Annotated in this window: 46 protein-coding genes and 3 pseudogenes (1 of these 49 running past the window's edge); 35 read left to right on the top strand and 14 right to left on the bottom strand. The window is 52.5% G+C overall.

Annotated elements, in window-relative coordinates; translation table 11 throughout:
• Both ACKQAD_RS17395 and ACKQAD_RS17400 read left to right on the top strand, forming a co-directional pair.
• Positions 1-4613, top strand: a 4613-nt coding sequence (locus ACKQAD_RS17395) for a beta strand repeat-containing protein (RefSeq protein WP_409161277.1), incomplete at its 5' end; no start/stop codon positions are given.
• A gap of 65 nt (positions 4614-4678) precedes the next feature.
• Positions 4679-5023, top strand: a complete 345-nt coding sequence (locus ACKQAD_RS17400; protein ID WP_039360752.1) for a hypothetical protein — start codon at positions 4679-4681, stop codon at positions 5021-5023.
• Positions 5024-5146: 123 nt separating this feature from the next.
• Here the strand turns inward: ACKQAD_RS17400 and lapD are convergent, their stop codons facing one another.
• Both lapD and lapG read right to left on the bottom strand, forming a co-directional pair.
• Positions 5147-7099 carry a cyclic di-GMP receptor LapD gene (gene lapD, locus ACKQAD_RS17405; protein ID WP_409161278.1) on the bottom strand — a complete coding sequence of 651 codons (1953 nt, stop codon included), beginning with the start codon at positions 7097-7099 and terminating at the stop codon, positions 5147-5149.
• Positions 7100-7108: 9 nt separating this feature from the next.
• Positions 7109-7798 (bottom strand): cysteine protease LapG, encoded by a 690-nt coding sequence (gene lapG / locus ACKQAD_RS17410; RefSeq protein ID WP_409161279.1) that lies wholly within the window; start codon positions 7796-7798, stop codon positions 7109-7111.
• A 160-nt stretch (positions 7799-7958) separates the two neighbouring features.
• Here lapG and murQ point away from each other — a divergent pair, with 160 nt between their 5' ends.
• The 3 genes from murQ (at position 7959) to tadA (ending at position 10122) form a co-directional block, all read left to right on the top strand.
• Positions 7959-8885, top strand: coding sequence for an N-acetylmuramic acid 6-phosphate etherase (gene murQ / locus ACKQAD_RS17415; protein ID WP_409161280.1), 927 nt, complete (start codon positions 7959-7961; stop codon positions 8883-8885).
• A 31-nt stretch (positions 8886-8916) separates the two neighbouring features.
• Positions 8917-9555 (top strand): phosphatidylglycerophosphatase C, encoded by a 639-nt coding sequence (gene yfhb / locus ACKQAD_RS17420; RefSeq protein WP_409161281.1) that lies wholly within the window; start codon positions 8917-8919, stop codon positions 9553-9555.
• A gap of 63 nt (positions 9556-9618) precedes the next feature.
• Positions 9619-10122 carry a tRNA adenosine(34) deaminase TadA gene (gene tadA, locus ACKQAD_RS17425; protein ID WP_409161282.1) on the top strand — a complete coding sequence of 168 codons (504 nt, stop codon included), beginning with the start codon at positions 9619-9621 and terminating at the stop codon, positions 10120-10122.
• A 22-nt stretch (positions 10123-10144) separates the two neighbouring features.
• Here the strand turns inward: tadA and mltF are convergent, their stop codons facing one another.
• Positions 10145-11653: a membrane-bound lytic murein transglycosylase MltF gene (gene mltF / locus ACKQAD_RS17430; RefSeq protein ID WP_409161283.1), complete on the bottom strand. Its 1509-nt coding sequence runs from the start codon at positions 11651-11653 to the stop codon at positions 10145-10147.
• A 216-nt stretch (positions 11654-11869) separates the two neighbouring features.
• Here mltF and purL point away from each other — a divergent pair, with 216 nt between their 5' ends.
• The 5 genes from purL to glnB all read left to right on the top strand — a co-directional run bounded on the left by purL (position 11870) and on the right by glnB (position 20638).
• The gene (gene purL, locus ACKQAD_RS17435; protein WP_409161284.1) at positions 11870-15757 is read left to right on the top strand and encodes a phosphoribosylformylglycinamidine synthase; all 3888 of its coding nucleotides are present in this window, start codon (positions 11870-11872) and stop codon (positions 15755-15757) included.
• Between the two features lie 707 nt (positions 15758-16464).
• Positions 16465-17901: a sensor histidine kinase gene (locus tag ACKQAD_RS17440; RefSeq protein WP_409161285.1), complete on the top strand. Its 1437-nt coding sequence runs from the start codon at positions 16465-16467 to the stop codon at positions 17899-17901.
• A 20-nt stretch (positions 17902-17921) separates the two neighbouring features.
• Positions 17922-18758 carry a two-component system QseEF-associated lipoprotein QseG gene (qseG, locus tag ACKQAD_RS17445; RefSeq protein WP_409161286.1) on the top strand — a complete coding sequence of 279 codons (837 nt, stop codon included), beginning with the start codon at positions 17922-17924 and terminating at the stop codon, positions 18756-18758.
• Positions 18755-20092, top strand: coding sequence for a two-component system response regulator GlrR (gene glrR, locus ACKQAD_RS17450; protein ID WP_409161287.1), 1338 nt, complete (start codon positions 18755-18757; stop codon positions 20090-20092). The genes qseG and glrR overlap by 4 nt, the downstream gene beginning before the upstream one ends.
• A 207-nt stretch (positions 20093-20299) precedes the next feature.
• Positions 20300-20638 (top strand): nitrogen regulatory protein P-II, encoded by a 339-nt coding sequence (glnB, locus tag ACKQAD_RS17455; protein WP_409161288.1) that lies wholly within the window; start codon positions 20300-20302, stop codon positions 20636-20638.
• Positions 20639-20717: 79 nt separating this feature from the next.
• Here glnB and pemA read toward each other — a convergent pair whose 3' ends face one another.
• Both pemA and paeY read right to left on the bottom strand, forming a co-directional pair.
• The gene (gene pemA, locus ACKQAD_RS17460; RefSeq protein ID WP_409161289.1) at positions 20718-21824 is read right to left on the bottom strand and encodes a pectinesterase PemA; all 1107 of its coding nucleotides are present in this window, start codon (positions 21822-21824) and stop codon (positions 20718-20720) included.
• 96 nt (positions 21825-21920) lie between these two features.
• Positions 21921-23579: a pectin acetylesterase PaeY gene (paeY, locus tag ACKQAD_RS17465; protein ID WP_409161290.1), complete on the bottom strand. Its 1659-nt coding sequence runs from the start codon at positions 23577-23579 to the stop codon at positions 21921-21923.
• Between the two features lie 644 nt (positions 23580-24223).
• Between paeY and glyA the strand changes: the two genes are divergently transcribed.
• The 7 genes from glyA (at position 24224) to ACKQAD_RS17500 (ending at position 32447) form a co-directional block, all read left to right on the top strand.
• Positions 24224-25477: a serine hydroxymethyltransferase gene (gene glyA, locus ACKQAD_RS17470; RefSeq protein ID WP_409161291.1), complete on the top strand. Its 1254-nt coding sequence runs from the start codon at positions 24224-24226 to the stop codon at positions 25475-25477.
• Positions 25478-25870: 393 nt separating this feature from the next.
• Positions 25871-27031: a 3-phenylpropionate MFS transporter gene (locus ACKQAD_RS17475; RefSeq protein ID WP_409161292.1), complete on the top strand. Its 1161-nt coding sequence runs from the start codon at positions 25871-25873 to the stop codon at positions 27029-27031.
• A gap of 44 nt (positions 27032-27075) precedes the next feature.
• Positions 27076-27735 carry a DUF1007 family protein gene (locus ACKQAD_RS17480; RefSeq protein ID WP_409161293.1) on the top strand — a complete coding sequence of 220 codons (660 nt, stop codon included), beginning with the start codon at positions 27076-27078 and terminating at the stop codon, positions 27733-27735.
• A complete protein-coding gene (locus ACKQAD_RS17485; RefSeq protein WP_409161294.1) occupies positions 27726-28799 on the top strand; it encodes a nickel/cobalt transporter in 1074 nt (357 codons plus the stop codon). Before ACKQAD_RS17480 ends, ACKQAD_RS17485 begins: the two co-directional genes overlap by 10 nt.
• A gap of 118 nt (positions 28800-28917) precedes the next feature.
• Positions 28918-30045, top strand: a complete 1128-nt coding sequence (locus ACKQAD_RS17490; RefSeq protein ID WP_409161295.1) for an ABC transporter substrate-binding protein — start codon at positions 28918-28920, stop codon at positions 30043-30045.
• A 338-nt stretch (positions 30046-30383) separates the two neighbouring features.
• A complete protein-coding gene (locus ACKQAD_RS17495; protein WP_409161296.1) occupies positions 30384-32036 on the top strand; it encodes a methyl-accepting chemotaxis protein in 1653 nt (550 codons plus the stop codon).
• 87 nt (positions 32037-32123) lie between these two features.
• Entirely contained in the window at positions 32124-32447 is a 324-nt protein-coding gene (locus tag ACKQAD_RS17500) for a hypothetical protein (protein WP_409161297.1), read from the top strand.
• Between the two features lie 153 nt (positions 32448-32600).
• On the opposite strand, the gene ACKQAD_RS17505 is transcribed toward ACKQAD_RS17500, so the two are convergent.
• The 4 genes from ACKQAD_RS17505 to suhB all read right to left on the bottom strand — a co-directional run bounded on the left by ACKQAD_RS17505 (position 32601) and on the right by suhB (position 36562).
• The gene (locus tag ACKQAD_RS17505; RefSeq protein ID WP_409161298.1) at positions 32601-33401 is read right to left on the bottom strand and encodes an ABC transporter ATP-binding protein; all 801 of its coding nucleotides are present in this window, start codon (positions 33399-33401) and stop codon (positions 32601-32603) included.
• Positions 33398-34480 carry a FecCD family ABC transporter permease gene (locus ACKQAD_RS17510; protein WP_409161299.1) on the bottom strand — a complete coding sequence of 361 codons (1083 nt, stop codon included), beginning with the start codon at positions 34478-34480 and terminating at the stop codon, positions 33398-33400. Before ACKQAD_RS17510 ends, ACKQAD_RS17505 begins: the two co-directional genes overlap by 4 nt.
• A gap of 6 nt (positions 34481-34486) precedes the next feature.
• Positions 34487-35605, bottom strand: coding sequence for an ABC transporter substrate-binding protein (locus ACKQAD_RS17515; RefSeq protein WP_409161300.1), 1119 nt, complete (start codon positions 35603-35605; stop codon positions 34487-34489).
• A gap of 153 nt (positions 35606-35758) precedes the next feature.
• The gene (gene suhB / locus ACKQAD_RS17520; protein WP_225085420.1) at positions 35759-36562 is read right to left on the bottom strand and encodes an inositol-1-monophosphatase; all 804 of its coding nucleotides are present in this window, start codon (positions 36560-36562) and stop codon (positions 35759-35761) included.
• A gap of 425 nt (positions 36563-36987) precedes the next feature.
• On the opposite strand from suhB, the gene trmJ reads away from it, so the two are divergent.
• The 7 genes and pseudogenes from trmJ (at position 36988) to sseB (ending at position 42959) form a co-directional block, all read left to right on the top strand.
• Positions 36988-37713 (top strand): tRNA (cytosine(32)/uridine(32)-2'-O)-methyltransferase TrmJ, encoded by a 726-nt coding sequence (gene trmJ, locus ACKQAD_RS17525; RefSeq protein WP_409161301.1) that lies wholly within the window; start codon positions 36988-36990, stop codon positions 37711-37713.
• Positions 37714-37832: 119 nt separating this feature from the next.
• Positions 37833-38327, top strand: a complete 495-nt coding sequence (gene iscR, locus ACKQAD_RS17530; protein WP_180741757.1) for a Fe-S cluster assembly transcriptional regulator IscR — start codon at positions 37833-37835, stop codon at positions 38325-38327.
• Between the two features lie 240 nt (positions 38328-38567).
• Positions 38568-39782: an IscS subfamily cysteine desulfurase gene (locus ACKQAD_RS17535; protein WP_409161302.1), complete on the top strand. Its 1215-nt coding sequence runs from the start codon at positions 38568-38570 to the stop codon at positions 39780-39782.
• Positions 39783-39806: 24 nt separating this feature from the next.
• Positions 39807-40232, top strand: coding sequence for a Fe-S cluster assembly scaffold IscU (gene iscU, locus ACKQAD_RS17540; RefSeq protein WP_409161303.1), 426 nt, complete (start codon positions 39807-39809; stop codon positions 40230-40232).
• Positions 40168-40311 (top strand): annotated as a pseudogene (iscX, locus tag ACKQAD_RS17545) (Fe-S cluster assembly protein IscX); the annotation flags it as partial. The gene iscU and the pseudogene iscX, both read left to right, overlap by 65 nt.
• Positions 40312-40633: 322 nt before the next feature.
• The gene (gene pepB, locus ACKQAD_RS17550) at positions 40634-41944 is read left to right on the top strand and encodes an aminopeptidase PepB (protein ID WP_409161304.1); all 1311 of its coding nucleotides are present in this window, start codon (positions 40634-40636) and stop codon (positions 41942-41944) included.
• A gap of 220 nt (positions 41945-42164) precedes the next feature.
• Entirely contained in the window at positions 42165-42959 is a 795-nt protein-coding gene (gene sseB / locus ACKQAD_RS17555) for an enhanced serine sensitivity protein SseB (RefSeq protein WP_409161305.1), read from the top strand.
• 159 nt (positions 42960-43118) lie between these two features.
• On the opposite strand, the pseudogene ACKQAD_RS17560 reads toward sseB, so the two are convergent.
• The 3 genes and pseudogenes from ACKQAD_RS17560 to ACKQAD_RS17570 all read right to left on the bottom strand — a co-directional run.
• Positions 43119-43905, bottom strand: a pseudogene (locus ACKQAD_RS17560) (MurR/RpiR family transcriptional regulator).
• Between the two features lie 40 nt (positions 43906-43945).
• Positions 43946-44815, bottom strand: a complete 870-nt coding sequence (sseA, locus tag ACKQAD_RS17565) for a 3-mercaptopyruvate sulfurtransferase (protein WP_409161306.1) — start codon at positions 44813-44815, stop codon at positions 43946-43948.
• A 289-nt stretch (positions 44816-45104) separates the two neighbouring features.
• Positions 45105-45387: pseudogene (locus ACKQAD_RS17570) on the bottom strand (PTS transporter subunit EIIC); the annotation flags it as partial.
• 469 nt (positions 45388-45856) lie between these two features.
• Here ACKQAD_RS17570 and ndk point away from each other — a divergent pair.
• The 11 genes from ndk to ACKQAD_RS17625 all read left to right on the top strand — a co-directional run bounded on the left by ndk (position 45857) and on the right by ACKQAD_RS17625 (position 57218).
• Positions 45857-46285, top strand: a complete 429-nt coding sequence (gene ndk / locus ACKQAD_RS17575) for a nucleoside-diphosphate kinase (protein ID WP_409161307.1) — start codon at positions 45857-45859, stop codon at positions 46283-46285.
• A 324-nt stretch (positions 46286-46609) separates the two neighbouring features.
• Positions 46610-47812: a dual-specificity RNA methyltransferase RlmN gene (gene rlmN, locus ACKQAD_RS17580; protein ID WP_409161322.1), complete on the top strand. Its 1203-nt coding sequence runs from the start codon at positions 46610-46612 to the stop codon at positions 47810-47812.
• A gap of 205 nt (positions 47813-48017) precedes the next feature.
• Entirely contained in the window at positions 48018-48818 is an 801-nt protein-coding gene (gene pilW, locus ACKQAD_RS17585; RefSeq protein ID WP_409161308.1) for a type IV pilus biogenesis/stability protein PilW, read from the top strand.
• On the top strand, positions 48808-49827 hold the full coding sequence (gene rodZ / locus ACKQAD_RS17590) for a cytoskeleton protein RodZ (protein WP_409161309.1): 1020 nt from the start codon (positions 48808-48810) through the stop codon (positions 49825-49827). The genes pilW and rodZ overlap by 11 nt, the downstream gene beginning before the upstream one ends.
• A 40-nt stretch (positions 49828-49867) precedes the next feature.
• A complete protein-coding gene (gene ispG, locus ACKQAD_RS17595) occupies positions 49868-50989 on the top strand; it encodes a flavodoxin-dependent (E)-4-hydroxy-3-methylbut-2-enyl-diphosphate synthase (RefSeq protein ID WP_409161310.1) in 1122 nt (373 codons plus the stop codon).
• Positions 50990-51126: 137 nt separating this feature from the next.
• Positions 51127-52401 carry a histidine--tRNA ligase gene (hisS, locus tag ACKQAD_RS17600; protein WP_409161311.1) on the top strand — a complete coding sequence of 425 codons (1275 nt, stop codon included), beginning with the start codon at positions 51127-51129 and terminating at the stop codon, positions 52399-52401.
• Positions 52402-52414: 13 nt separating this feature from the next.
• The gene (locus tag ACKQAD_RS17605) at positions 52415-53035 is read left to right on the top strand and encodes a YfgM family protein (protein WP_409161312.1); all 621 of its coding nucleotides are present in this window, start codon (positions 52415-52417) and stop codon (positions 53033-53035) included.
• Positions 53036-53045: 10 nt separating this feature from the next.
• On the top strand, positions 53046-54227 hold the full coding sequence (gene bamB, locus ACKQAD_RS17610; protein ID WP_409161313.1) for an outer membrane protein assembly factor BamB: 1182 nt from the start codon (positions 53046-53048) through the stop codon (positions 54225-54227).
• A 181-nt stretch (positions 54228-54408) separates the two neighbouring features.
• Positions 54409-55896, top strand: a complete 1488-nt coding sequence (gene der / locus ACKQAD_RS17615) for a ribosome biogenesis GTPase Der (RefSeq protein WP_409161314.1) — start codon at positions 54409-54411, stop codon at positions 55894-55896.
• A gap of 92 nt (positions 55897-55988) precedes the next feature.
• Entirely contained in the window at positions 55989-56948 is a 960-nt protein-coding gene (locus ACKQAD_RS17620) for an AEC family transporter (protein ID WP_409161315.1), read from the top strand.
• A gap of 45 nt (positions 56949-56993) precedes the next feature.
• Positions 56994-57218, top strand: a complete 225-nt coding sequence (locus ACKQAD_RS17625; RefSeq protein WP_409161316.1) for a zinc ribbon domain-containing protein — start codon at positions 56994-56996, stop codon at positions 57216-57218.
• A gap of 12 nt (positions 57219-57230) precedes the next feature.
• Here the strand turns inward: ACKQAD_RS17625 and ACKQAD_RS17630 are convergent, their stop codons facing one another.
• Together ACKQAD_RS17630 and ACKQAD_RS17635 are read right to left on the bottom strand one after the other, a co-directional pair.
• A complete protein-coding gene (locus ACKQAD_RS17630) occupies positions 57231-57575 on the bottom strand; it encodes a protealysin inhibitor emfourin (protein ID WP_409161317.1) in 345 nt (114 codons plus the stop codon).
• Positions 57572-57671: the end of a M4 family metallopeptidase gene (locus ACKQAD_RS17635; RefSeq protein WP_409161318.1), read on the bottom strand. The gene runs 944 nt beyond the window's last position; only the last 100 of its 1044 coding nucleotides appear in the window; the start codon falls outside the window, past its right edge — the gene reads right to left on this strand; the stop codon is at positions 57572-57574. Before ACKQAD_RS17635 ends, ACKQAD_RS17630 begins: the two co-directional genes overlap by 4 nt.

Below are 57671 nucleotides of genomic sequence, written 5' to 3' on the forward strand. Positions count from 1 at the left end.
ACCAGACGACGGTGAATGCCGACGGTAAAACCTGGAGTGTCAATGTGCCGGGTTCGGTACTGGTCGCCAATGGTGAAGTGAGTGCCACGGTCACCACCCGTGACACCGCAGGCAATGTTACCACCGCCAATACTTCTCACACTTACGGTGTCGATACCGTTGCACCAACGGCCTCAATTACTGTCGATAACGTTACCAGCGATAACGTGATTAATGCCAGCGAGTCCGGCCAGACCATTGCCGTCACCGGTAACGTCGATAACGATGTCAAACCTGGCGATGCGGTGACGGTGACCGTCGGCACCGAGACCTACCAGACCACGGTGAATGCCGATGGTAAAACCTGGAGTGTCAATGTGCCGGGTTCCGTACTGGCCGCCAACAGCGATGTAAGTGCCACGGTAACCACACGCGATGCGGCGGGTAACGTTACGACTGCGAACACGACTCACGCTTACAGTGTCGACACCGAGGCACCAACGGCCTCGATTACTGTCGATAACGTTACCAGCGATAACGTGATCAATGCCAGCGAGTCCGGCCAGACCATTGCGGTCACCGGTAAAGTCGGCAATGAAGTTAAAGCGGGTGATTCAGTTACCGTGACCGTCGGCACCGAGACCTATCAGACCACGGTGAATGCCGACGGTAAAACCTGGAGCGTCAATGTGCCGGGTTCGGTACTGGCCGCCAATGGTGAGGTGAGTGCCACGGTCACCACACGCGATGCGGCAGGCAATGTCACGACAGCCAATACCTCTCACACTTACGGTGTCGATACGGTGGCACCAACGGCTTCTGTCTCTATTGATGATGTGACAGCGGATAATGTGATTAATGCCAGCGAGTCCGGCCAGATGATTGCCGTCACCGGTAACGTCGATAACGACGTGAAAGCCGGCGATGCCGTTACCGTGAACGTCGGCACCGAGACCTACCAGACCACGGTGAATGCCGACGGTAAAACCTGGAGCGTCAATGTGCCGGGTTCGGTACTGGCCGCCAATGGTGAGGTGAGTGCCACGGTCACCACCCGCGACACCGCAGGCAATGTCACCACCGCCAATACCTCTCACACTTACGGTGTCGATACGGTGGCACCGGTGGCCTCGATTACTGTCGATGATGTCACATCCGATAACGTGATCAATGCCAGCGAGTCCGGCCAGACCATTGCGGTCACCGGCAAGGTGGGTGATGACGTCAACGCGGGCGATGCCGTTACCGTGACCGTTGGCACCGAGACTTACCAGACCACGGTGAATGCCGATGGTAAAACCTGGAGTGTCAATGTGCCGGGTTCGGTACTGGCTGCCAACGGTGATATCTCTGCCACGGTCACCACCCGCGACACCGCAGGCAATGCCACCACCGCCAATACGACTCATGCTTACAGCGTCGATACCGTTGCACCAACGGCTTCTATCTCTATTGATAATGTCACGTCCGATAACGTCATCAATGCTACCGAGTCCGGCCAGACCATCGCGGTCACCGGTAAAGCCGATAACGATGTCAACGCCGGTGATGCGGTGACGGTGACCGTCGGCACCGAGACCTACCAGACCACGGTGAATGCCGATGGCAAAACCTGGAGCGTCAACGTGCCGGGCGCAGTTCTTGCTGCAAACGGTGAGGTGAGTGCCACGGTCACGACGCGTGATGCGGCAGGCAATGTCACGACAGCCAATACCACTCATGCTTACAGCGTCGATACGGTGGCCCCAACCGCTTCTATTACTGTCGATAACGTCACGTCCGATAACGTGATTAATGCCAGTGAATCCGGCCAGATGATTGCCGTCACCGGCAAGGTGGGTAATGACGTCAACGCGGGCGATGCGGTGACGGTGACCGTCGGCAGCGAGACCTACCAGACCACGGTGAATGCCGATGGTAAAACCTGGAGTGTCAATGTGCCGGGTTCGGTACTGGCCGCCAACGGTGAGGTGAGTGCCACGGTGACGACGCGTGATACCGCAGGCAATGTCACCACCGCCAATGCTTCTCATGCTTATAGCGTCGATACCGTTGCACCAACGGCATCCATCTCTATTGACGATGTCACATCGGATAATGTGATTAATGCCGCCGAGTCAGGGCAGAGCATTGCCGTGACGGGTAAAGTCGATAATGACGTGAAAGCCGGTGATGCGGTGACGGTGACCGTCGGTAGCGAGACCTACCAGACGACGGTGAATGCCGACGGTAAAACCTGGAGCGTCAACGTGCCGGGCGCTGTTCTTGCAGCAAATAGCGAGGTGAGTGCCACCGTCGCCACACGCGATGCGGCAGGTAACGTCACCACGGCGAATACCCATCATGCATACGGTGTAGACACGACCGCACCAGAAATTGATATTACGAATTTCGCCGGTAACGATGGGTATGTCAGCCAGAGTGAGTCGAAAAATACGGTAATCAGCGGTACCAGTAACGAGAAGACGGTCGATCTGGTCTTTACCGATGTGAGTGGTAAGTCGGTTACGCTGCATGACGTACCTGTGACGAATGGTAAATGGCAGGCGAATGTCGATCTGAGTACGTTAGCGGAAGGCAAGATTACCGCTGGCGCGACGGCAACCGATGCGGCAGGTAATCAGGCGCATGATAACAGCCAGGCTATCATGGATGTTACGCCGCCAGCTGCACACGATAATATTGTGTCTGGAACGGAAGACACGCCGCTCCATATTGACTGGAGCGATCTGGGCGTATCGAGTGATACCACAAGCATCGTGATTTCATCTTTACCGCCAGCCAGCGCTGGCACGCTCTATTTTAACGATAGCGGGAGTTGGAAAGCGGTCACGGTTGGGCAAACCTTTACCGCTGACAACACCGATCTACGCTTTATGCCAGTGGGAAATATCTCTGGCGCGTCGCTGGGTGATATTGGCTATCGGCCTGTCGATAGCGCGGGTAATACGGGCGATAACGCTGCGTTGCATATCGGCATTGCACCAGTAGCGGATGCGCCGGTAGTGAGCCTGAGCATCACCAGTGGTACGACAACGCCGACCTCGTCGGAAATTATTAAGGTCAATGGCGGTAGCGCCGACGGTGGCTTCGACGTACAAAATGGGCAAATTGTCGCCGTGGGCAACGGTGTCCGTGTTTGGCTAACCGAAGGGGATCCGGTACCCAAGGTGGTCGGCAATGGCAAGGTAGCGTATTACAGTCAGGGCAATACCAGCGGGGATGGCAGCTACAGCGATATCTTTGTTGTGCATTCCAACAGTGGGTATTTCTATCGACAGAGTGACTGGCCGGCGGATCGTAAGGATCATCGCGATCTGGATTCGTTTAACGGTAACCGGACGAATAATGGCAGCAGCGCGCATTCTGACTACGTGTTCGTTATGAAAGAGACGGGTTACACTTATAACGCAACCTATAGTACGAACAACAATCAGGATACGTCGGTTAACACGCTGGACGGACTGAAAGTTAACTATACCGATGGCAGCGGCAAGTCAGGCTCGTTTACCACGCAGGTCAGTAACAATATTGAAGGCGTGATCTACAGCGACGGTACGACATACACGCCGGGCACGAACAGCGCGAAGATAGAAACGGTGCCTGGTCAGGCTGGGACGCAGACGCATACGTTGGATGTGTCGGCAGCCCTGACCGATCGCGACGGCAGTGAAACCCTGTCAGGAATTACACTCACGGGGATCCCGAAAGGAACGGTGTTGACCGACCACATTAACAATGTGACGTATACCGTTGGTGACGATGGATCGTATCTCATTAAGAACGCCAACAATGCTCAGACGCTGGCTGGCAAGATTACGCTCGACGTGCCCGTCGACGCAGGTAAATTCAACGTAGTTGCGCAGGCAACATCGACAGAAATGGGCAATCACGATACGGCAACCGGCTATTCGGCAGAAGGTGCTGAACAGTATGGACTGAGTGTCGGTGCGGCGGGCAATGACACGATGTCCGGCATATATAACGATGATGTGCTGTTCGGCGATGTCGTGTCATTTCCTAATATCGACGGCAATGGTATCACCGCCTTGCAGAACTACATTGGCAAGCAGTTAGGTATGCAAACCGGTGTACCCACTGCGAAAGAGATGCATAGCTACATTGCAACGCACAGCGCCGAGTTTGATCTGTCGTCGGCGAACGATGGCAACGACACACTCAGTGGTGGAGCAGGGAATGATATTCTTTTCGGGCAGGGCGGAAACGATACGCTGATTGGCGGAGAGGGTAACGACCTACTTTATGGCGGTAGCGGAGACGACATCCTGATTGGTGGCGCTGGGGGCGATACGCTCATCGGCGGCGCAGGCGCGGATACCTTTAAGTGGCAGGCAGGCGATATTGGCAACGATGTGATCAAAGACTTTAATGCCAAAGAGGGTGACCGGATTGATTTAAGCGATCTGGTGGGCGAACTGGAGGAAGGAACCGATATCAGCCGCTATATTCGTATCACCGATAATCAGGGTTCACCGACGATTGAAGTGAGCACGGCGGGGAACTTTACGGCGGATAAAGGCGGAACGGTTGCAGTGTCGATTACGTTGGAACATTATAACGGCGCATTACCGTCGCTGGAGAGTCTGGTCAGCAAGCCTGAATCGTCTAGCTGACAGGAAAGGGGAAAAGGAGCCGATCTGGCTCCTGTCTTTATCAAAAACTTAAAAGGTCTCCGAGAATGTTTTATATCCAGCGCGACAGTGATGGCCACCTGATGAAGGTAGAGCAGAGTCCTTTTCCTGAAATGAATGGCGAGTTACCTGATGATTCGCGTGAGGCGCAGGCCTGGTTCCGTAGCCATCAGGCAGCGATGTCCAGCCTTCAGCAACTGCGGCAAAGCGATCTGGAAATGGTGCGCGTGCTGGAGGATTTAATTCAGGTTTTGATTCAAAAAGGCGTAGTGAGCATTACCGATTTCCCTCAGGCGGCACAGCTGAAATTGATCAACCGTGCGCAGGCGCGTGAAGCGTTGAATGGCGGATTAAACAAGCTGATTGGCGACGATGAAGAGACGATGTTTTGAAGAAATGATGTTGTAGAGAGAGGATATCTTAGCGTCGATCCCTGCTTTTCATTATGGCTCCGGCTTCTCAATATTGTCGTGAGAAGCCGGGGTGTTAAGGCCGTTAGCTAAAACGATGTTGCATCAGACTCTGACCGCGGGTGCCGGTTCACCCAGCAGCCGTCCCATCGCTCCCTGCAATCCCATCTCCTGAAGCACTTTAAGCTCACCGGCGGTTTCAACACGTTCAGCGATAAGCGGCAGCGCAATACTGTTGGTGGCGCGATACAGCGCTTCGATAAACATTTGCTTATCGTCTTCCTGATCGATGTTGCGGATGTAGCTGCCATCGACTTTCAGATAAGCCAGCCCCCATTGGGACAGGTTACCAATCATATTAAAGCGCCCACCAAAATGCTGTAGCCCCAGCGCACAGCCATGCTCATTCAGCAGCTTGATTAAGGCTTCCAGTTGGGTGCTGTCTGGCAATTGGTTCTCATCCAGCTCCAGAATCAGTCGTCTGGCGACGTCAGGCTGATGCTTCAATGGGGCAAGCAGATCGGCGAGCAGATGAAGATTCAGGACGGTGGTACCGGACAGGCTCAGCGCCAGATTGCCGTCGTGCCGACGGAGATAGTCCAGCACTTCGCGCAGCATCGTTTGATCCAGACGGGTATCCCAGCCAAAGCGTTGAATCCACGGTAGGAAGCGGCCTGCGGCGATACTGTTACCTTGCGCATCCTGAATGCGAGCCAGTACCTTGTGATGTAACACCTGGCTGGGATCGTCACAGGCGACGACCGGTTGCAGGAAAAGCTGCAAGCGTTCCTGTTCCAGAATAGGATCGAGCAGGTTAAACCACCTATGGCGAGCGGTTTCGAGCTGTTCGGTACTAACGGACGGTATCTCGTGAGGGGCGCTGGTATCGGTATTGCTTTCGGCTCGCGTGAGCGCCTGATCGCCCTGAATAAACAGCGATTGTGCGGTATCGCCGGGATGGAAAGGCACCATGCCGAATTGGGCGACAGGGGAGACGTCTGTTTCGCCCGTCAGATGCAAGGTTTCGATGTTGCGCGTCAGTTCGCCAATCAGCGCATAGGCTTCTTTATCGACTAAACCGGGACAGAATAGCGCAAATTCTCCCCCACGGATGCGCGCCAGTAGGCTCTCTGTATTAGTATGTTGTTTCTGCGTTTTGCTCAAGATATGCCCGACGGAGGCTAATAGCGCATCGGTACGCTGACCGCCCAACCGCTGGTTCATTCCCGCCAAATCCTGCACGCGAATCATGATAAGAAAGCCGGGCGCGGTTTCCTCATCGGCCAGTTTGTCGTTGAACTGCATGTCAAACGCGCGGCGGTTATTCAATCCGGTTTGAGGATCCTGATAAGCTTCCTGACGTAGGCGCTCGCTTCGCTCCGCTTCCTCTTCGAACAGCGTTTTGAGCTTGCTAACCATCAGGTTCATCGCCTGCGCGACGCGGCGAAATTCTGGCGTATTGGGTAAATCTGGCTGGCTAAGGAATTCACGACGGGTAATCGCCAGCGACTGGTCGACAATATAATCGAGCGGGCGTAGCTGGCGACGCAGGAACAGCGCACCGATAAACACGCCCAGCGTGCCACAGCCGAGCAACCACAGGAAAGAGGCGGTGCTGCTGCGCCACAGTCGGGTCACTGCGAACATCGGGTGGCTGATGACTTCAACTTTTGCCGCCTGTTCCCAGCCGCGCATCACGATCGCTTCACCCGCGCCGGGCTGAAGGTTGACTAGCCGCACAAACCAGGCCGGTACGTCAGGGATATCCGGCGACGCGATGCGTTCCAGCGTGACGTTGCCGGTTTTTAAATCTCGCACGCGAATACTGGAAAAATAGCCGCTGTCGAAAATCGAGCTGACCATCAGCTCTACCATCGCCGGGTCATCGATGTTCGGCGTCAGGGAAAGCCCTAGTGCGGTAGCGGCATCCTGCGCGTGAGAGTGAAGCTGGTTATTGTACTGTTCACGCGAATTTTCCAGGCTGACGAAAAAACTCCCGCTGAAAATAATTAGCACAAACAGGCAGATGGCTATCAGTAATTGTTTGTATAGAGACATAGCCTACCCTTACTCCTCAATTGAAAACCCTTCGGCACGCATTTTGGTTAAGACATCCTGCCAGCGTGAAAGTCGTTTACTGTCACCGACGCGTTTGTTGCTGCCGCTGGCTCCGGGCAGCCAGAGACCACCGCCATTAAAGGCATACACCGGCACTAAATCATTGCGCTCTGTCGCAGGTTGGATCTTGTTGGTCAGATTATCCAGCACCAGTGGAATCGAGGTTGGCGTGGGATAATAGGTTAGCACCATATGCGCTTTATTCAGACGCAGGGCTTTAACATAGGTAATACGTAATTTATCCGCCGGAACGCCTAAGTGGCGTAGCGTAAAATACTTGGCGAGCGCATAATCCTCACAGTCCCCGGCACCTTTACGCAGTGCTTCAATCGGGGTTGCCCAGTAATCTTCCTGATTCCAGACGACGATATCATCACGAAACAGCATACGGTCATTGAAAAATTGGTTCACGCTGCTTAGCAGAGCTTTTTCTTCTTTATTACGGGAATTGACCAACAGCGTTTGCCATTCATCTATCCGGCGGCGAGCATCGGGCGTTGCCGGGCCATAAAGCTGCTCGGTTCGCTGATTAATGGTAATAAAATCCCAGTCCGCACGTAGGGAACCCGCCAGCAGAAACAGCAGACAGCTAATAAAGAAAAGCCTGTAACTGGAGAGTCTGAACCCGGAGAGCTGCACTGAGGTTTCTCTGTTTACCTTGCGAGATGCATATGGAGAGTGAGGCAGATAGTGTTATGCAGAATAGCGTACTTTCCTAGACCCCAAAAGCAGTATAGTGGTGAAAAGGGTGGTTTGTCATAGGCGTGTAGCGCGCTGATATAAAGCATGAGGTAGCAGAATGCGTTCAGATGTGATGGATGGAGAGAATCTTAATTTAGGGAAACTGGTTTCCGAAACACGTAATCCGGCGACGATGGGGCTGGATCAACTCTCTACGCTGGAGATGATGCACGCGTTTAATCAGGAAGATCGGAAAGTGCCCGAAGCTATTGCGCAGGTTTTACCTGCGATTGCCGAGGCTGTCGATCTGGCGACGGTGTCACTGCAAGAAGGTGGGCGGCTGATCTATCTGGGCGCGGGGACCAGCGGCCGTTTGGGCGTGCTGGATGCTTCAGAGTGTCCGCCGACGTTTGGTGTGCCACATGGAGTGGTTATCGGCCTGATTGCAGGCGGACCGGGCGCGTTGCTAAAAGCGGTAGAAGGGGCGGAAGACGATCCCGCACTCGGTGAGGCGGATTTAAAAGCGCTGGGTTTAACTGCGGCGGATATGGTGATCGGCCTTGCGGCATCGGGCCGGACACCCTATGTGATTGGCGCATTGTGCTATGCGCGTAGCGTAGGCTGCCGAACGGCGGCGATTTCCTGCAATCCCCATTCGCCTATCGCACAAGACGCGCAGGTGGCGATTTCTCCGGTGGTTGGCCCGGAAGCGTTAACCGGCTCAACGCGGCTAAAATCAGGTACGGCACAAAAATTAGTTCTGAATATGATTTCTACCGGCGTAATGGTTAAGCTGGGAAAGGTGTACCAGAATTTGATGGTGGATGTGAAGGCAACTAATGTGAAGCTGTTGGATCGGGCTTGCCGCATCGTCGTTGAAGCGACCGGTGCCGATCGGGAAAGGGCGCGTCAGGCGCTGGTGCAGGCGGATAATGACGTGAAGCCTGCAATTCTCATGCTTCTGGCGAATATTGATGTGGAATCGGCGCGTGAGCGCCTGAAACAACACAACGGCTATCTGCGTGAGGCGCTGATTGGCGGATAAAACTATTTTGAGGTAAGTCGGGAGACACGTTTTGAGTGATAAGCGAGAGCAACGCATTGTTTTTTTTGATCTGGATGGCACGTTGCATCAGCAGGACATGTTTGGCAGCTTTCTGCGTTTTTTACTTCGTCGGTTGCCGCTAAATCTGGTTTTGGTTATCCCGCTATTGCCCGTTATCGGCTTGGGGTTATTGATTCGCGGCCGTGCGGCCCGGTGGCCGATGAGCTGGCTGCTATGGGCGATTACATTCGGGCGCGATGAAGATGAACTGGTTCAACAGGAAAAGCAGTTTGTCGGTGCGTTTCGTCATGATGTCATCCCGTTTCCACAGGTTCAGCAGCGGCTGAAAACCTATCTTGAAGACAGCGATGCGCAGGTTTGGCTGGTAACTGGATCGCCGCAGCGACTGGTGGAACAGGTTTATCATGATTCCCCTTTTCTGCCCGGCGTGCGCCTGATGGGAAGCCAGATTACACGTCGCTACGGCGGCTGGGTATTGACGTTGCGCTGCCTGGGGCATGAAAAAGTCGTTCAGATGGAGCAGCGTTTAGGCGCGCCGCTCAAACTCTACAGCGGTTACAGCGACAGTAAGCAAGACAACCCGCTGCTCTATTTCTGCGAACACCGCTGGCGAGTCACCCCTAAAGGTAGCCTGCAACAGCTGGAATGATTTTTTCAGCCCTTCATCTATGTATAATGCGCCGCCAAAATATCAACAATTGAGCGAGGAAATGTGGGTAATCTGCGTAACGATGAATACTGGATGCGCCATGCATTAACGCTGGCTCAGCGCGCTCAGGATGAAGGTGAAGTGCCTGTTGGCGCGGTGCTGGTGCTGGATAACGAAGCGATCGGCGAAGGATGGAACCGGCCGATAGGGCATCACGATCCTACCGCACACGCGGAGATTATGGCGTTGCGACAGGGAGGGCAGGTGTTGCAGAACTACCGCCTGCTGGAGACAACGCTGTACGTCACGCTGGAGCCTTGTATCATGTGCGCGGGTGCGATGATACACAGCCGTATTGGCCGTCTGGTTTACGGCGCGTCAGATGAGAAAACAGGAGCCGCGGGGTCGCTGGTGGACATTCTGCGCCACCCGGGTATGAATCATCAGATTGTGATTGAATCCGGCATTCTGGCTGATGAATGCGCTGCAACGCTCAGCGCGTTCTTCCGCTTGCGCCGTGAGCAGCATAAAGCCCGTCGGGCGGCAGAGAAAAACGCCGCGCAGTAGGAATAGTCGCTTTAATGCAGGCTTATTCCGGCACCTTGTTGAGAGGAACGGCCGGATAGCCCTGTGCGATCTGGGTCTGTTGCTGTGCCTTAGCTTCTTTTTCTATCAGGTAGCCTTCCAGACTCACCATATAGCGCCGAATGTTTTCCACATAGTTGTAGGCTTCGTGTCCGCGCGCGTAGCCGTAGGTGGTTTGCGTGTAATAGCGCTTTTGGCTTAGCATCGGCAGACGCATTTTCACATCGACCCAACTGTCAGGGTTACCTTTCTGTTTTTCCGTCAATTTGCGTGCATCAAGCAGGTGGGCGTACCCCATATTGTAGGACGCCAGCGCAAACCAGATTTTTTCATCCTCCGGGATGGTGTCCGGCATTTTCTGCATCATGTGTGACATATACTGCGCGCCGCCGCGAATACTTTGTTCAGGATCGACCCGATCGGTGACGTTCAGGCTTTCTGCGGTGTTGCGCGTGAGCATCATTAGCCCGCGCACGCCGGTCGGTGACGTCGCCTGTGGGTTCCAGTGCGATTCCTGATAAGAGATGGCGGCCAGCAGCTTCCAGTCGATATCGGTGGCGTATTTTTCAAACAGTGGGCGCAGGTCTGGCAGCGTTTCATCAATCGCGCTCAGGAACGTGGTGGTATCGACATAGTCAAACTCGCCAACGTGACCGAGATATTTCTCCTCCAGACGCGCGCGCGTCCCGTCTTCGACAATCTGGCTGAAGAAGTCCAGCAGTGCGGCAGACAGGCTGTCATCGTGCGAACGGCGCATATACCAGGTGACCGGTTCTTCGTCGCTGAGATCGAAGGCGACGGCGAGCTGCGGATGGATACGCTGCATTAAACCGATGGTGACCGAATCACCCAGCGTGTAGTCCAGCTTGCCGTCGGCAACCTGTTTCAGTAGTTCCTGCGTGCTCTGGTCGGAGGCGGATTCCCAGTTCAACTGCGGGTATTTTTCTGTCTTTAGATCACGCAGCGTGGCGGCGTGCGCGGAACCGGATGTGACGACAAGCCGACCTTGCAGCTTATCCAGCGTTTTCGGACGAGGCGAGCCGAGGCGGTAGACCATCTGTTGTGAAATGGAGTAGTAGGTTGGGCCAGCACGGAAGCGTTCCAAACGCTCATGATTGTAAATCAGCCCGGCAGCCAGCAGATCAGCGTCGCCACTGTCCAGATCGTTAAACAGTTCGTCAAGATTCTTACGTGACGAAACCACCAGCTTGACGCCGAGGTAGTCGGCGAAACGTTTTGCCAGTTCATAATCCAGACCTGTCGGGGATCCGCTGCTCAATGCATAAGTCAGCGGTGAATTAACGGTGCTGATACGCAACTCACCGCGTGAGAGGATCTGCCTGAGCTGGACATCCTGGCTACTACGCCAGGGAATGCTTGGCCATAGCGCTAACGCCAGCAGTAACGTGATAATCCCGATGAAAAAATAATTTAATTTTAAAGGCTTCAAATAGTTATCTCTCGGCGGCCGTGCGGCCAGTCTGTCTGTAACGGCAGTTTTTTTATACGTCATTTCCCAGAGTGAGGGCATTTTGCTTAACAAACCGCCAGTGTGCAACTTTTATTGATTTGGTCACCGATTAATCATTCTCCGGATAGGATATGAAATTATCGCCACGCAAACGGTTTCGTCCGGGGGAAGGATTCTCTATAATGTGCGCGTTTCCCCCCTGTTGTGCCCAATGGCTGTATCGCAGCCAGTGCATCGAAGACGAGAGAATTTTAGATTATGGAAATACTGCGTGGTTCACCTGCTTTATCGGCTTTTCGTATTAATAAATTGCTGGTCCGCTGCAAAGAGCACGTTTTGCCGGTCAGCGATATCTATGCTGAATACGTACATTTCGCCGATGTCAGCGCCCCGCTGAACACCGATGAACAGGCCAAACTGACACGTTTGCTGAAGTATGGTCCTTCTCTCGCGGAGCATGAGCCGCAAGGTCATTTATTATTGGTCACGCCGCGTCCCGGCACCATTTCGCCGTGGTCTTCCAAAGCAACGGATATCGCCCATAACTGTGGATTAAGCAAGGTACTGCGTCTGGAACGCGGTCTGGCTTTCTATATTCATGCGCCTACGCTGAGCGATGAACAATGGCAGCAACTGGGGGCATTGCTGCATGACCGGATGATGGAAAGCGTATTTAGCGACCTGAAACAGGCCGAAGCGCTGTTCTCTCATCATCAGCCTGCACCTTTCAAACGCATCGAAATTCTGCTGCAAGGGCGTCAGGCGCTGGAAGAGGCTAACGTCCGTCTGGGACTGGCATTGGCGGAAGATGAAATTGATTATCTGCTGGAAGCCTTCGCCAAACTGGGGCGCAATCCTAACGATATCGAGCTGTATATGTTCGCACAGGCGAACTCTGAACACTGTCGCCACAAGATCTTTAATGCTGATTGGGTGATCGACGGTGTCGCTCAGCCAAAGTCACTGTTCAAAATGATCAAAAACACGTTTGAACACACGCCCGATCACGTTCTCTCTGCCTATAAAGATAACGCCGCTGTCATGGAAGGTTCCGCCGTCGGTCGTTTCTACACGGGTACTAACGGGCAATATACTTACCATCAGGAAGATGCACATATCCTGATGAAAGTTGAAACGCATAACCACCCAACCGCAATTTCGCCGTGGCCGGGTGCTGCAACGGGCTCTGGCGGTGAAATCCGCGATGAAGGCGCTACAGGCCGTGGCTCCAAGCCGAAAGCGGGTCTGGTGGGCTTTTCCGTCTCGAACCTGCGTATTCCCGGCTTTATCCAGCCGTGGGAAGAGGAAGAGTTCGGCAAGCCAGAACGTATTGTCAGCGCGTTGGATATCATGACTGAAGGCCCATTGGGCGGCGCGGCATTTAACAACGAATTTGGTCGTCCTGCACTGACGGGCTATTTCCGTACCTATGAAGAGCGCGTTGATAGCCACAATGGCGCAGAGCTGCGTGGCTATCATAAACCGATCATGCTAGCGGGCGGCATTGGTAACATCCGCGCCGATCACGTTAAGAAAGGTGAAATCAGCGTTGGCGCCAAGCTGATTGTACTGGGCGGACCGTCCATGAATATCGGTCTGGGCGGCGGTGCGGCATCTTCTATGGCATCAGGTCAGTCTGATGCGGATCTGGATTTTGCTTCGGTACAGCGCGATAACCCGGAAATGGAGCGTCGCTGTCAGGAAGTGATCGACCGCTGCTGGCAGTTGGGGGAAGCCAACCCGATCCTGTTCATTCACGATGTCGGTGCAGGCGGCTTGTCCAACGCAATGCCGGAGCTGGTAAGTGACGGTGGCCGCGGTGGTCGCTTTGAACTGCGCGATATTCTGAACGACGAGCTGGGCATGAGCCCGCTGGAAGTCTGGTGTAATGAATCGCAGGAGCGCTACGTTCTGGCTGTTGCGCCAGAGCAACTGGCACAGTTTGATGAAATTTGTCGTCGAGAGCGTGCACCTTATGCGGTGATTGGTGAGGCGACGGAAGAATTGCATCTGACGATGAACGATCGTCATTTCAACAACAAACCTATCGATTTACCGCTGGATGTGCTGCTGGGTAAAACGCCAAAGATGTTGCGTGACGTTGAGCGCAAGCAGGTTGAAGGTACGCCACTACAGCGTGATGACATCTATCTGGCTGAAGCGGTCGAACGCGTGCTGCACTTGCCTGTGGTAGCAGAAAAAACCTTCCTGATTACCATTGGCGACCGCTCTGTTAGCGGTATGGTGGCACGCGATCAGATGGTTGGCCCGTGGCAGGTGCCAGTAGCTGACTGTGCCGTGACTACCGCCAGCCTGGACAGCTATTACGGTGAGGCGATGTCTATCGGGGAACGTGCACCAGTTGCGCTGCGTAACTTCGCGGCATCCGCGCGTTTGGCCGTAGGTGAAGCGTTGACGAACATTGCCGCCACGCATATCGGTCCGCTTACCCGCGTGAAGCTGTCTGCGAACTGGATGGCGGCCGCAGGACATCCGGGCGAAGATGCCGGACTGTACGACGCGGTGAAAGCCGTGGGCGAGGAACTGTGCCCGGCACTGGGTCTAACGATCCCGGTCGGTAAAGATTCCATGTCGATGAAAACCCGCTGGCAGGAAGGTGGCGAAGATCGCACGGTTACCTCGCCGATGTCACTGGTGATCTCAGCGTTTGCGCGCGTGGAAGACGTGCGTAATACGGTCACGCCACAGCTGCGTATCGGGCAGGATAATGCGCTGCTGCTGATCGATCTGGGGGCTGGCAATAAGGCACTGGGCGCGACGGCACTGGCACAGGTTTATCGTCAACTCGGTCGTAAGACGGCTGATGTTCATAGCCCAGAGCAGTTGGCGGGCTTCTTTAATGCCATGCAACAATTGGTTGCGGACAACGCACTTTTGGCTTACCACGACCGTTCAGATGGCGGCCTGCTTGTTACGTTGGCAGAGATGGCGTTTGCAGGGCATTGCGGCATTACCGTCGATATTGCGTCTCAAGGCGAAGATACGCTGGCGACATTGTTTAACGAAGAGCTGGGGGCCGTCATTCAGATTCCAGCCGCACGTCGTGCCGAAGTGGAGGCCGTTCTGGCGCTGCATGGTCTGGCCGATTGTGTGCATTACCTCGGTGAGGCTGAAAAAGGAAAGCGTTTCACCATCAATCAGGGTGCAGAAGCGATCTATCAGGAAAGTCGTTCGACGCTGCGACGCTGGTGGGCTGAAACTAGCTGGCAGATGCAGCGTCTGCGTGATAACCCGCAGTGTGCCGATCAGGAACATATTGCCAGACAGGATGATAACGATCCCGGTCTTAACGTGTCGTTGACCTTCGATCCGCAGGAAGATATTGCTGCACCTTATATCGCTAAGAATGCCCGGCCTAAAGTGGCCGTCCTGCGCGAGCAGGGCGTGAACTCTCATGTAGAAATGGCGGCAGCGTTCCACCGTGCTGGTTTTGATGCGATCGATATCCATATGAGCGACCTGTTGGCGAATCGCCGTAACTTGCAGGATTTCCAGGCGCTGGTTGCCTGCGGTGGCTTCTCTTACGGTGATGTGCTGGGCGCAGGTGAAGGCTGGGCTAAATCTATTCTGTTCAACTCCCGCGTGCGTGATGAATTCGCTGAATTCTTCCTGCGTCCGCAGACGCTGGCTCTGGGCGTATGTAACGGCTGCCAGATGATGTCCAATCTGCGTGAGCTGATTCCAGGGGCCGATCTCTGGCCGCGTTTTGTCCGCAATAAATCTGACCGTTTTGAAGCGCGCTTCAGTCTGGTCAAAGTGGAGAAAAGCCCATCGCTGTTCATGAACGATATGGCAGGCTCGCGCATGCCGATTGCTGTTTCACACGGTGAAGGACAGGTTGAAGTTCGCGACGATGCGCATTTAGCGGTGATTGAAGAACGCGGCCTGGTAGCGCTGCGTTACATCAACCACTACGGGCAGGTCACTGAGAACTATCCGGCTAACCCGAATGGCTCACCAAACGGTATTACGGCGATAACCAGCTCCAGCGGCCGTGCAACCGTCATGATGCCTCACCCTGAGCGTGTGTTCCGCACTGTCAGCAACTCTTGGCACCCAGAAGAGTGGGGAGAAGATGGTCCGTGGATGCGTATGTTCCGCAATGCACGCAGACAGCTTGGCTGAGTGAATGTCTGATAGTGAAGGGGCTTCGGCCCCTTTTTCACGTCCCGTTTTCTCCATTTGTCGTTTTTTCGCGACGGGTTGGTTTTTTCTGTCTCTAATTGGTGACATTTAACTGTTTGATTTATATAAGATGCATGACTATATTATAAAGCTGTCTGTTTTTAGCGACATAAATCGCCTTTTTGCCACACACTTTCGTTATTGTTACCCTGGATAATGGGTTTTTGGGCGAGAGTTAAATTAAAAATCATTTATAATCATGGTTTTATTTTTTATCGTCAATGCTTGGCATGATAAGTGCTATATAACTCACGTTGCTCATTCAACTGGTTATGATTGCGTTGCTGACTGGCAAATATTTTCGCTCATAACATCTGGAATGATGCCAAAAGAAAGGGTGCCTATCGTCCACCAGACCGATAACAGGGCGTGAAAACGAACGTTATCAAGCATCGGGCGACACGTTGAGTGAGGCACCGCCTATTCAATTACGCGGCCAGAGGGAGCGATTCTTCTGGCCGCGTGACGTTTGACTCCCCGTCACCCATCCTCCTGAGAATCCCCTTGATTGCTTTTTACGGCGTTACTTTTTACGACGTTATATTGTCATTCACGCCGTATTGCGAAGCGTCGCGCGTGTTACAAGGGAAAACGTTGAACTTTTATAAGACTCGGTTAGCATCAATGCGGATTCGATAGGTAACGAGATGATTTCTTTGAAACGATGGCGTTTATTCCCGTGTTCCCTGCGGCAATTAGTTATTATGGCGTTCTTATTGGTGTTGCTGCCGCTGTTGGTGCTGGCCTACCAGGCTTACCAAAGCCTGAACATGCTGAGCGAACAGGCTGCCGATATCAACCGGACAACGCTGGCGGATGCCCGCCGCAGTGAGACGATGACCAGCGTGGCGCTGGCGATGGAGCGTAGTTACCGGCAGTACTGCGTATTGGATGATCAAACGCTAGCGGCGCTCTATCAGAACCAGCGTAAACAGTATTCGCAAATGCTGGACTCCCACGCGCAGGTGCTGCCCGATCCCCGCTATTACCAGACGCTGCGTCAGCTTCTTACTCAACTCAGCGAAATACGCTGCCATAACAGTGGCCCGGAACAAATTGCATCCAGCCTGTTGGAAGGGTTTTCTCGCGCTAACGGACAAATGGTGCAGGTAACGCGTGACGTCGTGTTCTCCCGCGGGCAACAGCTCCAACGGGCTATTTCCGAACGCGGCCAGTTCTTTGGCTGGCAGGCGTTGCTCTTATTTCTGGTCAGCGTGCTGTTGGTGGTACTCTTTACGCGGATGATTATCGGCCCGGTTAATGGCGTAGAACGAATGATTAATCGCCTCGGGGAAGGGCGTTCGTTGGGCAACACCAGCACGTTCAAAGGCCCGCGTGAGATTCGGACGCTGGCGCAGCGCATTATCTGGCTGAGTGAGCGTCTGTCCTGGCTGGAGTCGCAGCGACATGAATTCTTACGCCATATTTCCCATGAACTCAAAACGCCGCTGGCGAGCCTGCGGGAAGGCACCGAACTGCTGGCCGATGAGGTGGTTGGCCCACTGACAGCCGACCAGAAAGAGGTTGTCGCTATCCTCGATAGCAGCAGCCGCCATTTGTTACAGTTGATCGATCAACTGCTGGATTATAACCGTAAGCTGGCGGATACGCCGACTGAACTGGAACAGGTTGAAATTGAAGAGATTGTCGATATTGTCGTGTCGTCCCACAGTCTGCCAGCCCGCGCAAAAATGATTCATACTGATGTCACGCTGGCCGTTGAGCACTGCTGGGCGGAAACGACACTGCTGATGCGCGTGATTGATAATCTCTATTCCAATGCGGTGCACTACGGTAAGGAATCCGGTAACATTTGGATTTATAGCCGTCAGGTTGGCAATCGCGTTCAAATTGATGTTGCCAACAATGGTACGCCAATCCCCGATGCAGAGCGGGGAATGATTTTTGAGCCTTTTTATCAGGGAAGCCATCAGCGCCGTGGCGCGGTTAAAGGAAGCGGGTTGGGACTAAGCATCGCGCGTGATTGCATTCGTCGTATGCGTGGTGAGCTTAGCCTGATTACTGTGGACTATGCTGATGTGTGTTTCCGCATCGAGCTGCCCTTGCTTTCCGATAATGAATAACGTCCGAGAATGAATAGATAATGAATGCATGGTTTATAAAGGGATGGCTTGCGAATAACGTTTTTTCCCGTCTTTTGAAGACGGCGATGGTGTCGTCGCCGCTCGTTTTGGCTGCGTGTAATAGCCATATAAACAATGGCACGGCACTGCTGGAAACAGAAGCGATGCCGCCGAAAGAGCAGGTTGCCGATTTCCGTATCGCGCAATGCGAGCACCTATGGCAGATGGACGATCGTGAATCCATGAATAACGCGCTTTACTGGCTGCGGGCGATGGACTGTGCCGGACGTTTAACGCAATTCCAGGCCCGTGAGGAAGCTGACCAGGTCGCGGGGGATAGCTGGGATAGCGTATTTAAGCAGGGCATTCTACTCGATAATGCCGGTATTACTCAGGCGGAACGACGTCAAATGCTGGAACAGATCAATGTATACCGTCTGGCTTTCCCTGCGGCGCTGCGTCCGCTGATGCAAACCTGGCGTGACAGACAAACGTTGTTTCTGGCGCTGTCGGATGAACGCCTGCGCTATAAGTGTTTACAGGAATCCAGCGACAAGCAGTTAGACGCCCTACGTGTTCAGCAAAATCACCTGCAATACCAGTTAGAAACGACCACGCAGAAACTGGAAAATCTGACGGATATTGAACGTCAGCTGTCGTCGCGTAAGCAATTGTCGGGGGAAATGCCGGATAACGATATCGATCGCCGTGACGGTGCAGGTGTGAATCGAGACGGTTCGCGTAATTCGGCAACGAAATCCAGAAATGAGCCAGTGGATGCGGATGACACCTATACGCCGCCGATGGAATCGCATACGGACAAACCGACGACGAAGAAGGAGTCAACAAGACAATGACAGCCCGAAAAACGGCAAGTTTATTGCTCGTGGATGATGACCCCAGCCTGTTGAAGCTATTGGGTATGCGCCTGACCAGCGAAGGATTTAGCGTGATAACGGCGGAGAGCGGCCAGGATGCGCTGCGACTGTTGACGCGCGAGACGTTCGATTTGGTGATCAGCGATCTCCGTATGGACGAGATGGATGGCATGGCGCTGTTTTCCGAAATTCAGCGCTATCAGCCGGGAATGCCGGTGATCATTTTAACCGCTCATGGTTCGATTCCCGATGCCGTGGCCGCCACACAGCAGGGGGTTTTCAGCTTCCTGACGAAGCCCGTTGATCGTGATGCGCTCTACAAAGCGATCGATGAAGCGCTGGCATTGTCCGCGCCAGCAGGCGATGAGAGCTGGCGTGAAACTATCGTGACACGCAGCCCGATTATGTTGCGCCTGCTGGAACAGGCCAGAATGGTTGCACAGTCGGACGTCAGCGTGCTGATTAATGGCCAGAGCGGAACCGGGAAAGAGGTACTGGCTCAGGCCATTCATGCGGCAAGTCCGCGCGCGAAGAAAGCCTTTATTGCGATTAACTGCGGCGCGCTGCCGGAACCGCTGCTGGAATCTGAACTGTTTGGACATGCAAAAGGCGCTTTTACCGGTGCGGTCAGCAGCCGTGAGGGGCTTTTTCAGGCTGCGGAAGGCGGTACACTGTTTTTAGATGAAATCGGCGATATGCCGCTGTCCCTACAGGTTAAGCTACTGCGCGTTTTACAGGAGCGAAAAGTTCGCCCGCTGGGGAGCAACCGCGATCTGGATATTGACGTGCGGATTATTTCCGCCACGCACCGTGACTTGCCGAAGGCGATGGCGAAAAACGAATTCCGCGAAGATCTGTATTATCGGCTCAACGTGGTGAATATGAAGTTGCCAGCGCTGCATGAACGTGCTGAAGATATCCCGCTGCTGGCAAATCATCTGCTGCGTGAATCCGCCAATCGCCACAAGCCTTTTGTGCGCACCTTTTCAACCGATGCGATGAAGCGCTTGATGACGGCAAGCTGGCCGGGTAACGTGCGTCAACTGGTGAATGTCATTGAACAGTGTGTGGCGCTGACTAGCGCGCCAGTCATCAGCGACGCGTTGGTGGAACAGGCGCTGGAAGGGGAAAACACGGTGCTGCCAACGTTTGTTGAAGCGCGCCATCAGTTTGAACTCAACTATCTGCGAAAATTATTACAGATCGCAAAAGGTAATGTGACGCAGGCTGCGCGAATGGCTGGGCGTAATCGAACGGAATTTTATAAACTGTTGGGCCGCCACGAGCTGGATGCCAACGATTTTAAAGACTAGTGCTGAAAGCACTGTCAGTACGCTCGCAGCGTATGCGGGGTGGGTTAATCTACATTAGTCGCGTTGCGTGACAAAACGTGAGCGTTTTGAACAACGCACCAGCAATCTGGAGTATGACGGAATAGATTGTCCGCCTGAGTTCTGACATGCTGCTTATTTGCTGATGCTCGGCTTTGGCCGCTACATAGATAACACAAAGGTTCCTCCATGAAGAAAATTGATGCGATTATTAAGCCGTTCAAACTGGACGATGTGCGTGAAGCGTTAGCTGAAGTGGGCATCACAGGGATGACGGTAACGGAAGTGAAAGGTTTTGGTCGTCAGAAAGGCCACACTGAGCTGTATCGTGGTGCAGAATACATGGTCGATTTTCTGCCAAAAGTAAAAATCGAAATTGTTGTGGAGGATGATATCGTCGATACCTGCGTGGAAACCATCACACAGACTGCGCAGACAGGTAAAATCGGTGACGGTAAAATCTTTGTCTTTGACGTGGCACGTGTTGTCCGTATTCGTACTGGTGAAGAGGACGAAGAAGCGATTTAATCGTCTCGCCTCGCGTTGTTTCGTTTTAGAAGCCAGCCTGATGAGGCTGGCTTCGTCACATTGACTTCTACTCTAACTTCTACTTCCCTTTAGGCGCGGTGGGAACCCAGCCTGCCAAGACCTTGTCTGCGGTGTATTCCGCTGCTTCCGCATCGCTTAACTGACGGCGCTGATCGTTTTTCTCTGCTCCTTTACCGCTGGATTTATACTCGAAAAAGCGTGAGTCCTGCGGGTGGAACCAGATTTTCTCGCCTTGTTTATCTTTGCCGGACATTTTGTCCCAGCCATAGATGTGGTCGCCCATGCTGGTGTTCAGGAATACCGTTTGGCCGATCGCGTTAGGATCGGCATAACGACCATCCTCAAAAGTAGTAGTTGGATGCCAGGGGCGACCCAGACCATAGCTTTTCACCGGGACGTCTTTTTCTTTAATCACCCGGCTATTGATAATGACCAGTCCATATTTTTGCTTAATGTCGGTGCTGGGGGCAGTGAGATAGCCGATCGGCTGCTCTTTCACGTCAGTGCGATTACGTGCGACGATGTCACAATCGTCAAACAGTGCAGTGCCGTTGCCAAAGATGAAATCAACGGTGCCGCTGATCCGGCATTGCGAGAAGAAGCTGCGCCCGCCTTTTACATATAACGTGTCTTGATACCCTACCAGACTGACATCATGGAACCACGCACGATCGCTATTTTCGGCAACCAGTAGCGCAACGGCCTGCGAGTCTTTTAATTTTGTCGGATCGTCGTTGGCTTTGGCCTGATTGGCGGGGTAATCGAAATCATTGCGGATGGTCAGCGAACGGGCGCTGAAATCGGGGGCATCGACTTTCACCGTGTTACTGCCATAGGTGCCCCATTTGCTGCCATCGGGTTTGAGCGTACCGGCGGCGGTGTTTGCCGCGATCACGGTGCCGTCACGGCTTTCGCCTTGTAGATGAATGTTAGGGCGCGTAATGGTCAGGCGTTCGTGGTATACGCCATTTTTCACATAGATAACAAAGGGTGAGCTGTCTGCCGGGGCGCTGGCGATGGCTTCAGTAATGGTTTTATAGGCGTTGGCATCCCCAGCGTTGCTGGAAACCAGCGCATTGTAGTCGGCTGCCTGTGCTAACGACCACGGGGAGGAAATTAACATGGCTAGGGCCAGCGTCTTGCAGAGGTTTGAGGCTTTTATCATGTCCAGCATCCTGTAATCGGTAAGGTCAAGGGAGGTAACGCGTGGCGTGAAATATGCCGCGCGCGGTTCTGTCTTATCGTTTTGTCTAACTGATGACTACTTGTGTTTGCTGGCCATTTTTTCCGCCAGCGCTGCTAATGCGGGTTCCTGTCGGATGGCATCAGCGATAATCCCAGCCACGGCGATAGCCCCTTTTTTCTGAAAATGGGTGGTATCCGGTTTGCTTAAACTGCCAGCCTGATTGCGATAAAAAGGGTATTTTTTGGGATCGACCACCAGCCAGTACTGTTTCCAGTGGTCGCTATTGCCCTGATTCGCCAGTGCGATAGTGTCAGGTTCCACGTCCAGTAAAATTACCTTGTTATCTGCTGCTGTATCCTTGATGGTCTGGCTGTAATCGCCGATGAACGCATAACCGTTATCTGCATTTTGTCTGGTGAAATGGCTGCGTACGGCTGGTGTGCCCTCTTTGCCCTCAGCCGTTTTCACTCGCGTGGTCGGGGTAAGCAAAACCGGTGTGAGTTTGTGCTGGCGGGCGAAGGTGATGTAGCGCTCCAGAGATGTCTGGAATGACATATCGGCTTTGCCCTGCGGTACCTGTTTTTTCCCTGCGGCATCGTTTGGGTAAGTACAGAGGTTAGCAACATCAGCAGGGCCACGTACCGCTTTTGCCCCATTGCAGTTTTGATCGTTATGTCCCATTTGGATAAACAGGAAATCGCCTTCCTTCATGAGTGGTTGCATCTGGCGGAACCAGCCTTCGTAGAAGTAGTCGCGTGAGCTACGGCCTGAACGCGCGCCATTGACGACTTTTACGCCGCTGTTTTTACTGAACTGTTGTTCAAAAACCTGTCCCCATCCCATGCGTGGGAAACGTCCCTTTTCATAGGTTGCCGCAGTCGAGTCGCCGATGATGAAAATACGGGTTTGCGCTTTCTGAATCGTGTCCAGATTCTGGCGAGCAGAGCGATAATCCAGCGGTTCATAGTCGCCTTTATCGTTCAGGCCGACGATCGGGTGGAACGCGCTGTCGGTCAGCACCGTATGGCCTGAGTAGCCCGTATTGTTGTGATAATTACGGTTATGATTAATGACGCTGACGATTTTGGTGACTGCCTCCTGCTGAGCGGCAGGATAGGTCAGGGGATCGAAGCGTGTAGGAGCGCTGATGCCCACCTGTTTTAACGCGTTATTGAAGCCTGAGTGGAAATCCGCATAGGCTTTTTTCCAGGCTGCGGCGTCCAATTTCGGTGATGCCGTGTCGTCCGTTAGCTGCTGTGGACCGATGTAACCCGCCGCCACCGCGACATCGGAGGTAATGCGGTCAGTCAGCGGGTTGATATTGGCAATATTTTCTTTCCCGTCATGCAATGTAGGGGCGATAGCGGATAGGCAAATGGCACGAGGAATATTATTCAACAGGCAGTTATTGCCGCCGGACTCAATGGCTAAAAGGCGTAACGGCGGCGTGAGGCCTGAAATATCAAGGTGATACTTTCCTTGCTCATCCGTATTCGTCTGTCGCTTCTGGCCTTGTTGATCTCTGATGATGATAGTGGCAGGCAGATGAATATCCCGAACGGTGACGTTACCCGATAAGCCGGTTTTTTCACCTAGCATTGCACCTGACAGTAATTTAACGCTGTCCTGCACGGTGCTCTGCTGTGTAGCGGCGGAGGTTTTAGCGTGTAGCAGTGTGAAAGGTGCCGAAAGAATTAAAGCTAAAGCGACACTTTCTGAAAAACGTTTTGCCATGGTCAGACATATCCCTTGTTGGTTAATCGAAAACCGTTAATGATCCAAGCGTTATCAAAGCGGGTCGCTGTTTTTTATCATTCTTGTCACGGCCTTTAAAGAAAACATCGGGTTTTTATTGTGCACCCAAGCCGGCTCAAGGGTGATGCCTAAACGCAGGTCCTTTTGATGAAATAAATGCCCATTAAAAGTGAAATGCTATTTTAATAAAGCGTGATTTTTTGTGACCCATCTCTTTTTTAGCGGAACGCTTGTGTATGAGCACATAAATTTGTGATCAATAAAGTGTTTCTGAGAAGGTGATTCTCTTAAAGATGAAAAAAGGCTGCAAAAGCAGCCTTTGGGTTTGCCCGTCACTGTAAATTACTTTTTAGTGGTAGGTTTTTAGGCGGGAACCAAAAGGAATAACATGAAGGAATAGCAGGTTGAGAATGAAGAAAAATCCGTTTACCACCACGCGGCTCATATTTGCGGAAGCCTTGTGCTGCCTGTAGCTAATCGTTTGCGTAAAAACCTCTGTCAAGACCTATCTTCATTAGGGAAAAACGGTTTACACTATACGACATTCCTCAAAAGGGTAGCCCAATTCCCAAATGGGCCATTAATTCCCAGTATATTTATGTTAGCTGAGTCAGGAGATCCGGATGTTAAAGCGTGAAATGAACATTGCCGATTATGATGCCGACCTGTGGCAAGCAATGGAGCAAGAAGTGGTGCGTCAGGAAGAGCACATTGAACTGATTGCGTCAGAAAACTACACCAGCCCACGCGTTATGCAGGCTCAGGGGTCTCAACTGACGAACAAATATGCTGAAGGTTATCCGGGCAAACGTTACTACGGCGGCTGTGAGTATGTTGACGTGGTTGAGCAACTGGCTATCGATCGTGCGAAAGCGCTGTTCGGTGCAGATTATGCCAACGTGCAGCCGCACTCCGGTTCTCAGGCTAACTTTGCGGTTTACACCGCGCTGCTGCAACCGGGTGACACCATTCTGGGTATGAACCTGGCGCACGGTGGTCACCTGACGCACGGTTCTCCGGTTAACTTATCGGGTAAACTGTATAACGTCATTCCTTACGGTATCGATGAAAGCGGCAAAATCGACTACGACGAAATGGCGGAACTGGCGCGTACGCACAAGCCAAAAATGATCGTCGGCGGTTTCTCTGCCTACTCTGGCGTGGTTGACTGGGCTAAGATGCGTGAAATCGCTGACAGCATCGGTGCTTACCTCTTTGTCGATATGGCGCACGTTGCTGGTCTGATTGCCGCAGATGTTTACCCTAACCCGGTTCCTCATGCTCACATCGTGACCACGACGACGCACAAAACGCTGGCTGGTCCACGCGGTGGCCTGATTCTGGCGAAAGGCGGCGACGAAGAGCTGTACAAAAAACTGAACTCTGCGGTTTTCCCGGGTGGTCAGGGTGGCCCGTTGATGCACGTTATCGCGGGTAAAGCGGTTGCGCTGAAAGAAGCGATGGAGCCTGAATTCAAGGTGTATCAGCAGCAGGTCGCGAAAAACGCCAAAGCGATGGTTGAAGTCTTCCTGTCACGTGGTTTCAACGTGGTTTCTGGCGGAACCAGCAACCACCTGTTCCTGCTGGATCTGGTTAGCAAAAACCTGACTGGCAAAGAGGCTGATGCTGCGCTGGGTCGTGCGAATATCACTGTGAACAAAAATAGCGTGCCTAACGATCCGAAGAGCCCGTTCGTAACTTCCGGTATCCGTATCGGTACGCCAGCGGCAACCCGTCGCGGCTTTAAAGAAGCGGAAGTGCGTGAACTGGCTGGCTGGATCTGTGATGTGTTGGATAACATCAACGACGAAGCGACCATCGAGCGCGTGAAACAGAACGTTCTGGATATCTGCGCCCGCTTCCCGGTTTACGCATAATTCGGTAGTTTCTCTGACATCACGGTCGGAACACTTCCCCAACGCCAGCCTGTGTGCTGGCGTTTTTTATGGCGGCCATCCCTGGCCGCCACCCTTACGGGCCGTCGCAAGCGACGTTGAAAAACGTTCCCTACGTTTTTATGGCGTGCCATCTTTGGCCGCGCCCCTTACGGACGGTAGCTGGCGTAACATTAAGAATTTCACCCGGAAATTTTTATGCCTGTTGAGCGGGTCGGTACTCTCGTTTGCGTTTTATGGTGAATAACGCGTTGCGCCGTCGCATGCTCTCTGACAGAGTAATCGGCAAAAAAGAGTAACCAGTAAAGAAATATCGCGTTTGCGGCGGTTCATAGGATGGTGAACGGGAGTGTTCGCCATCGAAAGGGAGAGATCATGGTTTTACAATCGACGCGCTGGCTGGCGCTGAGCTATTTCACCTACTTTTTTTGCTATGGCGTTTTCCTGCCATTTTGGGGCGGGTGGCTGAAAGGCGAGGGGTTATCTGCCGAGTCGATAGGTATGCTGTTAGGAGCGGGTCTGGTAGCGCGCTTTGTCGGCAGTCTGGTCATCACACCCAGCGTCAAAGATCCGTCCAGATTGATTACGGTATTACGTGGTCTGGCGTTGCTGTCACTGGTGCTGGCCGTCGGTTTCTGGCTAGGCAATGCCTGGCTGTGGCTGATGATCGTGATGATCGGGTTTAACCTATTTTTCGCGCCGCTGGTGCCGTTGACGGATGCGTTAGCGGCGACCTGGCAGCGGCAGATCGTGATGGATTATGGCAAGGTGCGGGTCTGGGGCTCGATCGCGTTTGTCATCGCTTCTGCGGCGACGGGCGAACTGGTCGCTATCTGGGGACACCCCGCGATTTTGGCAATCCTCAGCGCGGGGCTGGCTGTCATGCTCTTAGGCATGCTGCTTCGCCCCAGCGTGATGCCGCAAGCGGCAGCGTCAACAGCGCAGTCGGTTAGCGTGACGCCGTGGAAAGCTTTGCTGACTGAACCCGCAGTATGGCGTTTCCTGCTGTGCGTATCTCTGCTACAGGGCGCACATGCGGCTTACTATGGTTTCAGCGTCATTTATTGGCAGGATTCGGGCTATTCCGCCTCAATTATCGGCTATCTCTGGTCGCTAGGCGTGGTCGCGGAGATTGCTATCTTTACCTTTAGCCAGCGCCTGTTTCGACGCTGGAGCGCCAGACAACTTCTGCTGCTCTCGTCCGTGTGTGGCGTGGTGCGCTGGGGGCTAATGGGGTCGACGGTGGCTCTGCCGTGGCTGATTGTGATACAGATATTGCACTGTGGCACGTTCACCGTATGCCATCTGGCCGCTATGCGCTTTATCGCAGCGCGTTCTGGTGGTGACATTCTGCGGCTACAAGCAGTGTATTCCGCTCTGGCGATGGGCGGGAGTATCGCGGTGATGACGATGGTGTCCGGTTTTCTGTTTGAACATTTGCTGGGGGGGACGTTTTGGGTGATGGCGTTGCTGGCGGTTCCTGCACTGTTTATCCGGCCTTCTGTCAGCCACCATACTGTTGTCGAAAAAGCGTAAGAAAGTGGCACATACTGTCAAGATAACGTAGTGTGGTAAAAATAATGTTACATTATAACACTTTGAAATGGTGGTGCGGACGGATAATGTTGCTGATGACAGGTTTGGCATTTTGCCAACCTGTTTTCGCTCACCCACACAGTTTTATTGATATGCAGACGACAGTTGAGAGCCAGAACGACAACATTACCGGTTTACGCATGCAGTGGACGATGGATCCTATCACCTCTGCTGACCTGTTGTATGACGCAGGGAAGGCGAAGAAGGATTCTGAAGTCTGGAAGAAACTGGCGGCAGACGTCATGGCGAATGTGTTAGGGCAGCACTATTTCACTGATATTTATCGTGATGGTCAGCCTGTAAAATATGCGCCGATGCCAACCGAATATCACCTTTCCCGCAAAGGCAATCAGGCGGTATTGGAGTTTGTGTTGCCGCTGGCGCATCCACAGCCGCTTGTCGGAAAGCCTTTGCTGATTTCTACCTACGATCCTACCTACTTTGTTGATATGTCCTATCAGAACGAAAAGGCTGTTACGCTGGCACCTGCGCTGGTTTCACGGTGTAAAACCTCGCTCGTCACGCCGGAGCCTAATGCTGAATTGCAATCCTATGCGCTGTCGTTGGATAAGAACGATGCGCCGGATGAAGACATGGAACTTGGGAAACAGTTTGCACAGCGGGTGACGTTGCAATGTCAGTGAACCTCGGCTCGCTGCCGCGTCAGCGCCCGTTGTTGAGCCGACTGCGCGATCTGTGGCCGCTGTGGCTGTTTTTGGCACTGCTGGCTTCGGCACTGCATTACATCGTCGGATACTGGCCGCAAATCGTGCTGCAAAGCGCGATCTGGCAGAAATCGCTGCATCAGCAACTGTCGCACCTGTTGCAAATGGTGGAGCAGCAGCCGCATCAGGCAGGATTGAGTCTGATGATGTTCAGTCTGGTCTATGGCATGCTCCATGCCGTCGGGCCGGGGCACGGTAAAGTTGTTATCATGACCTATCTGGCGACACACCCGTCGAAGCTGAAAAGCAGCCTAAAGTTGACGCTTGCAGCGTCGCTGGTTCAGGGGCTTATGGCGGTGGCACTGGTGACCGTGGTGCTCGGTATTTTACAGTTGTCGAGTCGAACGTTGCATAACAGCAGCTTCTGGATGGAAAAGGGGAGCTTCGTGCTGGTCGCGGGGCTAGGGCTGGTACTCTGTTTTCGTGCGTTAAAACAGCTCTATATTGTCCTCGTGCGACGGCCTAAACCGGCGACTATCTTACGTGTAACCCCGCTTCATCCTTCCACGGATAGACCGATGACGCTTCGTCCTACCCCCGTTCTATCTCCTTCTCTGCATCAGCACGATGCCGACTGTGGCTGCGGGCACCGCCATCTACCGAGCAATGAGGAACTGGAGCGTGATAGCAGTTGGCGCACGCGTCTGATGATTGTGCTGGCGATGGGAATGCGCCCGTGCTCAGGTGCTATTCTGGTACTGCTTTTCTCTAAGGTGATCGGCGCCTATCTGTGGGGCGTTGCTTCTGCATTGGTGATGGCTGCCGGAACGGCGATCACCATCTCGGCACTGGCCGTGTTGGTTTTTTACTGCCGTCGCGTCGTTGAGCGTTTAGGTGCAAATCGTGCATCGCCTGTATGGCAACGTGCAACGTTTTCTCTTCTGGCGTTTGCTGGCGGGCTGATTTTGGTTGGTTCCGGCGTCCTGCTTTACCTCAGCGCCCAGCCCGCGATGATGGGCGGTATTCGGCCATTCTCCGCCTGATTTTACTTTTTATTAACCTCGCACTAAAAACCCATTGCCGCCGATAATCACAGCGGGATACCATTTCAATAATGATAACCATTATCATTTATGACCATGATCGCAGAAGGGAATAATAATGAAGAAATGGCTGTTCTCAGTCGTTGTTCTATTAGGGTTGGGTGCGAGCGCCATCGTCAACGCTAATCCGATTGTTATTGAAGATGTTAGCGGCAGGAAAGTTGAAATTAAATCCGAAGTGAAGCGGATTATTTTAGGCGAGGGACGGCAAATTTATCTGCTGGCGGCCTTTGATACCGAAGCCCCGTTCCAGCGCGTGGTTGGCTGGCGTGACGATTTGCCCAAAGCGGATTACGACGGCTATCTGGCTTATGAAAAGCACTATCCGGAAATCAAAAAGTTACCAACCTTTGGGGGCGCGAAAGATGGCACCTTCAACGTCGAGCAGGCGCTGACGCTGAAACCGGATTTGGTGTTGATGAATCTGGAGTCAAAAGCGGCGACGGATGAAGGCAAACTGATAGAAAAGCTCAACTCGCTGGGTATTCCGGTGGTGTTTATCGATTTCCGTGAGAAGCCGTTTGAGAATGCCGAGAAAAGCATTCACATCATGGGGCAGTTGGTAGGCAAACCCCAGCGGGCGGAAGAGATTATTAAATTCCGCCGTGAGCAGATTGAGCTGGTCACCGATCGGTTGAAAAACTATCAGGGTCCACGTCCGAAAGTGATGATCGACCGTGCGGGCGGCTATGACGAAGAGTGCTGTATGTCATTCGGTGATGAGAACTTTGGCCGCATGGTTGAAGCCGCCGGCGGTGACAACATTGCCAAGAACATCATCCCCGGCACGTTTGGTACGCTGAACCCCGAGCAGATTATCAGCTCTCGCCCGGATGTGGTGGTGGTGACAGGAGCGAACTGGAAAAACTACAACACGGCGAATGGCTGGGTTGGCGTTGGGCCAGGTGCCGATCAGAAAGAAACGCTGCAACGCCTGCAAAAACTGATGGAGCGTTCAGCATTTAAAACGCTGCCTGTTGCGACTAACGGTAACGCTCATGCGATCTGGCATCAGTTCTATGACAGCCCGTATCAGTTTGTGGCGATTCAGGTGTTAGCAAAATGGATGCACCCGGAGCTGTTTAAGGATATCGATCCTGATGCGACGTTCCGTACCTTCCATGAGAAGTTCCTGCCGCTGCCGTATCAGCCAGGCTATTGGGTTACGTTGCCAGCGAAGAAATAACGCGATATCCGTCATACAGTCAATCCGATAATAAAAAAGCACAGGATCTCACCGTTCAGTGCTTTTTTATGCTTTGTGTGCTTGTTTTTTACCCGTCTTCAACAGTGATGCTGTGTACGCCACGATATGCTTTTTAATTGATAAAAATTAAACATTTTCCTCATTCAAATGGTTTTATCGATCAAATAGCATCAAGAAGACTTTTCCTGCGCCGATAATTGAGCATGTTGGAGGTACGCCTGATTCATCCCGATACAGCATAGAGGGGGAGAGATGCTGTTTCCACAGTATGTAGGATCAGGAAAAATCTAGTAGAAAAGTTCAAGAATGGAGAATTTATGAATATCACACAACGTTTGCTACTGACATTCTCATTGTTATCATTAGCACTCATCGCATTAGTTATCGTTTCTTTATCATTATTATCAGGGTTTCAGTCTCGTTTCGAATATGTTCAGGATAACGCAATACCAAGTATTAAAGATTTAAATAGTTTAGTGGATAAAAGTAACTCTCTGGTGATGTATCTGTATCGGCACCAAACTAACACGGATAACAGTAAGTTCTCCGTTATCGAACAGGGCATTGCCACAACAATGGAAGAGATAAAGGCGCTTAATGAGTATTATCTTAAGAACGATATCTCTTCAGAAGAGGATCGTCGATTGACTGAGGTTGCAATCGATTTGACCAACAAGTTGCAAGCATCTCTGCCTGCTTATTTTAACGTATCAAAAACAAGTCAGGATGATGTCTCTCTTGCTTTACTTCAGGAAAATGGGGGGCCGGGAGAGGTTATACGTAATTTAATCGCCAGTTATCGCAAGCAATTTGACCTAAATGTCAAAATTGGTGATGACTTACGTAAAATGAATACACAGATTTATGACCAAACATGGGTTGGCTTGTTATCTGGCGCACTGTTGGTGGTATTGTTGATTGGTTTCTTTGTCATGAGAACGATCCTGAATATCAGAAAAAGCCTGAGTAATATGAGTCAAATGATGGAGACGGCAAGTACCACTCTTGATTTGACTGTTCAGGCTGATGAGCGGCGTAATGATGAAATCGGGGAAACAGCGACTTCATTTAATCGATTGATGAATAAAATTTCATCTGCGTTAGTATCGGTAAATGTTGCCTCACAATCGGTAAGTAGCGCGGCAACACAGATTGCAGCAGGTAATGAAGATCTGTCTGCTCGTACTGAGGAACAGGCAGCCTCTTTAGAACAAACTGCTGCCAGTATGACTGAACTTAGTGAAACGGTGCGTCAGAACGCAGAGAACACGCAACAGGCGAGCCTGCTAGCGGGGAATGCGAGTAAGATTTCCGCCAATAGCGCGGATTCAGTCAATATCATGCTGAATACGATGGAACATATTCGCACCAGCTCAGGCAAGATCACCGACATCATTGCCCTTATAGAAGGCATTGCATTTCAGACCAATATTCTTGCCCTGAATGCGGCGGTAGAAGCGGCTCGGGCCGGTGAGCAAGGGCGCGGTTTTGCGGTGGTTGCGGGTGAAGTACGCACGCTGGCACAGCGATCGTCCACGGCGGCACGTGAAATCAAAGATTTGATTGATGCCTCAAACTCGTTGGTATCAGCGGGTGTCGAGCAAGCCAGCGACGTAGGGAAAAACATGTCGGCGATGAAAGACGCGATCCAGCAGGTGACAGATTTAGTCAATGAAATCGCTGCGGCGACGGCAGAACAAAGTCAGGGTATCAGCCAAGTACATCAAGCTGTTAATCAGATGGATGATATGACACAACAAAACGCCTCATTGGTCGAAGAGGCTTCTTCTGCATCGCAGTCATTGCAGGAGCAAGCATCCACATTGAGCCAACTGGTAGGGCAGTTTATTATCAGTCACTCAGCCCCGTCGACCCCGTCTCCTGCCTCTGTATCTGCTGCACTACACCTCGCTCCCGTGACGAAGAAAGGAGCAACGTCTCAGGATGAAGCGGACTGGCAGCATTTTTGAGCTCTCAAGCCGCATGCTGTGCAGTGAAACGGCATGCGGCTATTGGCTCAAATTGACCCGTGGTGAAAAACCCAGGGAGATGACGATATGGAATCGACTGAGCACAGTGCGGAAAATCTGGAGGATTATGCGTCTCTGCTGACGGAATTCGAACATATGACCACGTTGCTTACTCAGCTAATGAAAAGCGATTACCGCACGCTCGAACTCTACCTCAATAATTGCCGTCACCTTATTTTGCGATTTACGGCAATTTATAAGCTGCTCGATAAACCAGAGTTCGAACATTATCTGAAGCATCATGACGCGCCGTTATACTACAACGTAAACAGCGTTGGCCTGGCGTTGCGTTTGTTTGAGAACATGCTGACGAACATGCGCGATATGCTTGGCTCTGAACGCTTGTGTTGAATAACGACACCGCCAAAGTCAGCGCAGCGTGTGCGGTATAAGGTGTGTGCGGTATAAATAGTTTGGGCGCGGTGAATGAAATGTCGTAGTGCAGATAAGGTAAGGAAGGAAAGACGGTGAAGGCACTCACCGTCTATTCGTCCGGCAACGTGTTTAGATGGTGGGGTCGCTGACCAATCCGTCGATAATCACCTGCGGCACGCCTTGCGAACAGCGCTCGATGCGTCCGCGAACGCCATAGACCGCAGACAGGTTTGCCGGGCTGATAACCTCGGCCGGTGCGCCGTTGGCAATCAGATTGCCGTTTTGCAGCATCAGTACGTGGTCGCTGTGGCGCAATGCAATATTGATGTCATGTACCACCACCACAGTGATGATGTTGCGCTTACGCGTTTCCTTGCGCACCAAATCCATCACGTGGAACTGATAGTTCAGATCCAGCGCACTGAGCGGTTCATCCAGCAGGAGCAGGGAAGGTTGACGGATCAGCGATTGTGCTAATCCAACCAGCTGTTTCTGTCCGCCGGAAAGCTGATCAAGATAGCTCAACGCCAGATGTTCAATGCCCAACTGACGCAGCAGGCTCATCACTTCATTCTGCTTTTCAGCACTGTGCATACCGCCGGACGCGCGCTGTGCGACGATGATCGATTCCAGTACGTGTAGGTGAACGCCTGCGGGCAGGGACTGCGGCAGATAAACGACTTTTTCCGCTCGCTGAGCGAACGGTAACGTCATCAGGTTGGTGTCATCCAGCCACAGCTCGCCTTCGGAAGCATTCAGCCCTGCCATTGCACGCAGCAGCGTGGATTTACCGCTGCCGTTGGGGCCGAGCAGCACGGTAATTTTCCCGCGCGGCAACTCTGGTACGGACAGATCGCGAATCACCTGACGCTTGGGGTAACCGGCGCGAAAGTGGGAAAGGCGTAATCCAGAAGAGGTGTGCTGGTTCATACGTTTCCTCTGTGGCGCAGGATAATACTCAGGAAGAAGGGCACGCCAACCAGTGATGTGACGATGCCTACCGGAATAATGACGCCGGGGATAAGGTTTTTCGAGGCAACGGACGCCATCGATAGCACCAGCGCGCCAGTTAATGCACTGGCAGGCAGATAGAAGCGGTGATCTTCACCGAAAATCATACGCGCGATATGCGGAGCCACCAGACCGATAAAGCCTATTGGACCGACAAACGCGACGGATATGGCGGACAAAATACTGATACGCAGTAGCGTCGCCAGACGCAGGCCGCGAACGTTAATGCCAAAACTCACGGCACGATCTTCACCCAACCGCAGCGCGGTCAGTTTCCAGGAGCTCATCAGTGAAATTGGCATCACGATAACGAGCACTAACAGCAAGATACCCAGTTTTTCCCACGAGGCGCGAGCCAGGCTGCCCATCGTCCAAAACACCAAACCTTGCAACGTGTCTTCGTTGGCGATGAACTGGAGCATGGAAACCAGCGCGTTGAAGGTAAACACCAGCGCGATACCGAACAGCACGACGCCGGAGGTGGCGACCTGCGTCCAGCGCGTAATCCCATCAAGCAGGAGTGCTGCCAGCAGCGCAAAGACAAAGGCGTTTGCAGAGATAAACCACTGAGCCGGAATACCGGGGATACCGATGCCGAGGACGATAGCCAGCGCGGCGCCGAATGCGGCGGCGGAAGAAACACCGAGCGTAAAAGGGCTAGCCAGCGGGTTGTTCAGGATGGTTTGCATTTCTGCACCCGCCAGCCCGAGCGACAGCCCGACAACAATCGCCATCAGCGCGTAAGGAAGACGAATATCCCAGACGATCACGCGCGTACCCGCATCGGCGCTGGCCGGATCGGTCAGCGTCTGCCAAAGCACATCAAGTGTCAGGCCTGAAGGCCCCATTGTGAAATCCAGTAACAATGAGCCGATGATGATCAACAGCAGTATCGCCATAACACCCACGCGGCGTCGAATGATGCCGCGATAGTTGTCCATAATGGTGTTGGCATCCGTAGCAGGATTGCGGATGCCCGGTTCAGTGGTTGTACTCATGAAAAATTACTCACCTTGTTTCCAGGCAAAGATAAAGTCACTGTCGGGCAGCGAGGTAAAATTCTGAATAATATGGCGATAGGTGTCATCTGGATTCAGGCTGGTAAATGCCTGAGGGTAAATATCTTTCGCCAGATATTCCATTCCGACAATGTTGTAGGGATGGTTGTAGAAATGATGGTAAATACCATAAACGTGTTTAGCCTCAACCGCCGGAATCTGGCTGATACCGGTACGGCTTAACAGCGTATTAGCTTGAGCACGAACGTTTTCTACGCTGGCGCCATAGCCTAACGGCAGCACCTGGCTGTTGCCACGTTTTGATCCCGTCATAATGTAGGCATCAGGTTTCATGCTGATGATTTTTTCCAGCGAGACAAAGCCTGATGCACCCGGCAGCAAATCTGAACCAATATTTTTCGCGCCGACGGCTTCAATCAGTCCACCCCAGCCATTGTGGGCATGGGTAAAACAGCAGGAGTCGGAGTTACCGGCGATAGCTTCGATAAAGATGCTGGGTTTTGGGGTTATTGCGGCGGTTTTCTGCTGAATGGCATCGAAGTGTTTACGGTAAAAGTCCGTGTAGGCTTTGGCATTGGCTTCACGATTCAGAACCTTACCTAACAGGTCGATACTGGGGGCTGTGTCTTTAGCCGGATTAATTTCATAATCGACAAACAGCACGGGAATGTTCAACGCACTGAGTTTGTCAATCACGCCACTTTCCGTCAGTGCCGCCTTGGCGCGCAACTGGGCAATCATCAGGTCAGGCTGTTTTGACAGCACGCTTTCCAGGTCGACGTTGCCTTTGTCACTGAATCCCATATCCAGAATGCTGACGGACTGAGGCCATTTTCCTTTCAGCATGTCCCAAGTGGCGATGTCCTGCTTTTTCGCCAGGTTATTCCAGGCGACCAGACGCTGGAAGGGGTTGTCTCGGTCAAGCAATGCCATCGCCATAATATCGCGGCCATCTTGCAGAATAATGCGCTGTGGCTCTTGTTTAATGGTGACACTTCTGCCGTCGAAATCAGTAACGGTAAGAGGATATTGGGTGGCATAGCTGAAAAGCGGGGTAGTAAGTAGTGCGGTCAGAAAGAGCGATCTTACTGATTTTCTTAACATGATAGCGATCCTAATTCACAATTTTATCAGTGTAATGCGGTTGATAATTATTATCGTATAAAGATAAGCAATGCGTATACAGGATTCATATGTAAAGAAAAATAACAACTCCGACCCTCTTCGTTTTTATGTGGAGGTCGGAGTTGGTCGAGATTAGCGTTTCAGCGCGTCGCTCAGTTCTTCACGGATGGTGCCCAGCATCGCTTTCACCACACGTGGATTACCTGCGACCAGATTGCCGGACGCCATGTAATTATGGCCGCCAACGAAGTCTGTCACGATTCCGCCAGCTTCACGCACCAGCAGCTCACCACCGGCAAAATCCCACGGCTTCAGACCGATTTCAAAGAAACCGTCAACGCGACCTGCGGCAACATACGCCAGATCCAGTGCAGCGGAACCCGTACGGCGGAAATCCGCACAGTGGGTGAATAGTGCACCGATAGCATTGATGTAGCTTTTGCTGTGCTGTTTTAATTTGAAGGGAAAACCTGTTGCCAGTACGGTGCCTTCCAGATCGCGGGCAGTGCTGCTGCGCAGACGATAGCCGTTCAGTTGCGCGCCTTGACCACGGGTCGCGGTAAACAGTTCATTACGCATAGGATCGTAAACGACGGCAACTTCTGTACGGCCTTTAATGCGAACCGCGATAGATACAGCGAAGTGAGGTAAACGTTTGATGAAGTTGGTGGTGCCATCCAGAGGATCGATAACCCATTGTACTGCCGGATCTTCACCTGCCAACTCGCCACACTCTTCACCAATGATGGTATGCTGTGGATAAGATTTGCGGATGACTTCAATGATCAGACGTTCTGCATCCCGATCGACGTTGGTCACAAAATCGTTGCTGCCTTTCTGGCTAGCTTCGACGGCGTCTGGCGTTTCATAGTTTTTGGCAATCAAATTACCGGCTTTACGCGCAGCGCGTATAGCGATGTTGAGCATCGGATGCATGGTATCGGTCCACTGGAATGTTAAAGAACGGAAAGCGGCGCAGAGTATAGCAGCAGAAAAGTAAAATATCTATACACGTCATTCTGCAAGCCGCATGTGCGTTGGCTACACTACTCGGCACACTTGCGTGTGCCTCTCCTCGTTGGGGGCCACTGCAAGCAGCGTTCAAACCTGCCTTTGGCAGGTTTGTCACTCACCGAAGGCCAGCCGTTGACTGGACAAATTCGTTCCAGACGAATTTGTCCTTCATTTGCCGCGTTACGAGGCTTATAAACAAGTCTCGCCCTAGCGGGCCAACGTTTCGCGTTGTTCAAACGTTAGCGTTTGTCCTGCAACTCGAATTATTTAGTGTATAAGTTTGTGTTAAGGTATGGCGATTTCCTTTTCGCACGACTTCCTTCTATCTATCGCACAACAGAGTTCATATGTTAGACAATATTCGCATTGTTCTGGTCGAAACGTCGCACACTGGCAATATGGGGTCAGTGGCCAGGGCGATGAAAACCATGGGGTTAAGCAAACTTTATCTGGTCAACCCGTTGGTCAAGCCTGATTCACAGGCCATTGCGTTGGCGGCAGGCGCCAGCGATGTTATCGGTAATGCCACCATTGTTGATTCGTTCGATCAGGCGCTCGAAGGATGTGGTTTGGTCATTGGCACCAGCGCACGTTCCCGAACCTTACCCTGGCCGATGCTGGAACCGCGTGAGTGCGGCGTTCGTAGCGCGCAGGAAGCCGAGCATGCCCCGGTGGCGCTGGTGTTTGGGCGCGAACGTGTGGGGCTGACGAATGATGAGCTTCAGAAATGCCATTACCACGTGGCGATTCCTGCGAACCCAGATTACAGCTCGCTCAATCTGGCGATGGCGGTGCAGATTATTGCTTATGAAGTGCGCATCGCGCATTTGGATAGGTTACAGGCCGGGCAGCCGAAACATGAAGAATCGCCGTATCCGTTGGTTGACGATCTGGAGCGGTTTTATCAGCATCTTGAACAGACGCTGCTGCAAACCGGATTTATCCGGCCGGTACATCAAGGGCAGGTGATGAATAAGCTGCGCCGCCTGTTTACCCGCGCCAGACCGGAAAGTCAGGAACTTAACATCCTGCGTGGAATACTGAGTTCGGTACAAAAAACACACGCCGAATAATACTTGAGTGTTTTGCTTGGTTAAATAGTTGACTAAAATACTCAGGAATGTCAGACTCGCGGTATGTTCTGCCAATACATGTTTTCATAATACATGTTTTACCTACAGGTACCACTATCATGAGACTGACATCCAAAGGCCGTTACGCCGTTACCGCCATGCTCGATGTGGCTCTGCACTCCCAGGAAGGGCCAGTTCCATTGGCGGATATTTCTGAACGCCAGGGTATTTCACTGTCCTATCTGGAGCAGCTGTTTTCACGCCTGCGTAAGAATGGACTGGTTGCCAGCGTTCGCGGTCCGGGCGGCGGCTACTTGCTGGGTAAGAATGCGAATGAAATCGCTGTCGGCATGGTCATTTCGGCCGTTGATGAATCCGTTGACGCCACGCGTTGTCAGGGGCGTGAAGGCTGCCAGGGTGGCGATCGCTGCCTGACGCACACGCTGTGGCGCGACCTGAGCGACCGTATTACTGACTTCCTGAATAACATCACGCTGGATGAGCTGGTGAACAACAAGGAAGTGCTGGATGTCGCGGATCGTCAGGATGCGGATATTCGCCGCACCGCTAACGGACGTATTCAGGAAACGATCAACGTTAACCTGCGCGCCTGACACACTTTTCAACGTGACGAGTAGATGTTTTACTCGTCACGTTTTGCCTTTCTGATAGCCGCATAATCCTGACCACATTGTCCAATGTGGCATTGGCGTTGGCCCAACTATCACGATGTTGCGCCAACAATAACATCGTCAGATTTTTTGCATTGGCCCGAGAGGTTGCGGGTATAAACAGCCTGTCAATAAAACAAAACGCATTGTACGTTTTGAAGTGATGTACGGAGTTTATGAGCAATGAAGTTACCTATCTATCTTGACTACTCAGCCACCACGCCTGTTGACCCGCGCGTTGCTGAGAAAATGATGCAGTTTTTGACGTTGGACGGTACGTTCGGTAACCCAGCTTCCCGTTCCCACCGTTTTGGCTGGCAGGCGGAAGAGGCGGTAGATATCGCCCGTAACCAAATTGCTGAACTGGTCGGTGCCGACCCACGTGAGATCGTCTTTACGTCAGGCGCGACCGAAGCCGATAACCTCGCGATCAAAGGTGTTGCCAACTTCTACCAGAAGAAGGGCAAGCACATCATCACCAGCAAGACCGAGCACAAAGCCGTGCTGGATACCTGCCGTCAGCTTGAACGTGAAGGTTTCGAGGTTACCTATCTGGCGCCGCAGCGTAACGGCATTATCGATCTGGCTGAACTCGAAGCGGCAATGCGTGAGGACACCATTCTGGTTTCCATCATGCACGTCAACAATGAAATCGGTGTTGTGCAGGATATCGAAACGATCGGCGACATGTGTCGCCGTCGCGGTATCGTGTTCCACGTCGACGCCACGCAGAGCGTAGGCAAGCTGCCTCTCGATCTCAACCAGTTAAAAGTGGATCTGATGTCTTTCTCCGGCCATAAAATCTATGGGCCGAAAGGGATTGGTGCACTGTATGTTCGTCGTAAACCTCGTATTCGTCTCGAAGCACAGATGCACGGTGGTGGCCATGAGCGTGGCATGCGTTCTGGTACCTTGCCTGTGCACCAGATTGTCGGCATGGGTGAAGCCTACCGCATCGCGAAAGAAGAGATGACCGCAGAAATGGATCGCCTGCGTGTTCTGCGCGATCGTCTGTGGAACGGGATTAATGATATTGAAGAAGTCTACCTCAATGGTGACATTGAGCAGGGCGCGCCTAACATCCTGAACGTCAGCTTCAACTATGTTGAAGGCGAATCGCTGATTATGGCGCTCAAGGATCTGGCGGTGTCGTCCGGTTCTGCCTGTACGTCGGCCAGTCTGGAGCCCTCCTACGTGTTACGTGCGCTGGGCATGAATGATGAGCTGGCGCATAGCTCGATCCGTTTCTCGCTGGGGCGTTTTACCACCGAAGAAGAGATCGACTACACCATCGAGCTGGTGCGTAAATCCATCGGTCGTCTGCGCGATCTTTCTCCGCTGTGGGAAATGTTCAAGCAGGGCGTGGATATCAGCAGCATCGAGTGGGCGCATCATTAATTCACCAGGTCGGGGACGACTATCATGGCTTACAGCGAAAAAGTAATTGATCACTATGAAAATCCACGCAACGTGGGTTCATTTGATAACGCCGATCCTTCTATCGGCAGCGGCATGGTCGCCGCGCCAGCGTGCGGCGATGTGATGAAGTTGCAGATAAAAGTCAACAATGAGGGTATCATCGAAGATGCCCGCTTCAAGACATACGGTTGTGGTTCTGCCATCGCCTCCAGCTCGCTGGTCACCGAGTGGGTAAAAGGCAAATCGCTGAATGAAGCTGAAGCGATTAAGAACACGCAGATTGCCGAAGAGCTTGAGCTACCGCCAGTGAAGATTCACTGCTCCATTCTGGCGGAAGACGCCATCAAGGCAGCGATTGCGGATTCCCGATCTCGATCCGAAAACCGTGCGTTTCACGGATATGCACCAGTGGATCTGCGAATTGGATGAATTTGACGATCGACCGGACGCTTCCAATGAAAAAATTCTGGAAGCGATCCTGTTGGTCTGGTTAGATGAAGCAGAATAGCAACATTATGGGGCTGCCTTTGGCAGCCCGTTTTATACCCGTCATACTTCAAGTTGCATGTGCGTTGGCTGCGTTCAGTCACCCGAATCACTTACTCAAGTAAGTTCGTCGGGATTCCTTTGCTTGCCGCCTTCCTGAAACTCGAATTATTTAGGGTATACTTCGTGCCAAAATTCGTAACATTTTCATGTCATGATGCACCGTTTATTTATCGGTAAGCTAAGTATTGATAAACAAGCATTGATAAATAACGTGTCTGCAAATATGAAAAGTACCTGCAAACATGAAAAGTAGCAGGCATACCCATTATCGGAGAAGCACTATGACGAACAACACCATGCTGGTTTCACTCTCCACTCAACCTGCTGATGTGCGCTGGGGAGAAAAAGCGACGCTAAGTGTGAATGAGAAGGGGTTTACCATTCATGTGGGGACTACATCGCTGAATGGCAACGCTGTACTGGCAGTGATCCAGCGTGCTGCCCGCAAGATCGACGGGCAGGGAATTAAACACGTTAAGCTGGCAGGTGAAGGCTGGGATTTGGCAAACAGCTGGGCATTCTGGCAGGGATATCGTGGGCCGAAAGGGCAAAGAACGGTCGAATGGGCAGAGCTGAATGAGGCTGACCAGAAAGAATTTAATGACCGACTGAAGATTGTGGACTGGGTTCGTGACACCATCAACCTGCCTGCTGAAGACTTAGGACCAGAGCAATTAGCGACCCGTGCGGTCGATCTGCTGTGTGACGTCGCCTGTGATGCCGTCAGCTATCGCATCACCAAAGGTGAAGATTTGCGCGAACAGAATTATGCCGGTCTGCACACGGTCGGCCGCGGTTCTGAACGTCAGCCAGTGCTGCTGGCACTGGACTATAACCCGTCGGGTAACCCGGATGAGCCCGTGTTCGCCTGCCTGGTGGGTAAAGGTATTACGTTTGATACCGGCGGCTATAGCCTGAAACCCAGCAACTCGATGGATTCCATGAAATCGGATATGGGCGGTGCCGCAACCCTGACGGGAGCATTGGCGCTGGCGGCAGCGCGCGGTTTGCAACAGCGCGTGAAACTGTACTTGTGTTGTGCAGACAACATGGTGAGCGGCAATGCGTTCCGACTGGGCGACATCATTCGCTACCGCAATGGCAAGACGGTCGAAGTCATGAACACCGATGCGGAAGGGCGTCTGGTGTTGGCGGATGGCCTGATCGATGCCTCCGAGCAGAATCCGCAGTGGATTATCGACTGTGCCACGCTGACGGGGGCGGCAAAAATGGCGCTGGGCAACGACTATCATGCGCTGTTCAGCTTTGATGACGGGCTGGTTGCTGCTTTGCAGGAAAGTGCGAAGAAAGAGAACGAGCCATTCTGGCGTTTGCCGTTGGAAGAGTTCCACCGTAGCCATCTGCCGTCCAGCTTTGCCGATCTGAACAATATTGCCAGCGGCGCGCACACCGCCGGTGCCAGTACGGCGGCGGCTTTTCTGTCGCATTTTGTGAAAAATTACCAGCAGGGCTGGCTGCATATCGATTGTTCCGCAACGTACCGTAAAGGCGCGGTAGAGCAGTGGGCGACTGGCGCAACGGGGCTCGGCGTGCGTACGTTGGCTAACCTCTTGCTGAGCAACGCCAAATAGTCGTTTCAGACTTATCTGCCATTTACAGAATGTGTTGAGATATAACGCCGCGCCTCATGCGTAATGCTAGTCACTTAAGCATGGGTTTAGGGGGAAACAGGGTGATGAGGCACCCGCAGGGATGCCTCGCATCGTGGTAGCCCCCGGTATCTCGATCCTTAACCGATCGGCATTAGAGCCTCACGCGTCGGTTTTTTAACGTAATCATGTTGAGGAAAGTATGGAGTTTTCGCCACGTAACAAACTGGAAGAAGTGCTTATTCTGGCTGCAACGGAACCCGCACATCGTCCTGAATTTTTCAGTGAACTGATGGAAGCCACGGTGTTTGTGTTGGGCACGACCGATGACGGGGATGAATCCGGTGAGGTGGTGTTGCACGCGGGCAGTAATGTGAACATCCAACACTGGGAAAAAGACGATGGCTCATCTGCTATTCCTTTCTTCTCTTCTCTGGAAGCCTTACAGAGCGTGATTACGGAGGAAGCGTCTTTTCTGGCTCTGCCGACGCGTTCGCTGTTTGAAATGACGCAGGGCGTCACACTGTTCCTCAATCCTAAACTGCCGTATGGCAAAGAGTTTTTGCCGCAGGAAATTGAACATATTCTGTCTGGCGAAGGTCACGGTTTTGTTCAGCAGCATATCGTCGAAGAAGATATGCAGGTCTTGCTGAGTCAACCAGCCGAGATGCCTGCGCAGATGATTGATTCCCTGACGCAGCTGTTTACCAAGCATCGCCACGTAAAACGGGCGTTTCTGGCGCAGATTCAGGAGCCGGGCGAAGAACAGCCGCATCTTCTGATTGGTATTGATGCCGATCAGGACGAGGAAACGATCATCCGTGAAGCGGGCAGCGTCGCCAGTGATACCTTGCCGGACGAGCGTCCTGTCGATCTGTGTCTGGTGAAAGAAGGCGAGCCGGGCATCAGTCATTACATGATTAAACACACCACGCCGTTCTATGAGCGCAAGTGGGGGAGCTTCCTGAGGGAGTTTAAGGCCACCGGCAACGCCTGATACCCGTCATACTTTAAGCTGCTTGTGCGTTGGCTGCCCTTACTCACCCCAGTCACTTACCTGTGTAAGCTCCTGGGGATTCGTGCGGTTGCCGCCTTCACGCAACTCGAATTATTTAGGGTATATAGGGTATGTAAATTTGATATAGGCAACGGCGGATTACGGCTTTTCTGTTGTTGCCTGCAACAGCAACAAATCAATCAGCATCACCAGATTCGATTCAAATGAGCTAAATCTCGCCGGCTTCTGCCGCATAGTGAACCGCATCGTCGTAGAGCCGGAAGTGCAGATCGACCAACTCGCCTAATGAATTCAATGACGCACGGGTAAACGCGATCACCTTCATGCCAATATTTTTGGCGATACGCGCCTTATCAACACCAGCCCGGTTTCCCCACTGCGAGAGATGGCAATAAACACCTGATATTTTGGCGCGTTATTGAGAAAAATCCCCTGGCTATCCCCTAGTCGGGAAGAGAAGGCATCTTTCCCCTGCACCTGTAGTTTCTTCGCCAGATAGTCGGCAAACAGATGGGAAAACCCCCACGCTATAGAGGAAAAGTGGCTTTCCTGCTGAGGATAGCGCTGAATACCGCTCGATCCTGATGGCTAATGTAGGAAAACGTGCGTTGGTAATTGGCGACAAAATACGGCAAGGCACCAGGAAGCGAAGCGTCATCGGGCGCGACAATGGGCGAGGGAGCCAGAGGCGGATTATCCGTCAGCAGCGTTTTGCAGTGATAAAGGCGTTTGCTGAACCACTAAAACCGATTTTCCGGCATAGTCGCATGATGGTTGCCGTGGAGAGATAGGTTTTCTGCGCCAGTCCCCGCACCGTGATTTTGCCAATCAGCGTCGAATGCTCGACGATAAAGGCCAGCACGCGGTATTCCGCGCACGTCAGCACCTGACTGTACTGCATTAAGGACGTCAGCCGATTATCCACCCGCTACCCCTGATTGACGGCAATAACACACCGAACGGGATTAATCTCGCGCAATCGGCACGTCATCGCGGCTACCCCAATCGCTCCACGAACCGTCGTACAGCGTCACATCTGGGACATTTAGCTGCGTCAGCGCCAGCACCACGACGGACGCCGTTACGCCGGAGCCGCAACTGGCGACGATAGGGCGAGTGAAATCCACGCCGTGTTTATGCAGAATGGTCGCCAGTTCGGCATTCGGCTTTAGCGCACCGTTATGCACCAGCTCAGTCCACGGTACATTCAGGCTGCCGGGAATATGTCCACGATGCAGGCCGGGACGCGGTTCGTCCACCTCGGCATGAAAGCGTGGAGCGGGGCGGGCATCGACAATCTGTTCTGATTTATCCCGGCTGATGGAGAGCACCTCGTCGCGTGAGCGAATGGCGCTTTCATCCAACGTAGCGTGAAACGTGGTTGGCTTCGGTGTCACATCACCCTGTTCTAACGGCAGATTTTGCGCTTTCCAGCCTGCCAGCCCCCCGCTCAGAATTGAAAGGGATGTCGCGCCGAAGGTGTGCAGCATCCACCACGCACGGGGTGCAGAGAAGAGGTTGCCTTCATCGTAAATCACCAGGTGCTTATTATTGTCGATCCCTAACTCACCCATCGCATGCGCGAAACCTTCGCGTGTCGGCATCATATGCGGCAGATCGGTGCTGTGATCGGACAGGGTTTCAATATCAAAAAAAACTGCGGCAGGCAGGTGACCGGCGCGGTATTCGGCATGAATATCACGGGTGGTGTTGCCCGGCGGTAGCATCCGGGCATCAATGAGCGTGATACTGCTGTCATTCAAGCGGCTGGCAAGCCAGTCTGCGGAAACAAACCGCTCATGAGAAACGGGCAAATCAGAAGACGATGCTGACATAGCTCCTCCACGTTGGGGCCGACGCATTCGGCTCCGAATCTATCATTGATGTGCAATGATAGATTCATTGTCAGCGATTTTCCCTTATCCGACAAGTAGCGGATTATTGGGCGATGTCGTCTCTATATGCTTGTTTTAATTGCGGCCAGTAATCCTGATTGGCTTCAATTATCTCATCCAGAATTGCTTTGGCGTGCAGCATGGTTGGCACGGTATGGTTTCCTGCCCGACGACGCCGCGACGCCGTGGGATTTTCTCGTCTTGTTCTTGTATTTTGTACTGACCGACACGCATCCCAGATTACGGTGGAACTCGGCTGTTTGACGTCCACAGGCCATTTCTGCGAAATAGAGGTTGCGATCGCCCTGATACAGCTTGCCGCACACCTCTGCGGTTCCGCCCAGTTCGGTGTAGAGGAACGGGGTGTAGACCAGATGATGCAGCCCGGTGGGGATCAGCACGCGTTCCAGAAAGCTGTAAACCGCGATGCCAACAGGGCCAGCCCCTTTGATGGCGAAGGCCAGCCAGGTAATGCCGTGTTGAGCAAACGGCCACAGCGCGCTCATTATTACGGTTATCGAACACATTCCCAAATGCGATGAATAGCCCGACAATCGGGAGTATCTGCACCGGCCCATACAGGGATTTGCCGAAATTTTGCAATGCATTGACCGCTCTTTTTATTATCAGCCCTCTTACTGGCCATTATGGTGGGTACAACAGCAAGGCTAGCAGTGAATGATAAGAAAAATATAGTTATCTTATTGTTTTAAAAACAAATGACCTATAACGTTACAAGTGCCTTCAGAACTGTGATCGCCGATGATTTGTTACATTTCGTGCGGTGGTTGTGGGGGCGAAAATGTGCGAGGCGTAATCGTTAATGAAGAGGAAATGAGAGGTAAAGTTTTTTTAATGAAATGTTATTTCCTTGGTAGGCAACAACGGCCGCTACCCCTATAATTTGCGCCACTTTCACTGGCTGGGTATACAATTCTTATAATCCGGCTGCAATCAGACAGTTTAGTTAATGAGGTCAATATGACGATAGAACGTACCTTCTCCATCGTAAAACCTAATGCGGTTGCCAAGAATGCGATCGGCGCGATTTACGCTCGTTTTGAAAGCGCGGGTTTTACCATCGTTGCGGCTAAAATGCTGCGCCTAAGTCGTGAGCAAGCAGAAGGTTTCTATGCGGAACATAAAGGCAAGCCGTTCTTTGATGGCCTGGTCGAATTCATGATGTCTGGCCCCATCATGGTGCAGGTACTGGAAGGTGAAAACGCCGTTCAACGTAACCGTGACATCATGGGGGCCACGAACCCGGCAAACGCACTGGCGGGCACGCTGCGCGCCGATTACGCGGACAGCTTTACGGCAAACGCAGTACATGGGTCTGATTCTATCGAATCCGCTCAGCGTGAAATCGCGTATTTCTTCAGCGATGATGAAATCTGCCCACGCGCGTAATGTGATGTTGTGTAACATTACGCACGATGAACTGTTGTGCATGATAATAGGTAAGAGCTTGTGATGTTGCCTCTTTTTTGTTGCGTGAATACGCATCACAGAAGTGATGGCACAGAAAAAAAGCGGTGATGGTAGCTTACCTGTTTTAAACTTTGTACAATGCTGCGCCCCGGATGAGTCTGCACTTGTCTGGGGCGTTTCTTTGGTCTTACCATTGAACTCAACCCTTTTTTAGTGCCATAACGTGTAATAACGAGGCCAGGATTTACAATGTCTAAGCAAATCGCGTCTGAAACCGTCGTGTCTGAAACGACCGCATCTGAAATGACAGCACCTAAAACTACCGTATCCGAGCAAACCGTGTCCGAATTCTCTCCGGCGTCTGCTGATGCCTCTCAATCCGTTAAAACCAGTGCGGAAAAAATCAACTTGCTGGATCTTAACCGCCAGCAAATGCGCGACCTCTTCATTTCTATGGGAGAGAAACCGTTCCGCGCCGACCAGGTCATGAAATGGATTTATCACTACTGCTGTGATGACTTCAGTCAGATGACGGATATTAACAAAGCCTTCCGTACCAAATTGCAGGAAGTCGCTGAGATTCGCGCGCCTGAAGTCGTAGATGAACAGCGTTCTTCCGACGGCACGATTAAGTGGGCGATTTTGGTGGGCGGCCAGCGGGTCGAAACCGTTTATATTCCAGAAGAAGATCGTGCCACGCTGTGCGTATCGTCTCAGGTAGGTTGTGCGCTGGAGTGCAAATTCTGTTCAACGGCGCAGCAGGGCTTTAACCGTAACCTGCGCGTATCGGAAATCATCGGTCAGGTGTGGCGTGCGGCGAAGATCATCGGTGCCTTTAAGGTTACTGGCCAGCGTCCGATCACCAACGTGGTAATGATGGGAATGGGCGAACCGCTGCTGAACCTGACTAACGTGGTGCCAGCGATGGAAATCATGCTGGATGATTTCGGCTTTGGCCTGTCCAAGCGTCGCGTAACGCTGTCTACATCAGGCGTGGTGCCGGCGTTGGATAAACTGGGCGATATGATTGATGTCGCGCTGGCAATTTCACTGCATGCGCCGACCGACGACATACGCAACGAAATTATGCCGATCAACAAAAAATACAATATTGAGATGTTCCTGAGCGCGGTGCGTCGTTATCTGGAAAAATCCAATGCGAATCAAGGACGTGTTACCGTCGAGTATGTGATGCTGGATCATATCAATGACGGCACCGAGCACGCGCATCAACTGGCTGAGTGCCTGAAAGATACGCCGTGCAAGATCAACCTGATTCCGTGGAATCCGTTCCCAGGGGCGCCGTATGGCCGTAGTTCAAACAGCCGCGTTGACCGTTTCTCCAAAGTGCTGATGGAGTATGGTTTCACGACGATCGTCCGTAAAACGCGTGGGGATGACATTGATGCTGCCTGCGGTCAGTTAGCAGGTGAAGTCGTGGACAGAACTAAACGTACGCTGAAGAAGAAAATGGCGGGTGAACCTATCGCGGTGAAAGCGGTCTAACTTCGAATGGCGCGCGGGTTAGCGTGGAAGCGCTAACCCGATTTTCCGACCTCTGTTGCTAAGGTGATTTGCAGGACAACGGTGAGCAAATTGCGAGGCGCGCCGCGTTGTTATCAGGTCTGACCGCCACGCTGTTCATATTCAGGTAACCTCTCTGGTCTGGCAAAAAGATGTCTGGCAAGGATGACAACGAGAGGGAACAGGGATGGCAAAGGTTCTATCACAGGGATTGTCTCTATCACAGAGAATCGCTTTATTACGCGGAACGTACTGGCTGAGTGGCCTCTTCGCAGTGGTATTGGTGCTGGCGGGATGTGTGCATTCGACTCAGAAAGCGACAACTCCAGCGATCGCTCAAACCCGTTTGCAACTGGGGTTGGCGTATCTGGCGCACAATAACCTGGATTCGGCTCGGCAGAATCTTGAAAAGGCGGTGGCGATTGCTCCGCAGGATTATCGAACACAATTGGGGATGGCGCTTTACGAACATCGGATCGGTGAAAACCGTCTGGCCGAACAGCGTTATCAGCATGTGTTGAAAATGGTGCCGGAAAATGGCAGCGTCATGAATAATTACGGTGCGTTTCTGTGTGGTTTAGGGCAGTATGTAGCGGCGCAGCGACAGTTTAGTGCGGCTGCACAACTTCCTGATTACAGTCAGGTTGCTGATGCGTTGGAAAATGCGGGATACTGCTTTTTCAATGCCGGGCAGACTGAGAATGCGCGCAATTTATTAAATCGGGCGCTGAAATATGACCCGACGAAAGGCAGTGCCTTGCTGGCGGAAGCAAACAAACAGTTTGATGCCGGGAAACATCAGCAAGCGCGGCTGCTGCTTGATGTTTATCAGCATAGGCTTCCGGCCAGTGCCGAAAGCTTATGGTTACAGATTCGTTTCGCCGCGTTGGCGGGCCATGATGGCGATAAAGAACGTTATGGCAACGTGCTGGCGCGAAGTTTTCCACAATCTAAACAGTACCAGCATTTCTTAGCTAATGAATACTGAAGCCACTCAAGATACGACAGAAGCAAAACTACCCGGCGAACGTCTGCGTGAGGCGCGTGAACGTCTTGGATTTACCCAGCAAACTATTGCCGAGCGTTTGTGCCTTAAAATCTCCACCGTTCGTGATATTGAAGACGGTACGACGCCTGCCGATTTAGCGCCGACCTTTCTGCGTGGCTATATCCGCTCTTATGCCAGACTGGTTCATTTACCCGAAGATGAACTGCTCCCCGCCGTGGATAAACAGGCCGTAACTAAAACGATCTCTGTCTCGCCGATGCAGAGTTTTTCGCTGAAAAAAAGCCGCAAAAAGCGTGATGGCTGGTTGATGACAATCACCTGGCTGGTCGTGCTGGTTGTTCTGGGGCTAACGGGCGCATGGTGGTGGCAAAACCATCAAGCCCAACAGGCGGAAATCAACAGCATGGTCGATCATGCCAGTTCAATGCAGGCGCAAACGGAAGGGCAGCCCGTCCCGTTGATGGACAACAGCGCTGCTCAGGAAGCAGCAACATCGAATTCTGATGTGGCACCGACTTCTACTCCAGTCGACCTGTCTGCGACTGGTGCGGCGACACCTTCAACGCCTTCTTCTTCCGCTGCCGCCACAATGCCATCAACGACACCTTCCAGCCCATCACCTTCACAGGAGAACGCCGCACAGCCTCAGGTTGCGGGTAATGCGCCGCCTGAGAGTAATACATTGTTAGGCGCTGGTGCCGTTGCACCCGCTGCGATAGCGGAGGGCAATCCGGTTTCTGCTGACCATGCATTGGTAATGACTTTCACGGCTGACTGCTGGCTGGAAGTGACGGATGCCAGTGGCAAAAAGCTGTTCAGCGGCATGCAGCGTCATGGCGGCACGCTGAATCTGAATGGTCAGTCACCCTATAAACTTAAAATTGGTGCACCTGCTGCGGTACAGATTCAATTTCAAGGCAAGCCGGTTGATTTAAGCCACTTTGTGCGCAGCAATCAGGTTGCTCGCCTGACGCTGACCGCAGAATAACGTGCTGTTTAGGTAAGACTGCAATGTTGGAGATGAAGTAATGCATAACGCTGCACCCATAACCCGTCGAAAATCAAAACGGATTTACGTCGGCAAGGTGCCTGTAGGTGATGGTGCGCCGATTGCGGTACAATCCATGACCAACACCCGAACCACCGACGTTGAAGCTACCGTCAATCAAATCAGATCGCTGGAGCGCGTGGGAGTGGATATTGTCCGTGTCTCCGTGCCAACGATGGACGCGGCAGAAGTCTTTAAGCTGATTAAACAGCAGGTGAATGTCCCGCTCGTCGCCGACATCCATTTTGACTACCGTATCGCGCTGAAAGTCGCGGAGTACGGCGTTGATTGTCTGCGTATCAACCCCGGCAATATTGGTAACGAAGAGCGTATTCGCTCAGTTGTCGATTGCGCGCGTGATAAAAATATCCCGATCCGCATTGGTGTAAACGGCGGTTCGCTGGAAAAAGATTTGCAGGAAAAATACGGTGAACCAACGCCGGAAGCGCTGCTGGAATCGGCGATGCGCCATGTCGATATTCTCGATCGCCTGAACTTCGATCAGTTTAAAGTCAGCGTCAAAGCCTCGGACGTTTTTCTGGCCGTACAGTCTTATCGCCTGCTGGCGGCGCGTATCGATCAGCCATTGCACCTCGGCATCACCGAAGCGGGTGGGGCGCGTAGCGGTGCGGTGAAATCGGCTATCGGCCTCGGACTGTTACTGTCTGAAGGTATTGGCGACACGCTGCGTATCTCGCTGGCGGCCGATCCGGTTGAAGAAGTTAAAGTCGGCTTCGATATCCTGAAGTCACTGCGTATTCGTTCACGCGGAATCAACTTTATTGCTTGCCCGACCTGTTCCCGTCAGGAGTTTGACGTGATCGGGACGGTGAACGCGCTGGAACAACGGCTGGAAGACATCATCACGCCGATGGATGTGTCGATTATCGGCTGTGTGGTGAATGGTCCCGGTGAAGCGCTAGTGTCAACCATCGGTGTCACAGGCGGCCACAACAAGAGCGGCTTCTATGAAGACGGTGTGCGGCAGAGAGAGCGCTTCGATAACGAACAGATGATCGATCAGTTAGAAGCCAAGATTCGCGCGAAAGCCTCCATGATGGACGAAAATCAGCGTATTACCGTCAATCTGGTGGATAAATAACTCTGACGGTGTGGCGGTATGCCGCCACCCGCATAGTTCACGATTCCTGAACCCGATGGGGATGCCCCGCATTGAAGATGCGACGACAATCCCTCTATAATCGGGTTTATTTTTTGAAAAACGCATAGAGAACTGACGTGGCAAAAAATATTCAAGCCATTCGCGGCATGAACGATTACCTGCCAGCCGAAACGGCATTGTGGCAGCGTATTGAAAACAGCCTGAAACAGGTACTCAGCGGCTACGGCTATAATGAAATTCGTTTGCCGATTGTTGAGCAAACACCGCTGTTTAAACGCGCTATCGGTGAAGTGACCGATGTCGTCGAAAAAGAGATGTATACCTTTGACGATCGCAATGGCGATAGCCTGACTCTGCGCCCAGAAGGGACGGCAGGTTGCGTTCGCGCCGGTATTGAGCACGGTATTCTCTATAATCAGGAACAGCGCCTGTGGTATGTCGGCCCGATGTTCCGCTACGAGCGTCCGCAGAAAGGGCGTTATCGTCAGTTCCATCAATTGGGCTGTGAAGTGTTTGGTCTGCAAGGGCCGGATATTGATGCTGAACTGATCCTCATGACTGCTCGCTGGTGGCGGGTGCTGGGCATCGCCGATCATGTGAAGCTTGAATTGAACTCGATTGGTTCACTGGACGCGCGTGCCCGCTATCGAGAAGCGTTGGTGGCGTTCCTCGAACAGCATAAAGATCAGCTTGATGAAGACTGCCTTCGCCGCATGTACACTAACCCACTGCGTGTTCTGGATACGAAAAATCCGCAGATTCAGGTGCTGTTAAACGATGCGCCAGTGCTGACAGACTATCTGGATGACGAATCGCGCATACACTTTGAGGCGCTGGGTGAACTTTTAACGCAGTCTGGTATCCCATATACCGTTAATCCACGTCTGGTTCGTGGTTTGGATTACTATAACCGCACCGTGTTTGAATGGGTCACCACCAGTCTGGGCGCTCAGGGCACGGTCTGTGCCGGTGGACGTTATGATGGTATGGTGGAACAACTGGGCGGTCATGCGACGCCAGCGGTCGGCTTCGCTATGGGGCTGGAGCGTCTTGTTCTGTTGGTTCAGTCGGTGAACCCCGACTTCAAAGCGCAACCGAGCGTGGATGTTTATCTGATTTCTTCCGGTGCAGGAACGCAGGTGGCGGCAATGCAACTCGCGGAGAAATTACGTGATGCGCTGCCGCAGTTGAAACTGATGACCAACTACGGTGGTGGCAACTTTAAGAAACAGTTCGCCCGAGCCGACAAATGGGGTGCCCGCGTCGCATTGGTATTAGGTGAAAATGAAGTGGCAGCCGGTCAGGTTGTGGTGAAAAACCTGAGCAATGGCGAACAGGATACATTGGCACAGGCCGACCTCGCATCGCGGCTGGCAACGTTACTGGATTGAGGAGAGAGACACCGTGGAAGTCTATACCACAGAGAATGAACAGGTTGATGCACTACGTCGTTTCCTCGCGGAGAACGGAAAGGCGTTAGTTGTCGGTGTTGTGCTGGGCGTCGGCGCACTGGTTGGCTGGCGTTTCTGGCAAAACCACCAGAATGATAGCGTGATGGCGGCGTCCGCATCCTATCAGCAGGTGACGGAACAATTAGCCGAAGGCAAAGCTGATGCGATTGCGGCAACCGAGAAATTTACGGCCGAGAATAAAAATGCCTACGGTGCGCTGGCTTCTCTGGAATTGGCTCGTCATTACGTTGATCAAAAAGATTTTGCGAAAGCAGAACAGCAATTGGTACAGGCACAGTCGCAGACTAAAGACGCCGACCTGCTGGCGGTGGTGAACCTGCGTTTGGCGCGGGTTCAGCTACAGGAAAACAAAGCGGATGACGCGCTGAAAACGCTGGATGCCATCAAGCTGGAAGGCTGGGCATCACAGGCGGCGGAAGTGCGTGGCGATATCCTGGCGAGCAAAGGGGATAATCAGGCTGCGCGTGATGCTTACAACAAAGGGTTGTCTTCCAACCCATCGCAGGCACAGCAAGCGTTACTGCGTATGAAACTGAATAACCTGTCCAGCTAAGAGGAATTCCATGCAATTGCGTAAAACACTTTTGGTAGGACTGGTTTCTGTTGCCCTGCTGAGCGGATGCTCGCTGTTTAACAGCGAAGAAGATGTCGTCACTATGTCTCCACTGCCGCAGGTGGAAAACCAGTTCACGCCAACTAAGGTGTGGAACAGCTCGGTTGGGAGTGGTATTGGTGAGTTTTATTCCAATCTTCACCCCGCATGGCAGGATAACCGCGTTTTTGCCGCCGATCGTCGTGGCACTGTGAAAGCGATGGATCTGAATGACGGCAAAGAGATTTGGCGTGCCGATCTGTCGGAGAAGACCAACTTCTTCTCCCGCAATAATCCGGCGCTGCTGTCTGGCGGCGTAACCGTTTCTGGCAATCATGTCTATGTCGGTAGTGAAAAGGCGCAGGTTTATGCGCTGAACACGGAAGATGGTGCGCCAGTATGGCAGACGAAAGTGGCAGGTGAAGCGCTGTCTCGCCCTGTCGTCAGCGACGGTGTGGTACTGATTCACACTGGTAACGGCATGTTGCAGGCATTGAATGAAGCGGATGGCGCTATCAAGTGGAGCGTCAACCTGGATATGCCGACGCTGTCTCTGCGCGGCGAATCAGCCCCGACAACCGCATTTGGAGCGGCGATTGTGGGTGGCGACAACGGTCGTGTGAATGCTGTGATGATCAACCAAGGTCAGCTTATCTGGCAGCAGCGTATTTCAAAGCCAAGCGGTGCGACCGAAATCGATCGTCTGAACGATGTAGACACGACACCAGTTGTCGCGGGCGAAGTGGTTTACGCACTGGGTTACAATGGCAATATGACCGCGCTGGATCTGCGTTCCGGTCAGATTCTGTGGAAACGCGAACTGGGCTCAGTACATGATTTCATCATTGACGGTGACCGCATCTATCTGGTCGATCAGGATGATCGTGTTGTTGCATTGAACACTAACGGCGGCGTGAGTCTGTGGCGTCAAAGCGATCTGCTGCACCGAAACTTAACGGCTCCGGCGTTGTATAACGGTTATCTGGTGGTGGGTGATGCCGAAGGGTATCTGCACTGGCTGAATACGGCGGATGGTCGTTTCGTGGCACAGCAAAAAGTGGACAGCTCTGGCTTCCTGAGCAAGCCTGTGATTGCCAGTGACAAGTTGCTGATTCAGGCGAAAAACGGTGATGTTTACGCGTTCACCCGCTAGGTAACCCCCGTATTGATGTGGAGCACCGTGCTTTTGAATGTGCTCGTACTTTTGAATGTGTTACCACTTTTGCATGTGTAACCACAACGGCTCCTGACACTATCAGGGGCCGTTTCGTCTTTTTATCGTCAGCGAGCATTTCGCTGTAACGTATTGAAATATAAGCAATGAGGTTGTAACAATGATACCTGTCGTCGCGCTGGTCGGGCGCCCGAATGTGGGGAAATCCACGCTATTTAACCGCTTAACGCGCACTCGTGATGCATTGGTGGCGGATTTCCCTGGGCTGACTCGTGACCGCAAGTATGGTCGTGCAGAAGTGGAAGGGCATGAATTTATTATCGTCGATACCGGTGGGATCGACGGTACGGAAGATGGTGTGGAAACCCGCATGGCGGGTCAATCGCTGGTGGCGATTGAAGAAGCGGATATCGTGCTGTTCATGGTGGATGCCCGCGCGGGACTGATGCCTGCGGATGAAGGCATTGCGAAACATTTGCGCAGCCGTGAAAAAACAACGGTGTTGGTCGCAAACAAAACCGATGGCCTTGATCCGGATATGGTTACGGCAGATTTCTACTCGCTTGGAATGGGCGAGGTGTACCCTATCGCCGCGTCTCACGGTCGTGGTGTGACCTCATTGCTGGAAACGGTTCTGCTGCCGTTTGTACAGGATGAAATCGAAGAGCCGGTCGAGTTGACTGAAGAAGAAGAGAACGCGGCTTACTGGGCGGAGTTAGAAGCGGTAGGGCAGGCCAGCGAAGAAGAAGCCGAAGACGATTTCAATCCTGAAGATTTGCCGATCAAACTGGCGATTGTTGGGCGTCCGAATGTGGGTAAGTCCACGCTCACTAACCGTATTCTGGGTGAAGAACGCGTGGTGGTATACGACATGCCGGGTACGACGCGCGACAGTATCTACATTCCAATGGTGCGCGATGAACGCGAATACATTCTGATTGATACCGCCGGGGTGCGTAAGCGCGGTAAAGTGACGGACACGGTAGAAAAATTCTCCGTCATCAAAACGTTGCAGGCGATTGAAGATGCCAACGTGGTATTGTTGGTTATTGACGCGCGTGAAGGTATTTCCGATCAGGACCTCTCGCTGCTGGGCTTTATCCTCAATAGTGGGCGTTCACTGGTGATCGTGGTCAATAAGTGGGATGGCTTGTCACAGGAAGTACGTGAGCAGGTGAAAGAGACGCTGGATCTGCGCCTCGGTTTTATCGATTTTGCTCGTATTCACTTTATTTCCGCGTTACACGGCAGCGGCGTAGGCAACCTGTTTGAGTCCGTAACTGAAGCCTATGCGTGCGCCACCCGTCGCGTCAGTACGGCGATGTTGACCCGTATCATGCAAATGGCATCAGACGACCACCAGCCGCCGTTGGTGCGCGGTCGCCGTGTGAAGCTGAAATATGCGCATGCGGGAGGCTATAACCCGCCGATTGTGGTGATCCACGGTAATCAGGTGAAAGACCTGCCGGATTCTTACAAGCGCTATCTGATGAACTACTATCGTCGTTCGTTGGACGTAATGGGCACGCCGATTCGTATTCAATTTAAAGAAGGGGAAAACCCCTTTGCAGACAAGCGTAACACGCTGACGCCAAACCAGCTACGCAAGCGTAAGCGTTTGATGTCACATATTAAAAAAGGTAAGTGATGTATTAATGGGGCGAATAGCAATATTTGCCCCGTTTTGTCAGAAACGAAGCGAAAAGTCGTTAACAAAACCCATAATCATCAAGGAAAGTCATGTCCTGGGAAACCTGGAGTTTCGCCTTCAACGTCACGATGCCTAATGTGTTTATGTTGTTGATAGGTATCGCGTTACGCAAGCTCAATCTGCTGAATGATGCATTTTGTGATACGGCAATGCGGCTTGTATTTAATCTTTCTCTTCCCTGTCTGCTGTTTTTTAGTGTTGCGGGCAATCACCAGTCTTTCACAAGCCAGTGGCCGCTGGTGGTGTATGGCACGATAGGGACATTGGCGACATTTCTGCTGCTGGAAATCGCGGCAGTGAAATTGGTCAAGGATCCAAAGGAACGCGGCATCTTTGTGCAAGGTGGGTTCCGTTCGAATACCGGTGTAATGGGACTGGCGTTTGCGATGAGCGCCTATGGCGATGAAGGCATTGCGATTGGCTCACTGTATTTGATGGTGACGGTCATTATGTTTAACGCTCTGTCTGTCATTACGCTGACTCGCAGCTTGCAGCGGCAATCGCCTGAGCAGAAGATTCCGGTAAGCCAACTGTTGCGCGGCATTGTGACAAATCCGCTGATTATCGGTCTGCTTCTTGGCGCGGCCTATGGCCAAAGCCAACTGCCAATGCCTGGCGTCATTAAGCAGACCAGTGGCTTTATTTCCTCAATGGCGTTACCGCTGGCGCTGTTGTGTGCCGGAGCCAGTCTGGAGTGGCGCAGTATGTTTCGTTCGTCCAATGTTGCTGTGCTGGCGTCGGTGGCGAAGATATTGGTTGTGCCGGGGTTGCTCACGCTGGGTGGATGGCTGGTTGGATTTCGCGGTGTTGAGCTGGGGATTATCTTTCTGTTTTCCTCAACGCCAACCGCAGCAGGTAGCTATGCAATGACTCGCGCAATGGGCGGAAACGCCACGCTGGCAGCGAACATTATTGGATTGACGACGGTCGGCGCATTTTTCCCAATTGCTATTGGGCTGTACGTGCTGCGTTCACTCGGTGTTATTTAACGTCTGATACTGCCCGTTATTGATAGCGAAATGGAGGAGAAAAAGATGGATGCGCTTTGTCCTGATTGTCACCACGTGATGCTGTGGCAGCCTGATGGTTCGTTCCGATGTGAGGAATGCCAGCAGCGTTATCTGCGTGAGGCTGCATGCCCTGGATGTAAGCACTTGCTTCAGGAACTGAAAGCCTGTGGCGCGGTAGATTACTTCTGCCAGCAGCATGGGATGATTTCCAAGCGGCAGGTGGTGCTCAGCTACATTCCTGCTGATTAATCTTATTGTTAGTTAGTCCTGCACGCCGCTGCGCCACAACTCGGTTAACTCCGATGGCGCTCGATCTTCGGGGATCAGCAAGATAACATCGGCATACTGATTCTGCTGCGGGTGACGGTAGCTGATGTGGATGCGGTAATAGAACTGGTCACCACGCCCTGGGCCGTCTGGTTCACCGGGTTCGCGAGCCTGAGGAAAGGCATGACGGATCGCATTACAAATGCGTTCTCGCTCAGATGGCGGCATGCTGGCGAGCGCGAAGCGTCGCGGCCCCGCCAGCTTGGGGAGCCAGGCGAATCCCCCTTCACGCGCCAGTTCAATGATAGCGTCTTCGTTGAGCTCCGGCAGCGTCTTCATAGGAACTCTTGACGTACTTCAACACCCACCGTATCCCACGACTGCATGACGATGTCGGCAACGGTGTGGTTAAAACGCTTAGCGGCATGCTGAATC

Source organism: Pectobacterium artocarpous (genome assembly GCF_046159765.1).
Lineage (GTDB): Bacteria > Pseudomonadota > Gammaproteobacteria > Enterobacterales > Enterobacteriaceae > Pectobacterium.

Excerpts from the sequence above, each read along its gene's own strand:
- ACKQAD_RS17490 (WP_409161295.1), top strand. The coding sequence starts at position 28,918 with ATGAAGAAATGGCTGTTCTCAGTCGTTGTTCTATTAGGGTTGGGTGCG.
- bamB (WP_409161313.1), top strand. The coding sequence starts at position 53,046 with ATGCAATTGCGTAAAACACTTTTGGTAGGACTGGTTTCTGTTGCCCTG.
- suhB (WP_225085420.1), bottom strand. The coding sequence starts at position 36,562 with ATGCATCCGATGCTCAACATCGCTATACGCGCTGCGCGTAAAGCCGGT.
- ACKQAD_RS17505 (WP_409161298.1), bottom strand. The coding sequence starts at position 33,401 with ATGAACCAGCACACCTCTTCTGGATTACGCCTTTCCCACTTTCGCGCC.
- sseB (WP_409161305.1), top strand. The coding sequence starts at position 42,165 with ATGGAGTTTTCGCCACGTAACAAACTGGAAGAAGTGCTTATTCTGGCT.
- ACKQAD_RS17400 (WP_039360752.1), top strand. The coding sequence starts at position 4,679 with ATGTTTTATATCCAGCGCGACAGTGATGGCCACCTGATGAAGGTAGAG.
- rlmN (WP_409161322.1), top strand. The coding sequence starts at position 46,610 with ATGACAGCACCTAAAACTACCGTATCCGAGCAAACCGTGTCCGAATTC.
- glrR (WP_409161287.1), top strand. The coding sequence starts at position 18,755 with ATGACAGCCCGAAAAACGGCAAGTTTATTGCTCGTGGATGATGACCCC.
- pilW (WP_409161308.1), top strand. The coding sequence starts at position 48,018 with ATGGCAAAGGTTCTATCACAGGGATTGTCTCTATCACAGAGAATCGCT.
- ndk (WP_409161307.1), top strand. The coding sequence starts at position 45,857 with ATGACGATAGAACGTACCTTCTCCATCGTAAAACCTAATGCGGTTGCC.
- ACKQAD_RS17625 (WP_409161316.1), top strand. The coding sequence starts at position 56,994 with ATGGATGCGCTTTGTCCTGATTGTCACCACGTGATGCTGTGGCAGCCT.
- sseA (WP_409161306.1), bottom strand. The coding sequence starts at position 44,815 with ATGTCAGCATCGTCTTCTGATTTGCCCGTTTCTCATGAGCGGTTTGTT.
- ACKQAD_RS17475 (WP_409161292.1), top strand. The coding sequence starts at position 25,871 with ATGGTTTTACAATCGACGCGCTGGCTGGCGCTGAGCTATTTCACCTAC.
- glnB (WP_409161288.1), top strand. The coding sequence starts at position 20,300 with ATGAAGAAAATTGATGCGATTATTAAGCCGTTCAAACTGGACGATGTG.
- mltF (WP_409161283.1), bottom strand. The coding sequence starts at position 11,653 with ATGACGTATAAAAAAACTGCCGTTACAGACAGACTGGCCGCACGGCCG.
- ACKQAD_RS17495 (WP_409161296.1), top strand. The coding sequence starts at position 30,384 with ATGAATATCACACAACGTTTGCTACTGACATTCTCATTGTTATCATTA.
- ACKQAD_RS17620 (WP_409161315.1), top strand. The coding sequence starts at position 55,989 with ATGTCCTGGGAAACCTGGAGTTTCGCCTTCAACGTCACGATGCCTAAT.
- trmJ (WP_409161301.1), top strand. The coding sequence starts at position 36,988 with ATGTTAGACAATATTCGCATTGTTCTGGTCGAAACGTCGCACACTGGC.
- ACKQAD_RS17440 (WP_409161285.1), top strand. The coding sequence starts at position 16,465 with ATGATTTCTTTGAAACGATGGCGTTTATTCCCGTGTTCCCTGCGGCAA.
- qseG (WP_409161286.1), top strand. The coding sequence starts at position 17,922 with ATGAATGCATGGTTTATAAAGGGATGGCTTGCGAATAACGTTTTTTCC.
- glyA (WP_409161291.1), top strand. The coding sequence starts at position 24,224 with ATGTTAAAGCGTGAAATGAACATTGCCGATTATGATGCCGACCTGTGG.
- der (WP_409161314.1), top strand. The coding sequence starts at position 54,409 with ATGATACCTGTCGTCGCGCTGGTCGGGCGCCCGAATGTGGGGAAATCC.
- ACKQAD_RS17500 (WP_409161297.1), top strand. The coding sequence starts at position 32,124 with ATGGAATCGACTGAGCACAGTGCGGAAAATCTGGAGGATTATGCGTCT.
- ACKQAD_RS17480 (WP_409161293.1), top strand. The coding sequence starts at position 27,076 with ATGTTACATTATAACACTTTGAAATGGTGGTGCGGACGGATAATGTTG.
- pemA (WP_409161289.1), bottom strand. The coding sequence starts at position 21,824 with ATGATAAAAGCCTCAAACCTCTGCAAGACGCTGGCCCTAGCCATGTTA.
- purL (WP_409161284.1), top strand. The coding sequence starts at position 11,870 with ATGGAAATACTGCGTGGTTCACCTGCTTTATCGGCTTTTCGTATTAAT.
- ACKQAD_RS17510 (WP_409161299.1), bottom strand. The coding sequence starts at position 34,480 with ATGAGTACAACCACTGAACCGGGCATCCGCAATCCTGCTACGGATGCC.
- lapD (WP_409161278.1), bottom strand. The coding sequence starts at position 7,099 with ATGTCTCTATACAAACAATTACTGATAGCCATCTGCCTGTTTGTGCTA.
- paeY (WP_409161290.1), bottom strand. The coding sequence starts at position 23,579 with ATGGCAAAACGTTTTTCAGAAAGTGTCGCTTTAGCTTTAATTCTTTCG.
- ACKQAD_RS17515 (WP_409161300.1), bottom strand. The coding sequence starts at position 35,605 with ATGTTAAGAAAATCAGTAAGATCGCTCTTTCTGACCGCACTACTTACT.
- murQ (WP_409161280.1), top strand. The coding sequence starts at position 7,959 with ATGCGTTCAGATGTGATGGATGGAGAGAATCTTAATTTAGGGAAACTG.
- iscR (WP_180741757.1), top strand. The coding sequence starts at position 37,833 with ATGAGACTGACATCCAAAGGCCGTTACGCCGTTACCGCCATGCTCGAT.
- ACKQAD_RS17485 (WP_409161294.1), top strand. The coding sequence starts at position 27,726 with ATGTCAGTGAACCTCGGCTCGCTGCCGCGTCAGCGCCCGTTGTTGAGC.
- ispG (WP_409161310.1), top strand. The coding sequence starts at position 49,868 with ATGCATAACGCTGCACCCATAACCCGTCGAAAATCAAAACGGATTTAC.
- rodZ (WP_409161309.1), top strand. The coding sequence starts at position 48,808 with ATGAATACTGAAGCCACTCAAGATACGACAGAAGCAAAACTACCCGGC.
- ACKQAD_RS17630 (WP_409161317.1), bottom strand. The coding sequence starts at position 57,575 with ATGAAGACGCTGCCGGAGCTCAACGAAGACGCTATCATTGAACTGGCG.
- pepB (WP_409161304.1), top strand. The coding sequence starts at position 40,634 with ATGACGAACAACACCATGCTGGTTTCACTCTCCACTCAACCTGCTGAT.
- ACKQAD_RS17535 (WP_409161302.1), top strand. The coding sequence starts at position 38,568 with ATGAAGTTACCTATCTATCTTGACTACTCAGCCACCACGCCTGTTGAC.
- iscU (WP_409161303.1), top strand. The coding sequence starts at position 39,807 with ATGGCTTACAGCGAAAAAGTAATTGATCACTATGAAAATCCACGCAAC.